This is a genomic window from Nocardia exalbida NBRC 100660 (genome assembly GCF_000308575.1).
Classification (GTDB): domain Bacteria; phylum Actinomycetota; class Actinomycetes; order Mycobacteriales; family Mycobacteriaceae; genus Nocardia; species Nocardia exalbida.
Genome location: NZ_BAFZ01000002.1, coordinates 1 through 57,671, shown reverse-complemented (window position 1 = coordinate 57,671; position 57,671 = coordinate 1). Strand labels below are relative to the sequence as shown.

The window sequence follows — 57,671 nt, the reverse complement described above, 5'->3', positions numbered from 1 at the left end:
GATGGCGCGGAAGAAGCGGTCCGGGACCTGGATCAGGATGCCCGCGCCGTCACCGCTGTTGGGCTCGGCGCCGGCGGCGCCACGGTGCTCCAGGTTCAACAGAGCCGTAATAGCCTTGTCGACGATGTCGCGGCTGCGGCGGCCGTGCATGTCGACGACGAATGCGACGCCGCAGGCGTCGTGCTCGTTCGCCGGGTCGTAGAGCCCGATGGGTCCAGGTGACCTGTGGCCAGGAAGTTGCGTCATGCCTCTGCCTTCAAGAAAGTCGGCCTTCGAAGAAAACGGCCTTTCGCCGAACGCCTCCGTACAAGACTGCGCCCGTACGTTCCGAAGCCAGCCGCGCTGATGGTCTTCGGCGTGCAGTCAGGTCTGCAGTTGTCTCTCCACCCGCTTCTGTGACGTAGTGGGTGCCCTTCGGTAACGGATCCCTAACAAGATCCTTACCTCCGAGCGGGTGCTCGCCCGCTACGCTGAGCACCTGGCTAGGGCTGCCCGAGCGGGCGAGGTAGCCGAACGTTCTGTGTTCGGCGTAAGAGCAAACGATAAGTCAGGTCCAGGGCCCAACCAACTTAGGTTGTGCTAATAACCATGTTTAGCTGGGCTTCTGCATTTGGTCCTCCACGTGTGCGCGTCGTCCAGTGTAAAGCAGCGAGTGCCGTGCGATCGATCCCCATGGCACCCGGTGCCAGCTGGGGAAACCGGCGCGCGACACCGACCCGAGACCTTCCTCACAAAGCCCGGAAACCGCCCTCACCTGCGTCGAAGTGGATTTCCCCGCGGGACGGCGCGGCAAACCAAGCGGCAGCGGCTAACTCGGCGATCGGCCCGCTGAGATATTTCCGACACCGGCGTGACAAGCCATGAATGTGATCCGACCGTCCGGCCTCTTTTGCCTGCTGTGTCATTCAGCACATAACCAGCAAATCTCGGGAAGTGGTGTTGGACACATCTTTCCGCTGACGCGCCCAGAACCCGTGGGACCCGGCCTACGACCGGCAGAGCGAGACGGCGGCCCGCACCAGCGCCGCGCGGTGCAGGGCGTCCCCGTTGCCCGTGGTGAACACCCCGAAGACGCTGCGCGCCAACCGTTCCGCGCAGTCCGGCGCGCTCAGCTCGGCGCGGTGCATGGCGAGCTGGTCGAGGATCTCGACATTCACGCGGTCGATGACCGGGCGCACCGAGGCGAGCCCCGCGGGCGCGATGGGCGCGGCGGCCGGGTCGAAGCGCCACCGCAGCATCAGCCCGCGCTGCACCGTCTTGTTGGCCTCGATCTGCCCGAGGAAAACCTGCCGCACCCAGTCCTCCGGCAGGTCACGACCATCGCCCGACCGGGCCATCGCGTCGTAGACCTCCGCCTCCCTGGCCGGATCGTCGATCGTGGGCTCGATGTCGAGTTCGCCCGCGGCCACCCACTTCGCCGCGGCCACCGCGTCGGCGGTGTTCAAGCGCTCGACCACCAGGGCGACCAGCCGGTCCAAGGACCCGTCGGCCGGAGCGGCGCCCGCGCCGACCGGCCACATCAGCAGTACCGCCACCAGCAGCGTCCAACCGACTCGCGCACGTCGTGACCTCCCGGGATCGCCCGCATGGAAACGAATCACCGCGTCAGCGTAGGCGAGGGGACCCGCCCCGACCGGCGTGCCGCGGACCCCGCTGTGAGCCTGGCCACATCCGGCCTCCCCTGCTCGCTGGGTACCCGCGGGGCCTGTCACGCTGTCACAACGAATCCGTGACAGTTTCGTCGCGCCCGCGAAAGCGCCTGGGACGTAGAGGATGTGCCTTCCGATGACCGTCACCGGCTTGTTCACCTGGCTCGGCGGGGGCCGGACCAGCGCGATCACCGATCGTCACGAGCGTGCCGGGTACGCCGTCACCGGTGCCGTCGTGTTGTTGTTCGCCGGTATCTCCGGTGTGGTCGCCGCCCTGGCCGCGGCGTCCGCCTGGCCCTGGTGGGCAGCGACGGCGGTGGGAATCGTGGTCGGCGCGCTGACCGGCGCTTCGGCGCGTGCTCTGGCCACGGCGCGGCCGAGCGGAGGACCGGATCGGCTCGGGCTGCTCGCGCGCTTCGCGGTCGCCGTACTGGCCGGTGGATTGCTCGCCGAACTGGCCGCGATCGTGCTGTTCAGCGGATCCGTCGACCGGGTGCTGGATGAGCAGGCGCAGCGCTCGCTCGATTCGGCGCCTCGGGTCGTCGCGGCGCAGGCGGAACTGGACCGGGCCAAGGCCGACCGGGCCGCGCTCGAACAGGCGATCGGCATGGCCCAGAACGATATCGATCACGCCCTGGTGATCGCCCGCTGCGAATTCAACCCGGCCCCCGAGTGCCCGCGCACCAGGATCACCGGCGTGCCCGGTCGCGGGCCGGAGGCGCGGACGGCAGACGCCATGCTCGACGACGCCCGCAAGCAACTCGCCACCGCCCAGGCCCGGGTGGATGCCGCGGACCGCCGGATCGACGCCGACCGGGACGCCTTGTCGGCCGCGCGGACCGCCGCCTTCGACGACACCGATCGCGGACTCGGCGCGCGCTGGCAGGCGATGAACGACTACACCGTGCACCACGCGCTGCCGCTGCGCATCCTCACCATCGTGGCGTTCGTCGCACTCGCCCTGCTGCCCCTTGTGCTGCGGTGGTGGCGTGGCGAGACTTCGTTCGACCGGCACAACGCCGCCCGCACGGTGCACGATCGCGCCGAGCGCGACGCCGACGCGGCGATCGCGGTCAAGCAGGCCGAAGTGCGCACCGAGGCGGAGATCCTGCGTGCCGAGCAGCAGCTCACCGCCGCCCGTCTCGCCGTCGAGGCGGACACGGCCATCGACCGGGAGCGGCAGCGCACCCGCATCATCGCGGCCATCGGCGGCATCGAGATCGGCATCACGGAGCCGCCGCGCCGCCCCGAACTTCCCGCCGCGGCGGAAGACCGAAAGGACAGCGCCATGCCCGACGAGGTGACGCCGAACCTACCGGCGCCAGTGACCGCGCAGTCGCCCGCCGTCGCTGCCCCGCAGGCGGCGCCGCAGAGCGGCGGACTCGAACTGCCCCTGATCGGCACGGTGCCGTTCACCGACACCGCGGCGCGTCTCATCCGTCCGCTGGTCCCGTCGTTCGTCGCCAACGCGATCGACACGGCGACGCATCCGCTGCGCACCGCTCGGCAGGCGTTCGAGGAGGTCGAGGAGATCACGTTCACGCTGCGGCGCACCCGCAAGGTGACCATCGACGGCCAAGCCACGCATCCGCAGGCCGTCGGCTACCAGCCGCAGCCCGGCTCCCCCGAGATCGCGCACGCCCAGCACGTCGCCTCCACCGTCGTCGACGCGGTGCCCCGCTACTCCTCGCTTCCGCCGACCGGCGCCGCGGGCTACGGCCTGCCCACCGGCGCCCGGCGAGACGAACTGCCCGGTCGCCGATACCCCGAACTGCCTGAACCCGACCGGCGCGAACTGCCGCCCGGGCGCTGACCGGTCCCGCTACGCGGCGCCACGTCCTCGCCGCAGACAGCGGCGGGGTGGCGCGCGCCGCCACCGACACCTCGGACTACGGGTACCTCGGTGGTCGTCGTCGCCGTCTCGGCCCGGAGCTGTGCGGGTACGAGTTCGGTTGGACTGCCTGAGCCCGGATGCCGAAACGGCCCTGCGGCACGGCGCGACGCCTCGGCCTACGCTGCACCCATGCAACACAGGGAGGTGACGCTCGCCGCGGCGCCGTGGGGCTCGCCATTGCTCGGGTCCGCCGAGGAGTCGTCGGGGCTGCGGCGCCTTCGCATTCAGTTGTTGCTCACCGTGCCCACCCTGTTGGGGAACCTGACGGGCATGGTGGTGTCGATCGTGCTGGTGGGCTTCGTCCTGCCGGGGCCGTCGGTGTTCACCCGGGATCTCCTGCTGCTCGACGTGCTCGCCGCACCGCTGTACGCGAGCTGCGCGCTGCTGCTCGGGCTGTGGTGGGGCACGACCCGCGGGCTGCGCGCGCTGCGGTGGGCCACCGACCCGCTGCACGTGCCCACCGAGGAAGAACAGGCCGCGGCCACGGTGGTACCGCGCAGGCTGGTGCGTAACCAAGCGCTGCTGTGGTTCGGCGGCCTCGTCCTGCTGACCACCCTGTACGGCCTGGCCGAACCGCGGCTGATTCCAAAGGTGGCCTTCGGCATCGCGCTCAGCGCCATCGTGGTGTGCGCGAACAGCTACCTGATCATCGAGTTCGCGCTGCGACCCGTCACCGCGCGGGTGCTGGAAGCCGCGCCTTCCGGTCGACGCCGCGGCATCGGCGTCTTCGGACGCTCACTGGTGGTGTGGGTGGTCGGATCGGGTGTTCCGGTGGCCGGGATGATGGTGCTCGCGGTGTCGGCGCTCGTGATGGACGACGTGACCAAGGCTCGGCTGGCGGTCTGCGTGCTGTCCCTCGGCGGAGCGACCTTGATCTTCGGCCTGCTGCTGATGACACAAACACTGGCCGCGACTGTCGCCCCGATCCTCGGTGTGCGCCGCGCGATGCGCCAGGTGGAGGACGGCGATCTCGCTGTCGCGCTGGCGGTCTACGACGGCACCGAGCTCGGCGAGCTACAGAGCGGTTTCAACCACATGGTGGAGGGGCTGCGGGAACGCGAGCAGATCAGGGACCTGTTCGGCAGGCATGTCGGGCGTGAGGTCGCCGCGGCCGCGCTGGCGGGCGATCCGACGCTCGGTGGCGTGGAGACCGACGCCGCGGCCCTGTTCATCGATATCGTCGGCTCCACGACGATGGCCGCGACCATCCCGGCGCCGGAGATGGTCGCCCTGCTCAACCGGTTCTTCGCCATCGTGGTGGACGAGGTGGAGCGCCACGGCGGGCTGGTCAACAAGTTCGAGGGAGACGCCGCGCTCGCCGTCTTCGGCACGCCCGCGCCGCTGTCCGATGCCGCGGGCGCGGCGCTGGCCACCGCCCGCGCGATCCGGGCCCGGCTCGATGCCGACGCGACCGATTTCGTCGCGGCCATCGGCGTGGCCGCGGGCCGGGTGGTGGCGGGCAATGTCGGCGCTCATCAGCGCTACGAGTTCACCGTCATCGGCGACGCGGTCAACGAGGCCGCGCGCCTGTGCGAGCTGGCCAAGCAGCGGGGTCTGCTGCTCGCCTCCGGTGCCACCGTCGCGGCGGCGGCCGAGGCGGAGACCGGGCAGTGGCAGCTCGGCGAATCCGTCACCCTCCGCGGCCGCCTCACACCGACCCGGCTCGCACGTCCCGCCTGAGGCCTTCGGCGGGACGCTCCCGCTCGGAAGCGCCCCGACCAGCGATCACATCCGCGCACCGCGCAACCGGAACGCCACCAGCGCGGCTGCCAGCAGGATCGAGGTGGTGCCGATCGCCGCGAAGTGGATGCCGGAGACGAACGAATCGTGCACCGAGGCGAGGAACGCGTTTCCGGCGGCCTCCGGCAGCTCACGGGCGAAAGCCGTGGCCGCGCCGAGGGATTCCGAGGCGGCGTCCGCCTGATCATCCGGCACGTGGCTCAGGTCGAGGCCGTTGCGGAAGATCGCCATGACCACGCTGCCGAGTATCGCGACGCCCAGCGCGATACCGGTCTCGTAGGCGGTCTCCGACACCGCGGCGGCCGCACCCGCGCGCTCCGCGGGCGCCGCGCCGACCACCAGGTCCGACGACACGGTCAGCGCGACGCCGACACCTGCCCCCACGAACAGGAAGCCGAGCACGAACGGCGTCGTGCTGGTGGCCGCCTCCGGACCCAGCCATCCGAACAGCGCCGCGCCCACCGCCGCGGTGATCAGCGCGCCGCCCAGCACGGTGCCCGGCCGCAGCCGCCGCACCAACCAGGCCGCGGCGAGCGAGGCGATCATCCCGGCCAGCAGGCCCGGCAGCAGCAGCAAGCCCGCCTGCATCGGCGAGCGTCCGAGCACCAACTGGAGGTACTGCGAGCCGAAGAACAGCACACCGGCCAGCGCGAACACCGCGAGCAGGCTGGTCACCACCGCCGTACGGAAGGTCGGCAGCGCGAACAGCGCCAGGTCGAGCATCGGCCGCGCGAGCCGTCGCTGCCTGCGCACGAACACCGCACCCGCCAGCACACCCAGCGCGCCGACCAGGACCGGTCGGATACCCGGACCGTGCGCCGCGACCTCCTTCACCGCGTACACCACGGGCACCAGGGTGAGCATCGACAGCACGGCGCTGGGCAGGTCGAAGCGGCCGGGCTGCGGATCGCGCGACTCCGGGATCAGCACCGGCCCCAGCCCGATCAGCACCAGCATGACCGGCAGGTTCACCAGGAACACCGACCCCCACCAGTAGTGCTCGAGCAGCCAGCCGCCCAGCAGCGGTCCCGCCGCGGCGCCACCGCCCGCCATCGCGCTCCACACCGCGATCGCGACCGTGCGCTGCCGCGGATCGAGGAACATCGACCTGATCAGCGCCAGCGTCGCGGGCATCAGCGTCGCACCGGCGATGCCTTGCAGCACCCGCGCCGCGATGAGCATCTCCGGCGTCGGGGCCCACGCCGCGAGCACGGAGGCGATACCGAATCCGGCCGCGCCGAGCAGCAGCAGCTTGCGCCGCCCGATCCGGTCCCCCAGGTTCCCCATGACGACGAGCAACCCGGCCAGCACGAACGAGTACACGTCGATGATCCACAGCAGCTGCGGCGTGGTCGGGGCGAGATCGGCGCTGATCGCGGGTACGGCCAGGTCCAGCACGGTCGCGTCGACGGCGAGCAGGAGCAGGGCGAGCGCGAGCACGGACAATCCGGCCCACTCGCGCGTTCCGGCGCGGGGCGGCGTGGTGGCCGATCGTCCGGTGGGCCGCGCGGTCTGGGTGTTCATGACTTTCTCGACTTCCGTCGTCCATTTTCTTACCGTCCAGACGGTATAGTAACTGACCAACCGTCCGGACGGTATAGTCGAGCCGTGACCGCTGACACCCGCGACCGCATCCTGGACGCGCTCGAGACCTTGCTGCTGGAAAAAGGCATGTCGCAAGTGACATTGGAGAACGTGGCGGCCACCGCGGGCGTCTCCAAAGGCGGCTTGCTCTATCACTTCAAGAGCAAGGACGCGCTGCTCGCGGGCCTGGTCCGCAGGCTGGCCGACCGTGCGGGCAAGCAGCTGGACGGCGCGGTCGCCAGAGGCGGCTCGGTAGCCGAGTGGTACCTACAGACGCCGAACCCGGACGACGCGGCGGAAGCGGTGGAACTGGAGCTCTATCGGTCCATGCTCGCGACCATGCGCACGATCGACGCCACACCGGAGCCCGACGAGGTACAGCAGGCGCTGGTCGAGATGATGAACGCCTGGTCGGACGGTCTGGACGCGGAGGTCGCCGACCCGGTCCAGGCCGACCTCATCCGGCTCGTGGGCGACGGCGTGTACCTGCGCGCGCTGCTGGGGCTCCCGCCCATCGATCCGGTTCGCTACCGGCAGGTGGTGGACCGCTTACTGCGCCGCTGACGGCTAGACTCGGCCCGTGCTGCCAGCCGCCGAACCGGCCGGCGCCGTCGGGGCGGGAACAGATCCGGTACCAGGGTCTCCTGGAACGACGGTGCCGATCCGACCGCTGAGTTTCCGTGAACTGCTCGATGCGCCGTTCGCGCTGATCCAGGCGAACATCCGCGCCATCGCCGGTTCGATCGTGCCGGGCTTGCTGCTGGCCGAGACCGTGGTCGTCGCGGTGACCGCGGGCGTCTCCGAGCTGACCGGCGGTTCCGACGCGGGCACCGCCTGGGCGGCGATCGGGTCCACCGCGGCCTGTGCCTGGTTGCTGCGGTTCGCGTTACGCGGCACGACCGTGGCCCTTGGGCTCGCGACCGTCGGTGGCGCGCCGATCGGCCGCAGGACCGCGTTGCGCCGGTTCGGTGCGACGCTCGGCCCGCTGCTGGTGTTCCAGCTGTTGTTCACGCTGGTGGGCGTCGGCGTGCTCGCGGTGAGCGGCTTGCCCATCGTGACGCTGCCGCTCGCGGTGCTCTGGCTGGGCTGGCTGCGCGCCCGCCGCTGGGTAGCGGTGCCGGTGCTGTTCGTGGAGCGCACCTCGCACCGCGATGGAATCGCCCGCGCCAAGCTGCTCGCCGAAGGCGCGGAGTGGCCGACCGTCGGGCTCTGGATCGCGCAACGCGTCCTGTTCGGGCTGCTGGCCATCCCGCTGCTGGCCATCCCGCTGTACGTCTCGGACTTCTCCGGCACGCACCGGTGGCCGGTGATCGTGCTGACCACGTCGGCGGTGCTGCTGCTGACGGCCTTCGGCGAGGTGGTCGAGGCGTCGTCGCGCGTGGTGTGCTACCTCGATCGCCGTTGCCGCAGGGAGGGATTGGACATTCGCATTCCCCGGCAGGAGACGCGATGAGCGATCCGACACCGCCGGAGATCCCGTCGGCTCGGCATCCTGGTGAGATCCGGCTGACCAAGGGTCCCCACGCGACCGACGACCCGGCGCCCGGCGCGCCGCGGCTCGGCGCCGCCGCCGATCATCGGGCCGCCGCCGAATCCGCCGCGCGGCACCGCGATTTCGACCGTGCATTGCGGGAACGTTTCCGTGCCGTGCTGCGCGGCCTGGAACAGGGTGGCGTGCTGGAGGTCCGGCGCTCGCGCACCGCGCGGGAAACCGCCGACGACGTGACGACAGCGTTGCCGCTCGAGGTCGCCACCGAGATCCAACCCGCCGCACACAGTTTCGACGAGGTGGTCTACGGCGGACGCCGCGCCACCGAAGACGAATACCGCAGGCTGGAATACGCCGACCGGTTCTCCGCCTCCGCGCCGCCACCCGCGCCGGAACCGGTCGAGATCGAGGCGGTCGAGAAGGCGCCGCGCACCAGGCGCAGGCTTCCCCCGCTGCCCGATCTGCTGCGCGACCCCCGGTTCTGGGCGGCGCTCGCCGCGACGGCCGCGTTGCTGCTGCTGGTCTACGGCGCCCTGCAATCCTGCGGTGCGCCCACCGCGCCCACCCCGCCGCCGCCACAGCCGCCACCGGATCTGCCCGATGTCCCGCCGCCAAGCCGCCCCGGCTTCGGGGCGGGCGACGACCCGATCTGGGACCGGCTGCCCGCGCCGGTCTTCTACGGCGGCGTGCAATTCCTGATCGCCGCCGCATTGGTGGTGTGGTGGCGGGCCCGCAGGCGGGGCGCACTGGTGCGTGAGCCCCGCCCGGTCGAGGTGGCGGCGAACGAACTGCTCGCAGGCCACGCCGCCCTGTACCGCCGCTCGAAAGACCACGACCACGTCGCCGGGAAGCTGCGGGCGGCCACGCTGCGCCGCATCCGCGCCCCGCTCGGCATCACGGCCGACACCCCGCCGGACCGCATCGTCGCCGCGGTCGCCGCGCGCGTCGGAGCCCACCCCGCCCAGATCGGGGCCGCCTTGTTCGGCCCGGTGCCCGATCCGGGGACCCTGCGGGTGGTCGCCGCTCAGCTCGAATGGATCGAATCGGAGGTCGGATGAGACGCCTTCGCCCAATCCTCGCCCGGCCCACGGCATCCGGGAACGCCCGCGAACCACAGGAGATCGAATGACCAGCACCGAGACCACGCCCACGGCCGAGCAAGCGGGCGCCGCGTTCCACGCCCTGCGCGCCGAGATCGGCAAAGCGGTGGTCGGCAACGACAGCGCGGTCATGTACCTGGTGCTCGCGCTGCTGTGCCGCGGCCACGTGCTGCTCGAAGGTGTGCCGGGGGTGGCCAAGACGCTGCTGGTGCGGGCGCTGGCCACGGCGCTGGACCTGGACCACGCGCGGGTGCAGTTCACCCCCGACCTGATGCCCGGCGACGTCACCGGCTCGCAGATCTACGATCCGCACTCCGCGGAGTTCACCTTCCGGCACGGTCCGGTGTTCACCAACCTGCTGCTCGCCGACGAGATCAACCGCACGCCGCCGAAAACCCAGTCGTCGCTGCTGGAATCGATGGAGGAACGGCAGGTCTCGGTGGACGGGAAGCCGCAGCCGCTGCCCGATCCGTTCGTCGTCGTCGCCACCCAGAACCCGATCGAGCAGGAGGGCACCTACCCGCTGCCGGAGGCGCAGCTGGACCGGTTCCTGTTCAAGGTGGACATCCACCTGCCCGGCCGCGATGACGAGTTCCGCATCCTGCAACGCCACGCCGCCGGCTTCGATCCGCGCGACCTGACCGCCGCGGGCTTGCGTCCCGTCGCCGGCGCCGAACACATCACCGCCGCCCGCGCCGCGATCGCGCAGACGACGATCAGCCCCGAGGTGCTCGCCTACACCGTCGACGTGTGCCGGGCCACCCGCACTTCGCCCGCCGTGCAGCACGGGGCCTCGACCCGCGGCGCGACCGCGCTGATGGCGGCCTCGCGCGCGTTCGCCTGGCTCACCGGTCGCGGGTTCGTCACACCCGACGACGTGAAAGCCGTCGCCGTCGCCGTGTTGCGCCACCGCCTGCAATTGCGTCCGGAGGCGGAGTTGGACGGCGTGACCACCGAGGGTGTGCTGTCGTCGCTGCTGCTGTCGGTTCCGGTTCCGGTGTAGCGCATGGTCGTCACCGGTCGGCTGGCCGCCGCGGCAGGCGTGGCGGCCCTGTTCGTCACCCTGGTCCTGCCGTCCGTGCTCGGCGTGGTCGTGGTGACCTGTGCCCTGGCGGCCGGGCTGCTCATCGATCTCGGCGCGGTGGGACGGTCGCGCGACCTGGCGCTGTCTCGCGAGGCACTCACCACGGTGCGGCTCGGGCGCTCCGTCGAGGTGGAGCTCGTCGCGGTCAACACCGGGGCACGCACGCTGCACGGCACCGTGTGGGACGACTGGCCAGGCAGCGCACGCGCCGGAAACCGCACGCACGAACTGGATCTCGCGCCGGGCACCAAGGTCCGCTTCCGCACCGCGCTCACGCCCACCTATCGCGGCGATCGGGTCGCCGGCCAGGTCACCGTGCGCCTGCTCGGCCCGCTCGGGCTGGCGGGCAAGCAGACCAGGCACGACGTGCCCGCCCGGGTACGCGCGCTGCCCGCGTTCCGCGCCGAACGGCTGTTGCGCTCGAAGGTCAAGCGGTTGCAACACCTGGAAGGCCGCAATGTGGCCAACCTGCGCGGGCAGGGCACCGAATTCGACTCCTTCCGCGAGTACGTCGCCGGGGACGATGTCCGCGCCATCGACTGGCGCGCCACCGCCCGCGCCACCGACGTCCTGGTCCGCACCTGGCGCCCGGAGCGCAACCGGCACATGCTGATGCTGCTGGACACCGGCCGGGTCAGCGCGGGCCGGGTGGGCGACGGCACCCGCTTGGACGCGAGCATCGAGGCGGCCCTGCTGCTCGGTGGCCTGGCCGCGGCCGCGGGAGACTCGGTCGACCTGCTCGCCTTCGACCGGCGAGCCCGCGCCGAAGTCCGGGGTATCGGCGGGAAAGGTTTGCAGCTGAAGCTGATGCACGCGATGGCGGGCATCACCCCCGCGCTCGTCGATACCGACAGCGCCGGGCTGGTGCGGGCGGCCATCCAGCGCACCCGCCGCCGCAGCCTGGTCGTCTGGTTCACCAGCCTGGACGGCGCCGCGGTCGAGGAGAACCTGTTGCCCGTGCTGCCGGTGCTGGCGCAGCGGCACCGAGTGCTCATCGTCTCGGTGACCGACCCCGATGTCGCCGCGGCCGCCACCCGCCGCGACAGCCTCGCCGACCTCTACGCCGCGGCCGCGGCCGAATCCGTCCTCGCCGAACGCGCGCTGGTCCAGGAATCGCTGCGCCGCACCGGTATCGCGGTCGTCGCCGCGTCACCGGAACGACTGCCGGAGGCCTTGGCGGACGAATACCTGGAACTGAAGCAATCCGGCGCACTCTGAGGAGGATCATGGCCCCATGGCCTCAGATCTCGCCGCCTTCGTCCGTGGACTGCCGAAAGCGGAGCTGCACCTGCATCTGGAAGGCACGCTGGAGCCGGAGCTGAAGTTCCTCCTCGCCCGGCGAAACGGCATCGAGCTGCCGGAGAAGACCGTGGACGAGGTGAAGCAGACCTATCGCTTCCACGACCTGACGTCGTTCCTCCGGGTCTACTACCCCGCGATGCGCGTTCTCCAGCGCCCGGAGGACTTCCACGACCTCGCATTCGACTATCTGCGCCGGGCGCACGGCCAAGGCGTGCGCCATGCCGAGTTGTTCTTCGATCCGCAGGCGCACACCGGGCGCGGGATCCCGTTTCCCACGGTGATCAGCGGCTACCGGTCGGCGATCGCGCGAGCGCGGCGGGAGTTGGGGATATCCGCCGAGCTGATCCTGTGCTTCCTGCGCGATCACTCCGCGGAGTACGCCATGGCGACGCTGCTGGAGGCGTTGCCGTACAAGAGCTGGATCCTCGGAGTCGGGCTGGATTCCGACGAGCGCGGCAACCCGCCGAGCAAGTTCGCCGCCGTCTTCGAGCGCGCCCGTGCCGAAGGCTTCCTGCTGACCATGCACTGCGACATCGACCAGCCGGATTCGGTCGAGCACATCCGCCAGGCGCTGGAGGACATCGCCGTCGACCGCCTCGACCACGGCACGAACATCGTCGAGGACGATCGTCTGGTCGAACTGGCCGCGGCCAAGGGAATCGCGCTCACCTGCTGTCCGGTGTCGAACTCCTTCGTCACCGCCGAGATGAAGTCCGCGCAGATCGTCGGCCTGCTCGATCGCGGGCTGACGGTGACGGTCAACAGCGACGACCCCGCCTACTTCGGGGCGTACGTGGCCGACAACTACCTCGCACTCGCCGAGCACGCCGGCCTCGGCATCGATCGGCTGGCCGAGCTGGCCAGGAATTCGTTCCGCGCTTCCTGGCTGACGCCGGCCCGGCAGGACGCGTTCCTTCGCGAGGTGGACGACTACGTCGCGGCGAACGGCTGACCCACGCGCGGCGGGAACACCGGGTACATCGGCGCGGGCAGCACCCGGCGCTGTCGTTCGGCGATGACCGCGCCGAGGATCTGCGCCGGCGGGTAACCGGCAGGCGGCGCGACGCGCAGCCGCCCGCACACCTCGCCCACGAGCGCCGTGCCCAGCTGGTGCCGCGCCGCGGGCGTCAGGGTGCGCAACCGCGTCAGGTACTGCCGCACCGCCAAGGCGAGCTCCTCCGGCAGTCCGGACAGATCGAGCTGCGCGCTCCATCCGGTCAGCCACGGCGGCGCGATCGCGAGCGCGGGCGGTGGCAGCGGGCGCTGCGCGTGCACGACCACGGTGCCCGCGAGCACGTCACCGATCCGCCGCGCGTGCGGCGAGCACATCGAGGTGAGTACCGCGATGGCGCCGAACCCGCCGAGCATCCAGAAATCGACGATCGCGCCCGCCAAGCCGCGGGTGAGCGCGTGCCGGAAGTCGATCGGCCCCCCGTCGGCGCGCACCACGCGCAGCCCGAGCATCAGCTTGCCCAGTGTCCGCCCCCGCCAAGCGGTCTCGCAGGCCACCGGATACCCGACCAGCACGGTCACGATGGTGACCAGCATCACCACGTCCAGCCAGGCCGAGTCGACGCCGGCGGGCAGCAGCAGCGTGACGATCGCGAACAGCAGCGCGAAAGCCAGCGTGCACTGGGCCAGCACGTCGATCAGGAACGCGCTCGCCCTGGTGGGGATCCGGGCGATCGGCAGCTCCAGGGCCACTGCTTCGCCGGTGGTGAATTCAGCCATGTCGATAGCATTCTTGCGACCGGCGGGAGTGGGAGGCAACCGAATGGACGTTGACGCATACAGCCTGGCGCACCGCAGGGCGTGGGACCGGCTCGACTACTTGTCCAAACGGAGCAGGCTGACCGGCGCGGAGGCGGACGAACTCGTCACGCTCTACCGCCGCACCTCCCAGCAGCTGGCACGGTTGCAGTCGCACAGCCCCGACCCGGAGCTGATCGCCGGGCTGAGCGCACTGCTGGCGCGTGCGCGCGGCCGGGTACTCGGGACCCGAGCCGACACCTGGCAGGAGATCGGCCGGTTCTTCGGCTACCGCTTCCCCGCGGCGCTCTACCGGTCCTGGCCGTGGTGGGTCGGGGTGGCCGCGGTGTTCTTGTGCGTATCGGCCGGCTTGGCCGTCTGGGTGGACCGATTCGAGTCGGCGCGCGAAGTACTCGGAATCCCGGCGGACACCGGAAGTCTCACCGCACCGGGCGGCGCGTTCGAGACGTACTACTCGGAGCATCCGCAGGGCGCCTTCGCCGCACAGGTGTGGACCAACAACGCGTGGGTGACCGCCATCGCCTTGTTCACCGGCGTACTGATCCTGCCCGCGGTCTATCTGTTGTTCATGAACGCGCTCAATCTGGGCGTCAGCGCCGGGCTGATGGCCGACGCGGGGCGGCTGGACTCGTTCTTCGGGTTCATCCTTCCGCACGGCACGCTGGAGCTCACCGCGGTGTTCGTCGCGGGCGGCGTGGGCCTGAAACTCGGTTGGACGCTGATCGATCCGGGACGGCTCAGCCGCGTGGAGGCGGTGGCGAGGCAGGGACGGGCGACCGCAACCGTCGCGCTCGGCCTGGTCGGAGTGCTGCTGGTGTGCGGCTTCATCGAGGGATTCGTGACACCGAGCCCGCTGCCGACGCCGATTCGCCTCGCGATCGGCTTCACCGCCGAGGCGTTGTTCCTGGTGTACGTGTTCGGGGTGGGTCGCCGCGCGGTCACGGAGCAGGCGAGCACGGATTCCGCGACATCCGGCGATCAGCCGTCCGCTGTGACGCAGCCAACATTCAGCACACCCTGAGCGACGCAGCTGGGATAATCGGCAGCTACGCGGTGTGAGTTCGGTTCGGAAGTCCCCCATTTGAGTTCCGCTGGCCGCAGCGAGTCCGGCTCGAGCTGCGGCCAGCGTTACCGTCAACTCTACACAATCGTTATCCCTACGCAACCCTCCCCGTCGAGGTCAAGCGTATAAAGCAGCGCCCCAGCAAACCCTGGTGGCCGCGCCCTTTCACCCCCCGCCAGCTAACCGCATGCGACACGCGCGATCACTGTTTCGACGGCCGGGCACCGCCTCGGTGACACTCCCGAAACACTCGATGGGAATCGCCTCCGCAATAGCTCGGGAACCTCTCCGAGGCGTTAGCCAGGACGGAAGATAGACCTCTCCATGGTTGCTGACATGGGCTCCCACCTGCACGTTCATTTGCAAGAATTGACGGTTGCTGATCAGCACACGAAAGAAAGCGACCACAGGTTTGTTTACGCGGTAATAAACCGGGTAAGGACATAGTGGCGCGCAGGGAAGACCGGCCAGTTCCCCGACAGGCTCCGGATTAACCGGCTGGGGAAAGAGCGGTCGCCCACCCCGCCCCGTAGCCCGATTCAGCACCTCGGCCGCAACCGTAACGGGTTATGTGATCTTCGCCTCACCTGCCGCAACGAGGGCTGGAACCGCGCGAAATCGACCCCACCACAGCCGAGTTCGAGAGACGCACGTCACAGTCCAGTGCTCGGCCGGTTCCCGTTCCCTCGCCGAGGCGATCGTCTGTGCACGGCTGGACGCACCACCGAGTTCGTCGACGCGCGGACGGAACGGTGCGTCCCGGTCAGAGGCGGAAATGGATCGGGTGGGCTCAGCCGACGCGCAGGATCCCGGTGACCGTTCCTTGGAGCAGGTGGCCGTCCTGCGTGATCAGCGGCGCGGTTTGGAGCGGATCGTCGACGACGGTGCCGGGAAGGTGCTGTGCGGCGGTGACCGCACCGGTTTCCGGGTCGAGCACGGTGAACGCGTACCCGTCGAGGGGCGTGGTGTGGTCCGCGCCGAGGCGGGCGACCGTGTACAGCAGGCCGTCGGCCGTGGACAGGCGCGGTACGGCCGCGCTGCGCACCGTGTTCTCCCACACCACGCGGCATCCGTCGCCGTCCACATCGACGCGCGTCATGCCACCGGTGAACGGCGCGCTCGGGGGCACCGCCGGTCCGGCACCCTCCGGCAGCGCCGGGTAGGGGTATCCGTATGTGCTCGCCACGAAGACGGAGCGGCCGACCCCGACCGGCGAATTCTCGCTGCCCGGGGCGCCTTCACCGAGCACCGGTGCCGTGCATACCAGGTCGCCGGTCCCCGAACGGAATACCAGGACGTGCACCTGCTCGTCGGCGTTGTCGACGATGGTCAGGTAGTCCGCACCGGTGCGCGGCCCGAAATAGGTCGGGGTAGAGCCGGTGCCCCAACTGAGCTGTCCCGGCTTGCGCGCCGATCCCCGGTCGTACGGCGCGCGCCACACGATCTCGGGAACGCCGGACGCGGTGGCGCGCAGTTCGTACAGCGCGTGCGTCGTGGCCACCGCCACCTGCCCGCCCGGTGCCGACGAGATGCTGTTGGCCACGCGCTCTCCCGCGGGCAACGCGAGCGCCGCGACCTCCCCGGTAGCCGTGACGAACCCGGCCACGTCCTGACCGGACGCGAACCACACATTGCCCGACCAGTCCGGCACGAGTCCGGTCACCGCGTCTCCGGCCGGGAGCACCGGACCGAGATCGGCGAAGTCTTCGCTGATCAGCCGCCACGCCCCCGTCGCGTCGCGCTCGTGCCGGATGCGCAGCAGCCGGTCGGTGCCGTCCACGACCACCAAGCGGTCGACCTGGTCGAGGTAGGCGTACACGCCGCCGAGCAGGCTTCCCCTGGTCAACGGCAGTGCGGCGAGCGAACCCACCAGCGGGCCCGGCGCCGCGGGATCGAGCAGGTGCACCGTCGGGGTCTGTCCCGCGATCGCGGTGCACAGGGCGACCACGAGGCGGTCCGATCCTTCCAGCAGCGTGGGGCACGCGGAGGCCAGCGGATAGGCCGCGACCGCGCCCGCGGCGGCGGGCCCGGCGAGCGCCGTCACGTCCGAGGATCCCGCGTCGCCGTGCATGGTCGCGGCGCCGGGCGGCCCGAGGAACGGGTTCGGCGGCGCGAGCGGCCCCCATGGCGCGGCGGCCGAGGCGGGCTGACCGGGCAGCAGAGCCAGCGCGCAGGCGGCGAGAACGATCATCGGTCGGCGCATCGAGGTCGTCCTTCACAAGGCGGTAGTCGAACGGATACCAACGGAACAGTATTCGGACATTCGCCGCACCCGTCCGGTACGGGCGGGCCGATACGATGGCGCCCATGAACTCCGTTCGGGCCCGCTTGTTGTCCGGCCTCGCCGGTCAGCTCGGAAATCCCCACGGGGTGCTCGGCAAAGGGATCGCCTTCGTGCTCGATCGCGGCAACAAGGCCGCCATCGCCGGTGCGGTTGAGGCGGCCTCCGTCGCGCCCGGCGGCACGGCGGCCGACGTCGGATTCGGCGGCGGCGCAGGGCTTTCGCTGCTGCTCGATCGAGTCGGCGCGGACGGTGTGGTGCACGGCGTCGAGATCTCCGCGGACATGCTGGCACGCGCCCGCTCCGGTCACGGAAGCGACATCGAGTCCGGTCGCCTGCGGCTGCGCGAGGGTTCGCTCACCGCGCTGCCCTTGCCTGACGACAGTCTCGACGCCGCGATCACCGTCAACACCGTCTACTTCGTGCCGGACCTGCGAGCGGCCTGCGCCGAACTCGCGCGCGTGGTCCGGCCGGGTGGCCGTCTGGTGGTCGGCATCGGCGATCCGGACGCGATGGCGAAGCTGCCGTTCACCCCGTACGGCTTCACCCTGCGTCCGGTGCCGGAGGTGATCGCGGTACTGGAACAGGCGGGCTGCCAGGTCGAGCATCGTCGGCTCGCGAATACGCCGATTCCGCACCACCTTCTGGTGGCGACGCCCCGCTGACTCACATCAGCGCGCCGCCGTCGACCCGGATCTCGGTGCCGGTCATGTACCGCCCGTCATCGGAGGCGACCATGGCGACCACCCCGGCGATGTCCTCCGGAGAGCCGAGCGCGCCGCCATTGAGCCACCCGGTCATCCGGGAGAACAACTGCGGGTCGAAACCCTCGGGCTGGGCCAGGATGGACTTCGTCGTGATCCCGCTGGTGATGCCGGCCGGGACGATGTTCACCGCGCGCAAGCCCTGTTTGGCGTACTCCAAGGCGATGGCGTGCGTGAAAGCGTTCACGCCGCCCTTGGACGCCGCGTAGGAGGCCAGGTATGGCGCCGCGCTGAACGCCGCGGTGGAGGAGATGTTGACCACCACGCCGCGTCCGGTGTCCAGCAGAGCGGGCAGCGCGGCCTGGGTCATCAGGAAGGTGCCGGTGAGATTCACCCCGATCACCTGGTTCCACACCTCGAGCGGCATCTCGTGGGTGCGCGCGGGACGAAGGATGCCCGCCGCGTTGACCAGCACGTCGAGTCCGCCGAGGAACTCGAGCGCCGTGTCGATGGCGGTGCGCACCGACGCCGGATCGGCGGTGTCGACCTCGACCGTTCGCAGTCGCTCGGCGCCGTCGCCCACCTTGTCCGCGGTGGTGGCCAAGCCCGCCGCATCGATGTCGGCGGCGACCAGCTGCGCCCCTTCGTCCAGCAGTCGCAGGGCGATGCCCTGACCGATGCCGGATCCCGCTCCCGTCACCACCACGCGGCGGCCGTCAAATCTGCGCATGCCAAAAATTAGAACACGTTCTCATCGACCGTCAAGGTACTTCCGCGCTCTCCGGCGATCCGCAGCACCATGGCGGCCGTCGCCGCGGCGTACGCACGACTGGCCGCGGCCGGACGGCTCGCCGGGTAATTGGAGCGATGGGTGACAACGACGCCGTTGGGCAGGATGACCGTCCGGTCCGCAACGGTCGCGACGCAATTGCCGCCCGCCTTGGCCACGAGATCCACGATCACGGTCCCCGGGCCGAGCAGGTCCAACTCCGCCTGCCCGAGCAGGCGGGGCGCCGGGGATCCGCGGTGCACGGCGGTGCAGACGACGAGGTCGGGCGGCGCCGCGGCGAGCGATTCCAGCAGCGCCGCGTTGTCGTCCCGGATCGGCACGAACTGCCCGGCGCCCGCCGCCGACGCGGCCGACCGTTGTGCGAGGCGGTTACCGACCGCTGTCGGCTTCTCGTCGCCGAACGTGCGCGCGGCCGCGATCGCGGCCAGCCCGGCCGCCCCGCACCCCAGCACCAGGCCACGGACCGGACGGGTGAGCCGCGCCGGGGCGAGCAGCCGCCTGCCTTCGGCGTAACCCTCCGCGCCCGCGATCCGGCTCATCCCGGACAGCGCATCGATCTCGGCGGTCGAGTCGTCGCGCGGCACCTCGTCGAAGGCGACCGATTCGATGCCGAGGCCACGCAACCGATCGATCTCGCCGCGACGGTAGTGCGGATCCTGGAAGCCGACCAGCGTGGTTCCCGCACGCAACGGCATCGAATCCAGGTCGAACGCGGGCGGTTTCACCCAGACGACGATGCCCGCGCGCTCGAACACCTCCGCGCGATCCCCGACGACGTCCGCCCCGGCCGCCCGATAGGCCGCGTCGGTGAAACCCGCACCTCGCCCCGCGCCTTCCTCCACGAGCACTCGAAGTCCCGTCGTCGAAAGCGTGCGGACCGCGTCGGGTGTGAGCGCCACACGAGTCTCCCGCCGTGCGGTCTCGCGAAGCACCCCGACGATCACCGCGCGGCTCCGGGCTCCGCTACCAAGGCGGTCAGGCCGCGATCGGCGAGCGCGGCGCGATAGGTGAGCCCGCCGGCGATATCGCGGATCAATTGCTCCAGCCGGTCGAAGAGCTCATCGAGCAAAGCGGGCGATTCGTGTCGCGGCGCTTTGCGGGGAGCGAGAACGTTCAACCGGACGCCGGGTCGCAGCGAGCCGGTGCGGTCGAGTGCGACGCTGTCGACGCCGGCCACGGCGAGCAACAGGTCTTCCACCTGCGCACTCGTGTGTACACCCGCCGCGTCGAGGAGCGCGCGATCGAACACCACCGAGACGAACATTCCTTCCGGATTGCCCAGCGGTCGCAGGACCTCCGCTCCGAGCCGCGTGTTGATCGCGGCGATGTGGCCGCACGCCCGCTCGATCTGCGCGCGCATCAGCGCGTGGTTGCGGGCGAAGTAGTCCTCGGAGGTGTGCTCGAGGATCGCGCGAGCCAGGTGGGTGGTCTCGCGCTGGAACGAGATGGTGAGCCGTTCCCGGATCCGCTCCAGCCACGCGCTGTCGCCGGTGCATGCCGCACCCATCTTGCAGGGGCCGAAGGCGTTGTAGCCCTTGGAGTTGCCCGTGATGGTCAGCACCACGTCGTAGAGCCGCCGAATGCCCTGCTCGGTCGGCACGTGCAGCGCGGCGACCGGGATGTGCGAGGCCACCAGCAGGTCGAAGGCCATGTCGCAGATCACGGGGACGCCGCAGTCGAGCAGCACCCGCCCGATCTCCGCCAGCTCGGCGGCCGTGTAGTCGGCGACGACCGGGTTGCCCGGCAGCGTGAGCAGCACACCGCACAGCTCGCCCGTCGCCCGCAGCCCGGCGAGGCAGCGGGCCAGCCGGGCGGGGTCGATCTTGAACCCGTCGTCCGGGGCCACCGGGCACGACACGATCCGCAAGCCGAATTTCTCCACGTGGATGCTGGAGCTCTTGTAGAAGCCCTCCGGGCACACGATCACCCCGCCCGGCCTGGCCAGGCTCGCGACAGCCTCCTCGAGCAGCATCGTGCTCGAGTACGGGCAGACGATCACCTCCTCCGCGCGCACCCGGACGCCGGGGACCCCTTCCACCGGATGTGACAGGCGCCCGAACAGCCTGCGGGCCGCCAGCTCCCGCAGGATCAACGGCTGCCGCTTGTCGTAGAGCCTGCCGTCGAGATACTCCGCGGCGGGCGCGATGTGCAGGCTCTCTCGCCACGCCCGGTCCAGCGCCGCGACGGCGTGCGCGTCGGGGGCACGGCCGGTCTCGCCGTGGTAGGCGTCGATGACGCCCGAGTGGCGCAGGCCGCCGGTCCCCGCGAACCAGGCGTCCCGCGAAACGTGCCCGCGCACTTGCCGTTTCCTGGCCTCGGAGCGATTGGTCAGCATCGCCAGGTCGGCGAGCGGATCGGTGAGCACGTGGCTCTGAGTCACGGAACCTCGCCTTCTGAAGAGTCTCCCGGTGCGGGCATGGTGTTCCATTTCTCCTGGAGCGCGGCGCGGAACAGGCGGCGGCAGTCGCCCTCGGCGAGTCGTTCGAATTCCGCCAGTGGCGGTTGCGCGACGATCTGGTCGACCACGATGGCCGAACCGGCGCGCCGGAGGTCGTAGAGTTTCTCGAACCGCCGGACCGCGAACGCGACGTCGTGCTTCAGCGCGGAGAAGCGCGTCGCCACCCGGGCCTGGCGCGAGTAGTCGTACTCGCCCACCGCGACGTAGCGGTCGTCGACCACGAGCATGCTCTGCGCGTTGCGGGCGTACTCGCGCTTGACCAGCACGCTCTCCACGCCCGAGCGCGCCTGCTTCCACAGTTTGTCGTCATAGGGCCAGACGTCCGAGATGTCGTCGAGCACATACATCCGCCGCACATCGATCTTCGGCGGATGGGTCTTGTCGGCCAGGCGCAGGATCGCCGCGTGATAGTCGTCGCCGACGTCGCCGCCGATCGTGCCCAGGTCTGCGGTGTGGATCGCGCGCACCGACGTGGTGGCCTGTTCCAGGATCGTCAGCCAGTCGGTGACGGTGTTCCATTCCCATACCGTGGCGCTGCGCGAGGGAATCTGCGCGAGGATCTCCTCGGCGCGTTCCAACTGCCGGTCGGCGACCAGGCGCAGCGGTTCGATTTCCGCTCGCGCACCGGACGCGTCGATCAGGCTCTGCGCGATACCCAGTGCGCGCGAGACCAATTCGGGGTCCTTGCCGAGCAGGACGTTGAATCGCATCCGCAGGTCGTAGTAGTTGCTGCTGGTCGGATCGGTCGCGGGATCGGCGCTGCCGTCGGTCGGCAGTTCCGCGCCGAGAGCGAGGCTCAAGCGTTCCCGCAGCGCGAGCGGCGGAATCCGGCTGCCGTTCTCGATCTGCTGAATCAGACTGCGGGAACAGCCCGCTCGGGTGGCGAGCGCCGCCTGCGTGTAGCCGCGTTCCAGTCGTAGCCTGCGGACCAGATCGCCGACCTGCTCATCCGAGCCGGAGCCAGCCATCCCGTGCCTCCCATCCTGCACCTTGCCTACGCATGCTCACGGCATGTCACGATGCATCATTCTAATCATCGAGTGGCAAAAGGCATCCGACGAATCGCGTTCGCCGAATTTCGTTGTCGAGCAGAGATCCAGCCACATCCGACACCCCCTGCGAAAAGGGCTGCCACATGAGCTCAGAAACGTACCGCACCGGCTTGACCCCGCAGCGATAACCAATTTTTGCCCGAATTCCTGATGAGTATTGAGCCGCATGACTATATGAAGTCATTGAAGCTTATCTACTATCATCACAAAGCGCTAAAGCTTCGTTGACAGCAAGATGTGGCCGCACCTAGCCTTGATCTCGACGTCACCGCAATTCGGTTCGGCACAACGGTTTCCGGCCTGCCGATCTCGGTGGCCCGATAACTCTAGGAGGTGCCGGATGCGGATACCTCGTCATGGCGCGGCCCGGCATCATCCGCGGCCAGGTGTGACCACCCGCCTTCTCGCTCGCGCCGATCTCCCGGCGCATTCGGACACCGATACGACCGAAGCGCGGACGAATCCATCGCGTTCGGGCACGGTAACCGTCGAGCGGCGGGTCCACGTCATCCCGAAACAGCGTGAATGAGAGCGGATCATGGCACTCGACATCACCGATTCGATCATCACCAGCGACATCAGCCCGGAAATCGCCCGGCTGCTCTCCTCGTCCTCCGGCGCAGCGTGGGAACTCAGCTGGCTGCCCTCCGTCGTCCTGACCCGCGATCAGGCGGTGACCGGGATGGTGCTGGACGAAATGCTCAGCGATCCCGGCACGCTCACCAGCGACCTCGCGCTGGAACTGGCCGCCCTGCACGCCGCCGAGCTCGGCGTCACCCTGCGCGAGGTGCTGATCCGGCTGTACGTCCGCATCACCGAACGCGACAACGAAGCATCCCGCCGCACCCACACGCCGATCTCCGCCGCCTGACCGCGACAGGGCCCGGCGTCCGGCACTTGCGCGCGGCATCCGAGCGGCGAACGATCCGAGGAGGCCGCCCGCCGCAACAGCGAGCGCCCGGAGCAGGGCGCTTGGTGGCGGGAGACCGAGCAGTGCTTCGACGGGCCGGTCACGTTCATGGACTGCGCCGAAGTCACGCAGTGGATGGGTGGCGGCTCCGACCGCGCCGGATTCGTGCAGGTAATGGAAGGTCACACCCGGGACGCCGGACGGATGCGCGAGATACTGGCCCGGTCGGGTGATCGGTTGCACGAGGTACGCCCGGAGATTCTCGGCGGCACGCTGGCGACCTACGGCGACGACGGATTCGTCGAGACGGTGTACTTCACCTCCGAAGCCGAAGCCCGCGAACACGAGAAGGTCGAGATACCGGACGATCTGCGGTCGCTGTTCGAAGAGGAGAACGCCCTCATGGGAGCTGATCCCACCCTTGGGCCCCTCCCAGCTTCGGGAAGAGACGCCACGGGTGCCGGAGCTGCTCCGGGAGGACAATGTCTTCTCTCGGTGTCGTTGACGCAGGTGAAGGGTTTGCCGGGATATGGGTCGGTCGTTGCGGGTGGATACCGACCTGCTGCGAGCGCTGACCCCGGAACTCGCCGCGATCGCCGACGTGGCGCAAGAGGAACTCGCGCGCCTGAAGCAGAGGCTCGCCGCCGAGGGAAGGTGCTGGGGCGACGACGAGCCGGGCCGGATCTTCGGCGACAGCTACGAGCCCGCGGCCGACAAGGGAATCACCGGGTTCGAGAACCTCGTCCACAATCTGCGCGGAATGAGCGGCAGCGTCGCGGATGCAGGCAATGTGCTGGAGGACCAGGACCAGAACATCGGCTCCCGACTCCGCGATCAGGATCCGTTCGCCTCGCGGCCGGTCGGCAGCGCTCCGTTCGACCAGCCGCAGTGGCGGAGCCCAGCTCCCTATCAACCCGTCTCCACACCGAATGCCGCCGAGCCGAATTCCGCTCGCGACTCCACCGCGCCCACCCCGGCCTACGACTCCACCGCTCCGGCGTACGACCCCACCGCCGCGGCCAACGACCCCACCGCCGCGCAGGGAACCGAGCAGCCCGGCTACCAACCGACCGCGGATCCGACCGTGCCCGGCGCGAGCCCCGGCGAATACGGCCCGATCGACGGACCCAACTCATCCGAGCGGGAGCCGTTACCCAACTCCGCGCCAACGCCTTCGGTTCCGGACCGAGCGACGCCGATCGCGCGAGGCGCCGCGCCGGCCGCGCGAACCCCGGCGTCCCCCGCCACTGCCACGCCGCCCGCCACCGGCTCACCCCCTGCGGCGGCGACACCCAAACCCGGCGCACCGCGACCGGGGGCCGTCCAGCGAACACCAGAAGGCCGATGGACGAGGCCGCCCACCGATTCGCCGTGGATGCGAAACACACCCGGCACGCCGTGGTCGCGAAACGCCGGTGGTCCGTCACCGGGCCAGGCCTACCCGCCGCGCCGCAAAGGACCCGGGCCCGACGCGGTCCAACCCGGGAAAACCGGCAAGGACGCGAGGCGGCGCAAGCCGAAGCCGGCCCCGGCGGAAGCGAAGCGCTCCCGGATACGGACGGACCCGGATGCGGTGGCCGCCGCGCAGGCGCTCGCCGCTCGCCATGGCCTCCGGATAGCCGGATTCGACACCTCCGGTGTGTCCAGACGTACCGTCGACGAAATCGCGGCGGCCGTCGACGACATCCTCGGCAAACATCCCTACATCGAGCTGGCCGGGATAGAGATCACCGACCTACCGGACGGTGCGGTGTCGCGCGTGACGTCGGCTCGCGCGACGCAAGAGGCGGAGGGTCCGGTCACCGGTGAGCGGATCCTGCTCGACCGTGTCACGGCGGCCGGCCCGGCGCTGCTCGAAGAAAAAGTCGAGACCGCGATTCGATCGGGCGAGCGGGTAGCCGGATCCGGTGAGCGGCCGATGTATTCGACCATCGTGCACGACCTCGGCCGGATTCTCGAAGCGGGGGCGGGGCCCCGGGTCCGGCACTCGGCGCATCGGTCGTTGCTGATGGAGTACCAGCGCATCAGCGGACCGTGGGACCGCGGTGACACACTGGCCGCGATCGTCCGCGGCTACCGGCAATGGCGTGCCCAACTGATCCGAGGCTGCTTCTCCGGTGACCGCTTCGACCCCCGAGCGGCGGTAATCGAAGGGTTCACCGAAGTCGAATTGCGCGGCGAGGGCGCCTGCGGACCGGCGAAAGTACTGCACAGACTGGTCGTCGAGCACGCACGCGGACGTTCGAGCGCCTGATGGTGCAGATTCCCGACTATTTCCCCGACTGGCTGACCGCGATGGTGCTGGGACACTTTCCGGAGGGGGATCCCGAGGCGATGCGGCGCAGCGCCGACACCTGGTCGGACGCGGCGAACGGGCTCGTCCTGGTGCTGCATCGGCTCCAGCCGATGGTGGAGCAGCTGGAGAAGGCGGTCGAGGGCGAGACCGGTACGGAGGTACAGAAGCAATACCGCAAGATCATCGGCCAGATCCATGCGCAGATCGAGTTCAACAACGCCATGGCGCGGCAGTTGTACGACAACGCCACAGCCATCGAATACCAGCAGTACGTCCTCATCGGGATCGCGGGAGCGCTGCTGGCACAGGTGATCATCGATATGGCGATGCCGCCGCCCGGCAGCATCGTGAAGGCGATCACCGATCGCGCCGAGGCTCGGGTGGGGATGGAACTCGCCGAGCGCGACTTGGTGCTGACCATGCTGACACGCGCCGCGCGGTTCGTCGCCGAACACCCGCGACTCGTGCTGGCCTCGAAAGGCGTGTTCTTCGGGACGGCGATCGGTGGTGGGGTTCCCTATGTCGCCCAGCGTGTGCAGATCGCCCAAGGCCACCGGAAGGCGGTGGATTGGCAGCAGGTCAGGATCGGAGCGGCGGCAGGCGCCGTCGGTGGATTGGTCGGTGTGGAGGTCGGTCGTCGTGTCGCACCCGCGGCGATGCGAGCGGGCGGCCGGGTGCTCGGCACCGTGGCCGCGGGCGGCGTGGGCGGTATGGCCGGTGGTCTCGCGGGCGGCCTGACCGCATTCGCTCTGACGAAGGGCGAACTGCGCGGCAAGGATCTGGCCACCATGGTGTGGACCGGGTTCGGCTCGGGACTGGTCGGGTCACTCGGCGCATCGGTGCGGGCCGCACGGGCCGGGGCATATGCCGGTGTACCCGAACCGGTGGCGTCCGCGGATTCGGGTCCACCCTCCGACGCCGCGCCATCGGCGAGGATTTCCGCGCCTGGGGACGGTCAGCCGCCCCAGACGCAAACGGCGACTCCTGAACCTGTTTCCACCACCAGTGAGGTGGACGCGCCGCAAGCGAGGCGCCCCGGGCCCGAGTTCGGTGATGGCTCCATGGACCGGCCGGACGACCTGACCCCGGAGATGATGGCGGAGGGCGATCAGATCCTCCGCGATATGGTCGACGACGCCCTCGCCCGAATAATGGGAGGCGACGGCCCTGGACAGCTGCCGGACGGCAGCGGCGGAACGACACCCGGCGTCGCGCCCGACTACCCGTCGGGAGGGTCGTCGCACCCCTCATCCCGTGGCGGCGGCACCGGTTGGCCCGCGTGGGACACCGCCCAGCCGGCCCGGGGCGGCGTCGCGGTGGCCGCACATCCCGAAGGCGGTCCGGTCACACCACTGCCTGCCCGCCAGTTTCAGATCAGCGATCCTCAGGTGCGTCCGGACCAGCAGGGGATCAATGTGATCACCGAAGGCGCGGTCACCCAACCGGACATCGCGCCGGGCACCGAAGTCCTGTTCGACGACGGCAGCAGTGCTTACGCGCCCATCGCGATCGAACACGGACCCGCCGGGGAAATGTACTTGCTCGCGCCGGAACAGACCGCGGGCCATGCATCCCAGGACATGACGGGACCGCGACCTTCCGGTGAATCGCTGGGCGAGGGGGCTGCCACCCACGAAGCACCCCCCGTTCACCAAGTCGATTTCGACGCGGAGATCGCCGCGCTGGAAGCGGAACTGGCGCAGACTTCCCCACCGGCGAGTGCCACCGCGCCGTCGATGCAAGCGGTGGACGCCCCACCGGCCCCTGCGGCTCGTACCGGAACGGACGACCTCATCGCGGGCCACGCGCAATCGATTCCCGATGCCCCACCCGCAGTGTCCGCCGGGACCGATACGCCGATTCCCGGCGCACAAGCCAGTGCGGCGATACCGAAGGCCGACCCCGCGCCGGCGGGCTATGCCTCCGCCACGGCCGAGCCGCGAAACCCCGTCGTCCCTTCGAACGCCACGAACTCGGCCACCCCGTCAGCGGCCGCCCCGGCGGCGGCAGGCGGCACCTCGCACACTGGCGGACCGAAGCCACCCCTGGGCCCCACACCGCCCAGCGGCTCCCAGAGCACCGGACCGCTGGCGGGCCCCACACCGGGTGCCCACGGCCCGGCCGCCCACACGAACGCGCCGACAACATCGGCTTCGACCACGCCCCAGACTTCTTCGACACCACCGCCCCCCATCGCCGCAGCCGTCCGGCCGGGCACCGACGACGAACCCGACGCAGACCCAGAAGAGTTCCCCACCCCGCCGGGAACCGTCGTGGACGACCCCCGAGAGCACAACGTCCAGAAAGACCCGCGGGAGCACAGCGTCCAACAAGACCCCCGGGACCACAACGTCCAGAAGAAGCCCGCCGGGGATTACGTAACCATCCCCGGCGTCTCCTACCCGTTGGAGGACGAACCACCCGAAAACGCCATTCCGGTCATCCCGCGCACACCCGCTCTGACGCCCCTACCTGCCGATTCCGTCGGTTTGGGCCGCGCCTTCCAGAATCCTGACGACTCGGGAAACACCCCCGACCCCACGTCACCACGGCCACCCGACATCACCAATCCCCTATCGGACCGCCATTCGGCCGCACCGGAAACCAATTTGGACGCCGGGCTCGGCAAAACGCCCGACGCACTGGCGATGCCGTCCCGGTATGCGACCGAACCGAACTCCGAAACCCCAGGCGCTCCGCAAAAACCTGCGGCCCCCCACCTGAACCCGCATTCCCTCGAATACAGCGAGGACCCCAGCCGCCTTCCCGCCATAGGCGGAGTCCCACACCTCTCACCCGCGCCGCCACCGAAGAAGAGGGAAGGTAAGCGCCTGGTCACCCGGATGGGTGCCGAGCCGGAGGACAAACCCAAACGCCGCAAAAAACAACCGCCGCCCCCACCTCCGCCACCGCCGGTAGACGCGACCAGGACGCCTATCTCGGTGCCGACGCCGGGCGTGCGGTCCGATGCGAAGAATTCCGACAACCGTTCCACTCCGCTACGCGACCCGAACCAGCAGGGGCAGGCCAAGACCCACGCACCCGCCGCCCCTCCTCGCGACTTCACTCACATAAGGGATGGGATCACCGCGGCCTATCGGCAAACCGAGGGTGCGGGGGAGCTTCACCCGGTGAGCCAGGCGCTGGCCCGGATGGAGTTACTTGATCTGGTCATTCTCAGCAAGTTGAGTCCGCTGGTGCGCAGGCGCGTCATCGATGTCGTATCCGCGGTCGAGAAGGGCCAAGAGCTCTCACCCTTGCAGGGCGACGCCATCAAGGCATTCGTTCGTTTGCTGCCGATGGAGCCGCTCGACAGCACCGGCACGCTGACCGACCTCGAGCTGACCGAACTGCGGCTGGTCGCGGAGGACAAATCGCTCCGGGAAATCGGCGTGTTGATCGGGTTGAAGGAAACCACGGTCCGTGCCCACCTCGTCCGCATCGAACGCAAACTCGGCGCAGAGGACCGGGTAACGGCGGTAGTGGCGGCGATCCGCAAAAACATTCTGCCGCAAACGCTCGACGACCCCGCGGATCGAGCCCGCTCACCCTTGCCCGACCTGACCCCGCGCGAGACCGAGGTCCTCGCTCTGGTCGCGGAGGGCAAATCGAGCCCCCAGATCGCCACGCAGTTGGACATTTCCGTGGCGGCGGTGGATTCTCTCGTGGAGCGCGCCGGTGAGAAGCTCGGCTCACCCACCCGGGCGGGGATGGTTGCCGTGGCCGTCAGCACGGACGTCCTTCCTCGCACCACACGGGAAGGCGAACCCGGCCAGGCTCTTCCTGAGTTCACCCAACGCGAGATCGAGGTGCTGACCCTCATCGCGAAAGGCAAGACCAGCGCCGAGATAGCCGACGATCTCGCACTGACCCCGCAGACTGTGGAGTCCTATGCGTCGCGGATCAATCGAAAACTCGGCGTAGGCACCCGAGCCGGGTCGGTGGCGATCGTCATCCGCACCGGCATCATTCCCCCGATCGATGCGACCGCGTCGGATGGCGCCGCCCGGCCGGAGCTGACGCCTCGTGAACGAGAAGTGCTCGGTTTGGTCGCGCAAGGCGAGAACGACAACGAGATAGCCGCTGCGCTGGGCCTGACCCGGCAGAGCGTGAAAACGTACGTCTTCAATATCAACCAGAAGTTCGGTACCCATCATCGCGCGGGGATGGCGGCTTTCGCACTACGCACAGGCAACCTTCCGCTGATGGATGCTGCCCCGGTCGCCGGCGCGGAGAAGACAGGAAGCGGCGGCGGTTCCCCGAGTGGCCGGCAGCCGACTCGACCGGATGGCGCAGCCGACAAGTTCGTACCGACGGACGTCGCCCCGCCGAGTCGTCCCGAGCAGCCGGGCGGCGGCGGGCAGTCTCCGGGCCCAGTGGTGGCCTTCCAGGACATCGATCCGTTCGCATCCGATCGTCCCGCCCGCAGGCGTCACCGGACATTGACAGGCATCCTCGGACCTGACGGACTCGATTGGGGCGTACTCAACTACAAAAACCCCGTCACCGGCCAGCTCTCGGGTATGGACGAACCCGAGGAGCCCACCAACCATCCACATCCGGAGCGCGACAAGACCACACCACCGACCGCTACCAACGGCGACCCGGTCCAGCCGGCTGAATCCCCACTCGGCTCGGGGGATCAACCGCCGGCGGGCAGCCGAGTACCGGCGGAACCGCTCATCTCCGACGACGAAGAGCGTGCTCACGTCGGCGATCAACGCCTGGCCACGGCCGACTACGAGGACCAGGAACAACCGAACCCAGGCGGCGGCACTCCGTCGGCCAGACCGAGCAGACCCGGTCCCACGCCCTGGCAGCAGTCCACGGCACCCGATCCCGGCATCACCCCGCCACCGCCAGGGGCTGCCCGGAACAATGCGCCGACTTCACCGCCGAAGGTCGCCACGCCGCGAACAGGCGCGCAGAGCGCCCCTGTCCAGGAAGCGCCCGACACACCGGCGCTGGTACGTGCGGCTCGAAATGGCGACAGCGTGGCGTTCGACCTGCTGCGTGCGGATTTGGCGGATCCGATCGTCCAGTGGATGTCGGCCAGGATGGCCGGCGACCGAGCCGCGGCCGAGGGACTGACCGAGGAGGTGTTCACCCGTGCTGCCGCGGGAATCGGGCGGTTGCGTGCAGAACAGAACATCAAGCAGTGGCTGGGTGTCATCGCTCGCAATGTCCTCGTCGAACACCGGAGATATGAGCGGCTGCGCGACGGGATATGGGCCTCCTACACCGGGCCGCGAAACACCGAATCGGGCCCGCAGGGTGGGCTGCTGGCGAGAGCCGATCGCGCGACCGTGCTACGTGCTGTGCACCAATTGCCGTCCGACCACCGGAAGGTTCTCGTCTGGCGGTTCGAACAGGACAAGACGGCGACGCAGATCGCCGAATCGATGCCGTCCGCGTGGGAATCGCGGACGGTTCGGAGGGTAGAGCGCAGGGCCGCGCAGCGCGTGGTCGAGCTGGTCGCCGCCGAACTCGGTGTGGTCGTGGGCGGACAGAGCGCCCAGCGCCGGCAGCAATGGCGATTGATCCAGGACGCGGATCCTGGCGAACTCGAGCGGCATATCCACATGCTTCCCGAGCGACAGCGCGAGGTCGCCGGACTCCTGCTGCCCGGTAAGGCGAAGGCGCTGGGCACTTCACCCCGAAGACTCAGGGAAACCTTGTACCAGCAAGTCGTCCCCGCCCTGGCAACGTTGCTGGCCGGTGGTGTGGTGCTCACCGACCATGAGGCGGTGATGCTCACGCGGGCAGCGCAGCGGCACGATCCAGCTGTTCTGGCGCCTTACGTGCCGGGACTCGACCCGCTCCACCAGAAGACGTTCGAGCAGTTCTTCATGCAGCGACGCACCGTCAACGAGATGGCTGCCGCCGAACGCAGCAAGCCGAAGACGATCTACATGCGCGTGTACCGGGTGGCCCAGTTCATGGCGCAGAAGGTCCCCAGGGAGCTGCGCGAGAGTTACACGAATCGAGGCCTGCTCCAGTCGGCCACGACGCCCGATGTCGCTCGCGAGGCAGGGGTCAGTCAGAGTACTGCCGAAAAGGTGCTCAGAGGCCAAGGAGAATTCGCGCCGGAAACCAGGCGTCGCGTGCTCGAAGCCGCGGATCGACTGGGGCACACGTTCGTGCAGCGCGAGGGGGTCGCGCCGCCGCTGCGCGTCGTCGGGCCTGCGGAACAGTACCGGTATCTGGGTGGCGACGCCGGGTACCGAATGACTCGATACGAGGCCCACGTACTTTTCGAATCGGCGGTTCGCAGCGGGACTTCGACGGTCGGCGATTTCTCGGTGCGGATCCCGGATGCGTCCACAGCCGATGGCAGACCGCTTTTTCCGGAGCACGAGCTGTGGCAGATGATGCCGCCGCACGTCCAGCGGTTCCGCAAGGTTCTGCACCTGCTCTCGGATGTGCGGCTGCCGGATGGCCGGATTCTGGATTCTTCGACGCCGGTGCTCATCGAGCAGCGGCCGCCCGGTGCCGTTCCGACCGATTTCCAGTTCGATCGACTGCGGGCCATGGTGCTGCGCAGTATGGAAGGGCTGCGGCGGGCGCTGGGCGAGGTACCGGTAGAACCGCTGCGACAGTGGCTTCCCGGATTCCCGGAGGATCGAGACACCGAGGGATTCCTGCGGTTTCTCACCGGGGAGTGGACGGGTCAGGTCTCGCGATATCGGCAAGCAGGTTGGGCCGAAATGTTCACCGACCTGGAAATTCCTGGCCGAGACCCGTTCGCCGCGATACTCGAGCAAGCGATCTTCATGATTCCGGCCCGGTTCGAGGTGCTCCACGGGCGACTCGGCAGAGAGAACATCCGGATCGACCGAGGCCGAATCACGGCGATAACGGGCTGGGCTGGAGCCTTGATCGGAGATCCGGCATTCGATTGGGCGTGGCTGAACCACCGGGGGGCCGGTGATTATGTGCCATCGCGCCTCAGACCACCCAATACGCCCATCTATGAGAGCTTGCTGCATGTCCGGCGAGTCGTCCACGGCGCAGTGGAACTCGTCGCACAGGGTGAGCCGGACCCCAACCGCATCGCGGAATACGCGGCGAGCTACGCCATGGTCCGCCGATTCTGGGGATTGCCGGCTCGCAACCCCGGGCTGTTGCGGGACATTTTCGAAGCTCAACGCCGCAGACTTGCGGTCGATTCTGCCGCGCGGACCGAACCTCGCACGGGTCAGCCCGAGAACCCGGAGGGTGCAGGCCGACAGACACCGTGGAGCGGCGGTGCTCCGTCAGCTCAGCCGGAGGCCGAGCCGCTCGTCCGGGGTAAGTCAGGTAGGCCGACACCCTGGCAACGAGCTGCCCCGTCTCCGCGGGCACCGGAGCGGCAAAGCGGCCCGACCGCCGGCACTGCGTCACCAGACTCGCCGCCCGTACCTGTCCGACGACCGGCCCAGCCCACGGCACCGATCGGCACCGTGAGCCCGCGCGATTCCGCCGGACCCGTCGACCGCACCAACAGCGACATCGAAGCTACCAACGCAGTGGATTTGCCGTGTGCGGTAGGAGCGTTCGCCGATGCCTGGGATCTCGGATTCGACGTGCGGCAACCGGTGGACGTGGACGGGCCGGTTCCGGCAGCGGCGGTGTCCTGGCTGGCTGGAGCGCACCACAGGCGTTTCGATGACGGTCTCGGTGAAGTGGCGCAGCTCATAACCGATCTGGGCCCCGGCGCGGGAATGCTGGTGAATGTCCGTCCGGTCGGCGCGGCGATCGGCCACCTGTTCTTGCTGCACAACGATGGAAAGCACCTCTGGATCCACGACCGGCAGGCAGCGGAGCCGAAGGCGGTGTTCGACCCCCGAAACTTCCCGTTCGCGGTGCAGACGACACATGCTCTGTTACTGACCCGGCAGGGCAGCGGCAACACGCTGGAATCGCGACAGCAGCAACTCGGCGAGGAAATCGCTCCCGCCGATCCGGATATGGCCCGCGGGCGTGCCCTACGACCGGTCGATGCCGGCGCCCTCCCTCCCGAGGACCACATCGACGAACCGTCCGCCGCGACGCCGATCTCGCGCGGCAGGCCGAGCGACACGACCTTGGAGTTGATGCACCGCTATCTCGATGCGGTGGCGGCCGCCGATGGACAGGCGCAAGAACTGCTCGTGGAGGTCGAACAGCACATCCCGGATACCGGAGAAAGGGCCTACGTCCAGCGTTTCGCCGAAAATGAGCGACATGCGGCCGCGCTGGCGGAGGAGTTGGGAATACCGCTCGAACGGCTCCGCACCTTGATGGCCGAAGAACTGCGGAAGCTGTTCGACGGCGAGATCGTGACCCGAGCCACCTCGGGATCACTGCGAGGCATCCTCGGAAGCGGAAGATTCAAGACCGAGTTCGACTTCGCCGGGCAGAGTCGGATGGGACGCAGCCTATTGGCAGGCCGGGTGGCACTCGAGCAGGCCCTGTTCGGTTACCCGCCCGACCTTCCGACGCAATCACGGCCCATCTACGGATTCATCCGCACGGCACCGTCCTATCGGGTGACCGAGGGCGATGCGCTCGCTCAGTACGGCGACATCGACATCGTCTTCAAATCAGCTGTGGAAGAACGGACAACAGCCAACGTCGGCGATACGAAATCGGTCGTGGCGATCCCGAGCAGAGTCACCGATCCGCAACCGGAATCGTTCGCCGCCACCCCACATGGACACAAGACGCTCGGCTATATCGGACTCGAAGGCATCGACCGCGACTACACCGGCAAACGGTTCACCGGTAGCACCTACATCGAGGCACAGGTGCACGGCGCCACAGTCGCCGACATCGACTACGTCGTATTCCATACGTCTCCTCCGGACCAGCACCTGCGAGAACTGCTGGACGCGGCGGGCATCCCTTGGTCACATTTCTTCCGCAACCCGAGCAATCCATCGCGGACGGTACAGGCAGCCGGGAGGCCTCGAACGGCGGCGCCGGAGGCGAAAGCGCCCGAACCCGAGACACCGGACCAGCCCCCGCGGGCCGCGACGCCGGCCAGCGGGGCGGAGAAAGCCGCCGCGTTGAACATCGACGAGCCGCCTGCCCCTGGCGAAGCCGTCTCCGCCCGGCCTGCGGCCCTGCCAGGGACGACGACACGTCCCGCGCCACCGAGTTTCGCCGAATTCCGTACCGCACTCTGCACTGCGCTGGCCGCGGCGACCGAGCAGCCCGCCCCGGAGCAGGTGCTGGCCGACGCCACCGCTCAGCAAATGCGGAATGCGCTCCGCAGATTGACTCGAGACCAGTTGACCGTCATCGAAGGACTGAAAGCCGGGGCAACGATCGTCGAGATAGCCCATGAGCGCAACAGCGGCTGGGAGTCGGTCGTCGTCAACGCGAACCAGGCCGTCAAACGCGTCGTCCGATCGATCACCAAAGCTCGGACACAGTCGGACCGACTTTTCCGAGCGCTGGCCGAGGCGACCCCGCAGCAAATACAGGAAGCACTCCGCACACTCGGGCCCGCCCGGCGAGTCGTGATGGGCTTGTTCCGGGACCGGCAAAATGTCGCCGACATAGCGGTGACGCTAGGCCTCGACGAAGCCACCATCAGGCTGATGGCAGCGGGCGCTGTGAAGAGGATGGCCAGGGAAATCGCCAAGAACCGGGGCGAGGACATCGGGCCTGATGCGCAGGGCACGGCACGCTCCGGTATCTCGACACGGGTGAACAGCGAGCCGATCTCCGGTTCCGAAGCGGAACTGCTGGTCGAGGCGGCTCATCGTGATGATCCCGTGGTATTGCAATGGGCGGTCGAACACTTCCTGAAGGGGAGGCAGAGACAGGTCGGCAAACTGTTGTTCGTCGACGGTGCCAGCGTGAAGGATGCCGCAAAAGCAACGAACCTCTCCGAGAGCCAAATCGCGCATTTCGCAGGTAAGGCTCGGGTGAACCTGGCGAAGCATCTTTCCGAACGGCTCGATCCACCGCAGCCTCTCATCCCCGGAGAGGATGGTTCTCGCGGGCGCCCGCGTATGCCCGCGACATCACATGAGTCGGGCACAAGCGGTCCTTCGCTCGACGCGATCCCTCTCCTACGCAACGTGCTGCACCGGTGGGAAGAGCTGATCCCTACCCGGTCCGCCGAGATCACGCATAGCCAGGTTGTCCAGCGAGGACAATCGCCGACTTCGAAATCCGCCACCAAGCGATCTCGCACGCGCCCGATGCCGTCCGGCCATGCCGGTACCGGTTTGACCGGGCGAGAGGTCGAAGTGATCGGCTTGGCGGCGCAAGGGCTGTCGGTCCGGGACATAGCCCTGACACTGGGAATCGCGCCACACAGCGCGGAAAGTCATTTGGGTCGAGCGCGCCGCAAACTCGTCGGCACCGGCACCCGAGCAGAGGCTATAGCCGAGGCCGAGCGCTCAGGGATATTCGGCGAAAACCACGAGCAACGGACTCCTGCACCGTCACGAGAAGGCGCGGCGGAAACCGCCATGCAGCATGAGCAGGAACGTCGAGATGGGATCCCGACGCCGCGGCCGGACGCCGCATCCGAGCCGGGGTTGGTCGTGCAGGCGATTCCTCACGCCGAACTAACGGCAGCACTCGCATCGTATGGCGACACCGGCGACGGATGGACAGGTGCGGACAGCACGTACTCACGGCGCTTGCCGGACGGCCGGCATCTGTGGATGTTCTCCGACACGTTCCTCGGCACCGTGCATCCCGACGGGTCGAGGCCCGCGACGAGCCCGATGGTGAAGAACACGTTCGTCGTGGACGACCAAGGCCGGATGTCGACCGTTCACGGTGGGACGGCCGACGCCCCGACAGCTGTGGTGCCCTCCCCCAAGGGACAAATGCTCTGGGTGGGAGGCGGATACGTCACGGGAGACGTCCTCAACATCATGCTGGTTCGGTTCGTCAACAACGACCCGGACGACCTGATGTGGGGTCTCACGTGGGACGAGAACGTACTCGCCAGATTTGACGCCGACGACCTCAGCCTGATCGATCTCACCCCGATGCCCTCGCAGGCAGGAGTCATGTGGTCGGCCTGGCTGGACTACGACGGCACCCACACATACGTCTACGGCACCGAGGAATCGGGCAGCGACAAATTCATGCACGTGGCCCGGGTCTCCGGTGACGACCTTCGTGCGCAATGGGAATTCTTCGACGGCGAACGTTGGACTCCGAACGAAAACGACTCCGCCCGCATCATGCCCGGTGTAGCCAACGAATACAGCGTGACTCGGTGGCGCGACCGTTATCTGCTCATCACACAGGACACCAGCGCCCCTTTCAGCGCCGAGATCTGGGCCTACCTGTCGGATTCCCCCACCGGCCCGTTCACCTTGCCGACCTTGGTCTACCGCGCCCCCGAAGCCGGTGCCGACGGATCTTTCGAGGACCCGAACGTTTACGCCTACAACGCGCACGAACATCCCGACTTGCGGTCCGGAGACACGCTGATCGTCAGCTACAACGTGAACAGCCTGGACTTCGAGGGCGTCGTCGGCGACGTGTCGAAGTACCGACCACGGTTCGTCACCGTGCGATTGAACCCAGGATTCGGGTCTTCGAGCACAGACGCGACCGAGCACACGCCCGGGCCGGAGCACGGGACGACACCGAATGGCATCCCGAACCAGGCCGGACCGATCACCCCATCGCAGTCTCCGTCACGGAACGAAGATCCGGAAGACGTGGATGTCCAGCCCTCCGAACCACGGACCGAGACTTCGGCCGATCCACGCCGAGAAGCCGACCGATCCGAGCCGGATGCGTCCGATGGCCTCGACCCCGCAACGAATCCCGTGCTCGCGGCGGTGCTGAACCCAGCCGGGGATCCTGCCTTCGACCGCATGAAAGCGGAGCATTTTCCGCCCGTGTTCGAATACGCGATGCGGATGCAGCTTGCCGCCATCGATGACATCGTCGGTGCTCCCGGGCCATGGACCGCGGACAACGCGCTGCGCCCGTTCGTCCGGTCGGGTCTGCTACTCGGCGCGGTGAAACAACTCTTCGCCCAGAAAGCCGCAGTCGATCGGGATGCTGCAACCGCGGAAGCGGAGCCGGTGGTCGCGGAGTTGCAGGATGCGCACGCAAACCGAATTCTCACCGACCCGGCATCGGCCGAGATTTTCCGGTACCTGCACGAACATCGCAGCGATCTGGAGCTGAGCGACACAGAGATCGGATACCTGGAACGAAAGTACCAGGATTTCGAGAACGCCGGAGCATACCTCTCCACCGATCAGGAAAAGCATCGGCTCTCCGAACTGAATTCCGAGGTAGCGGTATTACAAACCGCGTACAAGGACAATCAGGAGCGCGCGCTCGAAGATATCGAGATCCGGGTGGACGACGCCGGCGAACTTCGCGGCCTGACCGGGGACCAGATAGAAAGCGCTCGGTCGCGCGCCGGGGAAGACGGCGGATACCTACTACCCAAGCCTCCCTCGATCAGCGGGATCTGGTACCCCTACCTGACCTATCTGAGCGACCCCGCGCTGCGTCAGCGGATCTACGAGAAAGTCGCGGCGCTGGCTATCGTCGACCACGACAACTCGCAGAATGTGCTGGATCAAGTCAGGAAGCTGGCCGAACGTGCCGAAATCACCGGGAAGAACAACCACGCTGAATATGTGATGTCCTCCGGCATCTTCGATTCGGTTGCGACTGTGCGGAACATTTTGGACCGGATCGCGCGCGCGGCGGCCACGGCGGCGCGCATCGAGATCCCGCTTCTCGCCGAAGCCATCAGCACCGAGCAGATCCGGCCCTGGGACCGATATCGGGCGCTCGATGTGCTGATCGGCAGACGGGTCGGAATCGACGAACAGATGATACGGGAGTTCTTCGAGCTGGATCGGGTGCTCGAAAAAGGCGTGTTCCGTGTCGCCGAGGATTTGTTCGAACTCACCATCACCGAACTCGTCGAGCAAGGCAAACCGCCGGTCTGGCACGAAGATGTCCGCGTGTTCGCAGTGCTCGACAAGGAAGGGCAGCACCTCACAAATTTCTACTTCGATCCCTACGCGCGCAAGGGTAAGAATGGCGGAGAATGGACGGACCCGATTCGCCTCAAGTTCACGCCGACCGGTCAACGTCCACTGATCAGCGTCCACCTGAACTTGGAGAAACCGCCTACCGGAAAACCTACCCTGCTGGCCCCGAACCAGCTTGACACGCTGTTCCACGAGTTCGGTCACGCACTGCACTTCCTACTCGGCGCCGGTACCCACGAACCGGCCAAGCGACACCTGGTATTCGCGTGGATAGAGTTCGTCGCCAAGGTTTTCCAGCAGTTCTGGAAACATCCTGATGTGGTCGAGAACTACGCAGTGCACCACCGTACCGGTGAACCGATGCCTCCGGAAATGCTCGAAAAGCTGGACGAGTGGCGGACGGCGTACCGGGGCACCGCAACCGTCTTTCGGCTCGCGGGCGCATACGTCGACCTCGGGTGGAATTCGTTGTCCTCCGCACAGGTCCCCTCCGGCAGGGATCCCCGGGCGATGGTACAAGAATTCGAGGAGGCAGTTCTGAGACAGGCAGGAATCTATTTCTCCGAGATAGGTAATCCCTATCCGTCCCAATGGTTCCGCCATCTCTTCGCGCAGATGGGAGCTTTCGGGACATACTCCGGTCAGTATTGGTCATATCTGCTGAGCGACGTCCTCGCGCTGACCGTTTTCGGACTACGGATCGACCCGAGCATCGAACAACACAGTGGACTCACACCGGAGACCGGGAAAATAATTCTAGATGAAATCCTACGGTACGAAGAGAACGATCTCGCCCAAGCGACCCGTCGGCTGATCGGACCACAACCCGCGCTCGAGCATTTCCTCTCGGACCAGCGTCTCCTGTGGCCGGAGGCGCTGCTCGAACTCGGAGTGAACGCGACGCCCCAATGGCTTTCCACGCCCGCCGAACGCCCGCCGGGCACCGACCTCGAGTCGTGGTGGAACGAGCGGCTGACCCCGGCATTGCGCGCGGCGATGATTCAGGCGTTTCCGACCGAGGTCCTGGCGATGGACATCGCACTCTCACCGGAGACCGTGGCCGCCGCCGAGCAGCGGCGCAGGACGCTGCTCGAGTACTCCCGAGATGCCCGGACCGCCACGACACCATCCGCAGCTCAGACCACCGCGCGCAATCCCCATACGACCCGCGGCCCCCACGAGGCACGAGACCAGCTCGATGACGGTTCGCATCGAGTATCGGGAACAGGTCCCGCCGGAATGGCCTTGGACCTCCCCGAACGAAAAGCCTGGGATATAGGGACAGTGCCGCCCCCACGCCGGCGCTTCGACCCCGGCATGGTCCATGCCGTCGACCCTCGTCTCGAACCGGACGCCTGGGCGGTCGGTCGGCGCGGTCGCCGGCCCCAGCGACCACCCGATGCCCACGAACCGGCGGGAGACGCCTCGGTCAGTCGACCCGCCGCGCAACCGATGCCGCGCGGCGACGAGATCGAAACGACCGACCACCATGAGAACGGATCTCGCTCCGCCGGACAGCCAGGTGCTCGCGAGAACACCGGCGGCGGTATTCGCATAACTCCCGCCGGCCTGATCGTGCCCGCCGACCCGACCAACAGCTTGATCGTGCCCGCCGCGCATGTGATGCCCGCCGATCCCTCTCTGGAAGAGCTCATGGAGCGGCTGAGTCCGTGGAAGGAGATCTTCTCCTACTTCTGGGAGTTCCCGCTGCCTCGGGAAGGTGAGCCATCCGGCCGGGAATGGATCGAAAGCAGCGAGCGAAAAGCTTGGATGAGGCGGCGAGCGATTCGACGGGCACCGCTCTATGCGGGCGTCGACGCGGCCGTACGGTTGACGCTCGGAGCCGAGCGATTGCTGAAGGCTCCCAATGCGACTCATGGACCCGCGACGCTCCGGCAACGACGGGTCATTCCGGGCCGTGGCGAGATCGATGCCGAGAAGAAGCGGACCATGGACGCCGATGCGGAGGTACGCGAGGCCAATCGCGCCGACGTAGAGGAGATGACGGCCTTCGAGAAGTTCTGGAGGAGAGTGTCCGGGGACGAGTTGCCCCAGACCAAGCAGATCCGCCAGGGCGAATTGGCCTACGTGGGGGGCCGCCTGCTACGTGCCGAGGGGCACAACCTGATGGTGGCGGGCCGTTATGCCGCAGGCTACAACCTCATGGTGGCGGGACGTGATCCTGTCCTCACTCCGGAGGAGTACGCATTGTGGCTGATGTTCAGCCACGACGCGCTGTGGACCGTCCACTATCCCGGCTGCCGAGAGCTGGAACCGCAATCCCCCGACTTCCTGCTCACGCGCTATCTGACGGTGGCCATCTTCGACAAGATCGCCTCCAAGCCGCTCGAGGTGCAGTACTTGGATCATGTCGTCCGTCCGTACCTGCGCCGTCAGGGTGTAGCGGCCGGCCGGGTATTGCTCCACGAACTATCCCATCACCTGCCGAATTCATGCCGCTCCACAATGGAGCAACTCGGCGTGTGGGCACTCAGAGGCCTGGGCCGAAAGGTAGGGGCCGAGGTCGAGGAGCACTTGGACAACTGTGCGGCCTGCCGGAACTCCGCTTCGACTCTCCCCGCGGCGGACAGCAGCCTGGGCGGCCGCAAGCTGCTCGTTCCACCCGGCCCCGTCGGAGACGGCTCCACCGAGCACCACCCTGCTTCCAGGCCGCCTGCCGCGCTCGAAGCGCAGCACGGAGACCGCGATGCCAACCCGGAAACATCGGCTGCGGAACGAGGTGAAGCGGCCGAACCCGCTCCGGAGACGACCCAGCGAATCAGCAGCCTACAGACGCGAATGGCCGAGATGAACGGGATGACCGTGCAACGCCATCGGGAGGGGGAGGTGGTCAGCGCGGATAGGTTGAACCGAGCCTACGGCCAGATCGAGGCCGAACTTGTCCGTCTGCGAAGTACCGGAACGGTGAACGATGACGTTCCGGTGGCGGCCGGCCCGGACCACCAGCTGGCCATGGACTCGATTTTCCATCCCGAACGCGCCTATCAGCAGGCCTACCGTGACGCCATGAGCAGGCTGCTCGGCTACCAATTCGCCCGCGCGAATTCGGCGCCGGCCGAGGCACAGAAACTGCTGGCCGAGATACGGCAGTCGATCGACCGCCTCGCCGAACTCGCGGCCGATCCGGGACGCACAGAAATAGACGACATCGAGCTCCTGGTAACAATTTTCGAGTGGACCGAGCAAGCCGACGCAGGCGGTCGGCCGATTCCGCTCGAGGACGATCAGGCAGATCGCCGCGCCGACGAGGTTTCCGAGGCGGCGCCGATTCGACTGCTCGACTCCGCCGAAGGCGGCGCAGGCGCGGCCACGGAGACGGCATCGGCGATCTCGATGCGACCGGATCCCGTTCAGGGCGAGCACGATTCCGCCGAAACGCGCCGCCAAGAGGCCCGTCACCGTGGCCACCGAGCCGCACTGCCGAACGACACCGTGCGCGCGGTCCCAGAACCCGACGAAACCGCCGACCTGGGAATTGTTTCGCAACTCTATGCCGCGCGAATGCCGGACGGCAGAACCGTACATTTCCGCCTACTGGGCAACCCTTTCGGCTATCCGATCCTGTTCTCCCCTGGCACGCCCGTCGGAGTCGACGGCCCGCTGCCCGATCCTCGGCAGCTGTCCGACCGCGGATTCACGCTCATCGTCGTGGAGAGACCCGGTTACGGCGACTCGGATCCGCTGCCCGGGCGCACCGTGGCCGATTGCGCCCGCGACATCATCCACATCGCGACCGAACTATTCGCGTTCGACCGCTATTCCGTGCTCGGACGATCCGGCGGCGGATCGGTGGCCATCGCGGTCGGCGCGCTCGACCCAGACCATGTCGACCGGGTCGTCTCCCTCGTGGGTACCGCTCCGCGGCTCGACGACATGGGTAAGTGGATGGCAGGCATGGCCGATGCGAACCAACAGATCTATGCCAGGGCCGACATCGAAGCCATGGCCGCGATGCTCACCGAGATGGCCGAGAACATCGCGCGGGACGGGGAGTGGTTGCTCCGCTACAACCAGGACGCATTCACCAGGGTGGACCACATGTGGGTGGGCACACACCGCAAAGAGCTCGCACGGGGTTATCAACGCGCGCTGCGGAACTATCCGCAAGCATGGGCGGATGACGCCATTCAGCTGACCGGGAACTGGGGCATCCGGTTCGACCAGTACCGCGTCCCGGTCGACATCGTGCACGGCGCCGCCGACCAATTCTCACCTGTCGACCACAGCCGCGATAACGCCAGGCTCATCCCGACATCGAAGCTGTATCTCTTCCGCGGCGTCTCTCACATGATGGGCATGGACGCGCTACCCGTCATCGCGAGCCACTTCCGTGCCGAACGGGACGCGTTCTATCGCGCCCGCGGCGACGACCACCGCATGCAGGCGATCCGGCGCGCCGAATCCGATCCGCTGCCGTTGCCGAAGTGGATGCACTGGTCGCGAGGACGATGGGACTTGAAACCAGACTATGAGGACGACATTCCGCTGCTGGATCTTCCGCCACACCGAGCCCGCGGTCTGGATGGGCTGAGCTTCGATCCGCCGGCCGCGGTCGCGGATCCATTCCGCGGAGTGCCGCACGGAGTGCCGCACGGAGTGGTGGCGCATGCCGCCGACCGGAACCGCCGAGATGACAAGGCCGTCGGGGAGACCGCGCACACCCCGGCGCCGGCGGGCACACGCGGTAACGAGGCGACGACACCCGATGTCGGCGCGATCCGCGATGCGTCTGACGGCGACGTCGATCTCGACGCACCGCTGTATGTGGCGCACGCCCCGGAAGACCTCGATGAACCGCTCTATGTGGTGACATCCGAAGAGGAAATGGCGGTCGACGGCTCGAACGAGCCGATCTACTTCGTGTCGCCACACGCACTCCCATCCGTGTATCCGGCGCTGCGCGACCTGCTGCCGGTCGAGGAATACCGGCATCTCGGTGGCGATCAGGGTGTGGTGCTGCCACGAACGATGGCGGTGGCGCTCCGTGACGCCGCGGTCGAGCACGGTCAGCCGATGTCGGGTTCCTACAACAACGTCTACCTGCTCGGAGATTTCGCCATCCGTATCCCGAAGGAAGGCCCGGATCGGCTGGACTTCGTGCTCTGGCCGAAGGAGTACCAGACGTTGCACGCGTTGGCGCAGGCCGGTGTACAAGGGGTGCCACGGGTGCTGCACGTAGAACTGGACGACCAGGGCGATGTGCTGTTCGAGATTCAGCGGCGGATCTACGGCGAACCTGTGACGAACCTCCACGACCTACAAATGCTCGAGGCTGTCGTGGCAGCAAATCATCAGCTGAACGAGGTTCCCGTCCCGCAGACACTACTGCCGCTACCGGCCGGATATCCGGAATCGGGCGATTCGGTGGGCTTCTTCCGAATGCTCATGGAATTCATCGAGCAGAATTATCAGCGCTATCGCTCGGTGGAGCCGTACCGAACCATGCTCGGTCGCGTCGGACTGGGTGAATCGCTGAGACCCATACTCGAGCCGGAACTACCGTACGTCCGCTCCCAGCCCTTTATCGTCATACACGGCGATCTGACAAACGCCAATATCCTAGCGACCCCACGAGGTTACGAAATCGTGGACTTCGGGCTGGCTCTCTACGGTCCCAAGGACTATGAAGCGGCGGTTTTCTCACACCGGAGCCCGAGCGCCCCGTTCATACTCGACCGGCTCCATGGTCGCCTGGGGCCTTGGCTTCATCTGCTCGACCTGAACCGAGTCTTCGTCGACACCGTCCGCTTGGTGGACGCGGCGAAGTCGCCGGATTCCGACGACAAACAGCTGCTCGGGTTGGCTTGGAATGTGGCCCAGTCGCTTGCTCGGGCGCGGCAGGGGTCTGATCAGCAGATTTTGTCGTTCACCGAGATACTCCAGCTGGCTCACACGCAGCAGTCGGAGGCGCGATCGAGCAGTGCCACCACCCCCACCGCTGCGGCGCCCGGCAGCGGTCTCGCGCGACAGGTCGACCCGCGAGATGTGGCGCGTGACCCGACGACCGCTGTTCGGACGCCGGCGTTCGGCCCGGGCGCCGATGCGCCGTTCGATCCGGCTGTGGTGCTGGATCTTCCGCCACAACGTGCCCGTGGTCTCGATGGAGTCGGTTTCGATCCGCCGTCGGTAGTGGCGAATCACCTCGGCGGCGTCCCACGGGGTTTACCCGAGGGCGTGGTGGCTCATGCCGCGAACGCGGATGACCCGCATGGCGGCGCGTTCGGCGGTGCACGGAGCGAAGCCGAGCGAATCGCCAACGCTGCCCTGTCGACCTTCCGCGTCGAGGCCACATTCGACCACCACCGGAATTGGGCCGCACGCCTCTCCGATGACGTTCTGCAGCACCTGTTGACCGGCTTCACCCACCGGGTCGCCGCACAGCTAGCTGCCATTCATCGCGGCAAACCGCCATCGGCGACCGACCATGTGATCGATCCGGCACGCCTGCTGGGCGCGATCGTGACGGAAGCGGCCGGCCGCTTCGGCGACAGCGTTCCTACCGACACGCCGAGCACCTACCGGGAATTGTTCGCTCTCGGGTCCTGGCTGCGGGCGAGCCGGAGCACCGTCGCCGACCTGCACGCCGGCATGACCGCAGTGCTCGACGCCGCGTTCGCTGTGTCCCGTACGGTCGTCGAGCACCGCTGGTCGGTGGGCGCCATGCACCACACGGTCCCGGCGCATCTCCAGGAGATAGCACGCCATGTCGAAGAAGCCGCGCAGCACCGCATCTGGCTCGAGGAGGATGCGTTCCCGCCGGATGGCGCCCTCGATGCGGAACATGTGCGGCTGGCGCAGTCCGTTGTGCTGGACGACATGCGCAGCCCGACAATGTCTCGAATGGTCACGGAGTGGGCCGATGTCATGAACACGCTGCTACGGCAGCGATCCGGGGAGGACTTCTCACCCAGGTACGCCACGATCTTCGAGTCGCTGCCCGTCCACGCCCTTGCGCTCGATCGGGCGCGAACCGGCTCCGACCGGCTGTTCGCCGCGACGGCCGCGACCGCCCTGCCGCATCTGCTCGATGCGGCGTTCTACTTGCTCCCCACGAGCAACTTCGCCTTGGGACTGGACTACCTGCGTCAGGCCGACGACCTGCTGACCGAGGCCACCACGCGCTTCGCGAACCACATCGTCGTCTATTCGCTACAGGACGCCGCCGACAACGTACACAAACTCCACGAAGACATCCTCGCCGCGGACTCGCGCCGAGCGCCCGAAGTCCGGGCGCGGCGCATTCATGAAACCTTGTCGGATTTCTTCGGCGTCGGATCGGAGTCTCCCTTACACCGATCATTCCTCTGGGGAGTACGGGCGCTGTGGGGACTGGGTAGCCAGAGTCCGGGGATCGAGTACGCGACTCGCGAGCATCGGCTGGACCCCGTCTTGCCGTGGGACTGGGAAATCACCGATGACGAGCGTGCCCTCGCCGCAACCGCAGCGGACTTGCTGCACAACGTCCGAGGACCGGACGCCGGCATCTCCTCATTGCTCCTCCACAGCGATTCCCCGGATCTGTTCGAGGACACCTTCGACAACGTCTCGAAAAACATGCGATGGTGGAACAAGCTCGGGAGATGGACCGGCGGGAACACACCGATCGGTTCCCTGCTGGCGGGAGCCACGGACTTCTCGGTGTCGCAGATGCAGTTGGCGGTGCTGAGACAGTATCCGCACATCATCGGAGCAGCCCCTGGCATCGAATACCGGGCGCGGGATCTGGCGAATCGGCTATCGCTCGCCCGCGACCTCGAATCCCCCGGAATCGCGCCCGAACGCCGGCAGGAGCTGGCCACGCTGCGCGACCAGCTGGCAGAGGTCAGACACCGTGCCTTCGGGCTCGCCTCCCCCGGCTCGGCTCCGCCACCGGTGCTGCTGATCTCTTACGATCCCATCGCCGAAGGAGGCACGGGCCGATCTGTCGTCTCGATCGGCGAAGCCGACAGCGCATCTTTCATAGCGTTCAACGTCACCGGAGCCGACACGCCTGTAACCGATCTGTCGCACTGGTCGGGTCACGCCTGCCGGCAGTTCGAGAAAGCGCAGCAACACGCGCCCCGCGACACCCGTGTAGCGATCATGTTCACGGTCGGCTCACCGCGTGAAATCGATGCGCCGGCACCTTCGTCTCGAAGCTCGCGCGCAGCCGCCGCGGATCGACGTCGACGATGGACGGGATGGCGAAGACATCCTTCGCACACAGCTGAGCCGGCCACCATGGCAATAGACAACGCCGCGGCTCGCGACGTAGCCGGGGACAACGTGATGCGGGAACTCATCACCTATGACGCAACCCGCGAATTGGCCCTCGACAGCAGAGACCAGAGTTGGTCACGCAGGTCACAGTTGTTCACTGTGATCGGACACGGCGACGGTATCGGTGTGCTGCGCGCGGCCGCCGACACTTTGTGGATGGATCGAGCTGTGGACCAGATCGTTCTCGTTCCCGACTCGGCCGACGACCGGCTCCTCACCGCCGATCAGCTCCATGTCGGCACTGAAGATGTGTATACGCTGAACCCCCACCGCGACCGGAACGGCGATCCGAACACCATCGGACTGATCATGGTCGGACAAGGCGCCGATATCGAAACCGCGCCGGACGCCTCCGGCCGATCAGCCGCTCCGCTGATCGAGACCCCCACCACCGTCCGCGACGTGTCTCAGCTGCTCACCGCGAACGAGTACCGACCGCTCGGGGGCCGCCGGGGGTTCGCCATGACGCACGACGAGGGCCTGACGGTGTACCGAGCGGCTCAACCACTACTTCATGATGCGCTGTCGGGGACCTACAACACGACGGTCATCCTCGAAACCCTCGGCTTGGTTCTGCGCATCGGCCGGCCCGATACCGACAGCTACGATCCACGTTTCGGACCCGAGCACAGCACCCTCCCCGACATCTCTCGATACGTCCGGAACGCGCCTCAACTGCTGAAAGTCATCACCGGCCGCATGCCGGACGGGCGCGTCGTCGACGAATCGACGCCGATTCTCATCGAAAGACTCGCGCGGGGAGACAATCTCGCCGAGACGTTCCGGCGGGCCGACCGGAGAACGATCCGATCCCATCAGGGCCTGATACTGCGGGCTTTCGCGAACATCCACGAGCAGCTGCGCGCGATGCCGGAGGACCATCCGCTGCTGGCGCGACTGACGCCGCCAGGCGTCGAAAGGGGCGACACCGGCGGCTGGTACCTGAGTCATATCGCTTGGTACACAGAGAATTTCTATCGTCGGCACTATGACCGCTTCGGACAGCTGTTCGACGAGTTCGGCCTGCTGCGCGGAAATCCTTTCGAGCCACTCATCGATGAGGCCGGATCGATGCGGGAGTCCCGCCACCACATCCTGCATGCCGACCCGAATGAGGGAAACTTCCTCATCAGCAACGAACTACACGTGACATTGCTCGACTGGGAGCTCGCCGTCACCGGCCCGAGCGCCTACGACTGGGCCCGGTTGGGCCATCTCATTCCCGGCATCGAGGTGCCTCGCGAACTCGGTGGCCCCGATATGGTCGAATTCGCCCGGCTCGAGAAGTTCAAACGGGTCATGAACGACACCGTCAAACTGGCGCCGCTGGCCGCCGCCGGACAACTCACCCCCCAACTGATCGAATTCGTCAACACCGAATTCAGTGAGGCTGTGATCCAGGTGCGTGAGCTGTCCGGTCACACCGAGCTACTGCCGCCACGCGCGGAACTCGAGATTCTCCGCTCATGGCAACCGTGAGAGCATGCCGCACCCCGGGCTATCTTCGACGTCCGCTGCCACCGCCGACGCGCATTGCTCACTCGGCGATGGGCGGCGAGACCAATGGCTCGACATCGATACGGAGGACGGCGTGGCAGACGAACCCGGTGGGCTGACCGTCGAACACCCGCTCGCTCGTGCGCTGGCGGCACACGCGCCGACGGGGTGGCAGCGGGTGGACGCGGCGTTCGCTGTCACGGTGGTGGGTGAGATCGCCCACCTCGTGTATGCCGTTGGCGAACAGGCGATACGGGTAGACCCGCCGGAGCCGGTGCTTGCCATCGTCCGGGAGCACCGTGCGATCTCGGCCGGCTCCGGCGCGGAACCCTGGTGGCGTCTGCTGCTGGCAATGACGAGTTCCGGCCGGATCGAAGTCGCGTACGACTACGGCGACGAGCCCTTCCCGGACGGTCAACTGTTCGTGCCGGAGGCGTACCGCGCCGACCTCGCGGCGTATCCGCGCGCGAAGGTGCCCGTGTGGTTGGCCGCGTACATCGGCCATGGCGACCGGCAGCGGCGCACCCCGCAGCAGGCCGCCGCCCAGGCGCGCGCCGACCGGGCCGAACAGGTGTGGGCGGTACTCGCGGAGAACGAGTTCCCGCCGTTCCCGCAGATGTGGTCGCGTTGGACGACGATCGCCGCGGCCTTCGTGGCGGCGCGGTCGGAATGGGGCCCGCGGATGCTGCCCTGGGTAGGCGTATTCGAAGGCACCGCGCGCGGGGGATCGACATTGCATGCGCTCCCGGCCGGGCGGGCCGTGTTGTCCGGCGGTGTGTGGAACGCGCCGACCTTGGCCGCGGTGTACAACGCGGGCGCACCGATGCCGCAGTTGTACAGCGGCGCGCCGGACTGGGTGGCCGACCCGGTCTTGAACCCGCGGGCGGCATCCGGCCTGCTGTCGTTCTGCTACTGGTGGGAAGCGGGGCGCTGGTACCGGGGGCAGTCACCGCCCGCACAGGAGTGCGCGCCCGCCGTGCCGGGCATGTGGACCCGGGAGACGGCGATCAAGATCGTGGCGGGTCTGCTCGCGAACAGCGCGGGAAGGGACGCGCCGGAGGCTATAGACGCGTTGTTGTCCGCGGCCGAGACAGGAAGGGTGACGCGATCGGCGCTGGTCGCCGTATTCGCCGATGACGGCCGCTATGACATCGACGGCGCGCTCTATCAGTTCTCGGCGGCCGGGCTGCTGTCCACCGTGCCCGAGCCGATGCCCGCCGCACAGGCGATCGGCCGGGTACGGGACTACATCACCGGACGGCAGCTGGACACCACCGGGTATCCGCTGTCGCAGCTGAGCGCCGAGCGCTTCCGCTTCGGCTGGATGGTGCACGTGCCCGCGAACGCTCAGGCCCGCCGGGCGGTCTTCTACGTCGCCGACGACGGCGAGTTCGCGCACTCGTCTTCGGCAGTCGATCAGGCGCAGTTCATCGCCGGGTTCGAGCAGCGCTTCCTCGATCGCCACGCCCCGGTGGCCTGACAGCCGAGCAGGAATCTTTGCCAACAGTTCGCCGACATGCTTTTTCGATATTGTGAGCTCTGTTGGTAGAAGTTGCTGTCCGCGCGGCGCGACACTCGGGTACACAACGGCCGTTCGCCGCCCGGCACCCGAGCAGGAAGGTCGATCATGTCGCTGGAAGCCAACAAGGCGCTGGTCCGCCGGTTCTATCAGGAGATCGACGCGGGGAACGTCGACGCGATGGACGACCTCGTCGCGGAGGATTACCTCGACCACTCGCCGCCGCCGTTTCCCGGCCTCGCCACCGGCCGCGAGGGCCTCAAACAGGCCTTTCGCATGTTCTGGGACGCCACTCCCGGGAGGCACGTGATCGAGGATCAGCTCGCGGAGGGCGACCGGGTCGTGACACGACTCACCGCGTACGGCCGCCATACCGGGGACCTACCGGGGATACCGGCGACCGGAAACGAATTGACGATGACCGGCACCGCGATCCACCGGATCGCGGACGGCAAGATCGCCGAGAAGTGGTCCGACAAGGACGTGCTGGGGTTCCTTCAGCAGCTCGGAGTATTACCCGCTGTGGGAGGGCACTGACCGACGCGGGCCGAGCGCAGCGTTTCGTAACACGAAAATAGGGAAAGCCGCGTATCAGTACCAATCCGATACGCGGCTTTCCCGTCTGTGGGCGAAGGGGGACTTGAACCCCCACGTCCCGAAGGACACTGGCACCTGAAGCCAGCGCGTCTGCCATTCCGCCACTCGCCCGAGCGACTGGGAGACAGTATCACGGCCTCGCGCCGGATACGAAATCGCCATTTCAGAGGCCTGACCGGGGGGCTGGACAGCCCCGGGAACCCGAGGCCGTCGCCAAGAGTTACAGGTGTGGACGATCGTGGATATCATGCAATGAACGTGGTCGATTAACGACACGCCATACACGCGTGTCGTTGTTACGAATCAGGAAGAGACGCGCACCGAAGGGAGGCCTTGATGGGCATCGTTTCGCGATTCGAGCGTCGCCTGCAAGGCGCCGTCGGTGACGTGTTCGCCCGAGTGTTCGGCGGCAGTGTCGTGCCCCAGGAGGTGGAGGCGGCGCTGCAACGCGAGGCCGCCGATCATGTCCAAGACGTGGGCGGAGGGCATCTGCTGGCACCCAACAGCTATGTGATCACGATCAACTCCTCCGATCACCAGCAGTTGGACGCCGACCACGACCTCACCACCCGCGCGTTCGCCAAACACCTGCAGGACTACATCCGCGAACAAGGCTGGCAGACCTACGGCGAAGTACACGTGGCGTTCGAGGCATCACCTACGCTGCACACCGGACAGTTCAGGGCGAGTGGCCGCGTCGATCCCGACGCCGGCCACAGAGCCGGCGCGGCTCGCGGCCCCGAATCACCGCCACAACGACCTGCAAACCCGCAACCAGGAGCTGGCCCCATGACGCAGAACTCAGGCTACGACCCGAGCCGTGAGCCCGCGGAGTCCGATCCACGCAACCGCGGGTACGCTCCACCGCCTGCCGGTCGCGGCGGTGCGCAGAACGGCGCGTACCGCGACGACTACGGCCGCGGTGGCGCGTACGGGGCGGATTACCAGGCTCCGGACGCACAGCAGGGTTACGGCGATTACCAGAACGGCTACGACTACCCCCAGGGTGGCCAGGGCGGTCAGGGCTACGGGCAGCAGGGTTACGGCGAATCCGGCTACGGCCAGCAAGCCGGTTACGGCGAGCCGGGCTACGGCCAGCAGGGCGGCTACGCCGAACGCGGTTACGGCCAGCAAGGCTACGGCGACCAGGGCTACGGCCAGCAGGGCTACGCCGACCAAGCCTATGGCCAGCAGGGCTACAGCGATGCCGGTTACGGCCAGCAGGGCTACGCCGAGCCGGGCTACGGCCAGCCAGGCTATGGTCAGCCCGGATACGGGCAGTCGGGATACACCGATCCGAGCTACGGCGATCAGAGCTACGCCGATCAAGGTGGCTACGGTCAGGACGACCAGGGCGGCTACGGTCAGGCGTATTCGCAGCAACCCGGATACGGCGCGCCGCAGGCTTACGCGGGCGGCCAGGGCTACGGCGCCGCGCCGCAGGCCGGTTCGGGCTACTCGGCGACCCTCCAGCTGGACGACGGCAGCGGCCGGACTTACCAGCTGCGGGAAGGCAGCAACATCATCGGCCGCGGCCAGGACGCGCACTTCCGCCTGCCCGACACGGGCGTGTCGCGCAGGCACATCGAGGTGCGCTGGGACGGGCAGACCGCGATGTTGTCCGACCTCGGCTCCACCAACGGCACCCTGGTGAACGGCTCCCCCGTGCAGGACTGGCAGCTCGCCGACGGCGACGTCATCCGTGCCGGGCACTCCGAGATCCTGATCCGTATCGTCTGATCCCGTAAGCTCGCGGTGCAGGTCACGACATGGCTCTCGAGGGATTCGTCGGCCGTATCGTGATCGAACTCGACCGACGGCCCTATGATGCTGCCTACACACGCGCGGCGCCGATACCGGGGCCGGCAAGACCAGCAGGCTGGTGGGGGTGGTCGAACCGCACCTACGGCACCGACGTACACGGTCGAACAGGAGGTGGAGCGCCGTGCAGGGACTGATCCTGCAACTGACCCGTGCGGGGTTCCTTCTGCTGTTGTGGTTGTTCGTGTGGGCTGTGCTGCGCACGTTGCGCAGCGACATCTACGCGGCATCCGGCATTCGGATTCAGCCCAGGGCCGCACGCGGTTCCGCGGTGCTGCCTTCCTTCAGCCGGGGCCAGAAGGGCGCCAAATTTCTTGTGGTGACTCAGGGTTCACTCGCCGGCACCCGCATCTCGCTCGGCACCCAACCGGTGCTGATCGGGCGTGCGGACGACTCCACGCTGGTACTCACCGATGATTACGCCTCGACCAGGCATGCGCGACTGTCTCCGCGTGGTGACGACTGGTACGTGGAAGACCTCGGCTCGACGAACGGCACTTACCTCGATCGCGCGAAAGTCACCACCGCCGTCCGTGTTCCACTCGGCACGCCTGTTCGTGTCGGCAAAACAGTGATCGAGCTGCGATCGTGACACTTGTTCTCCGCTACGCAGCGCGCAGCGACCGTGGTCTCGTCCGAGGCAACAACGAAGACTCCGTGTACGCGGGCGCCCGGCTGCTCGCACTCGCCGACGGCATGGGTGGCCATGCCGCGGGAGAAGTCGCGTCCCAGTTGATGATCGCCGCGCTCGCCCACCTCGACGACGACGAACCCGGCGACGATCTGCTCGGCAAGCTCGACGCGGCGACCCGAGAAGGCAACGCCGCCATCGCCGATCAGGTCGAGGAGGAGCCCGAGCTCGACGGCATGGGCACCACGCTCACGGCAATCCTGTTCGCGGGCAAGAAACTCGGCCTCGTGCACATCGGCGACTCTCGCGCCTATCTGTTGCGCGGCGGCGAGCTGGCCCAGATCACCCGGGACGACACATTCGTCCAGTCGCTGGTCGATGAGGGCAGGATCACACCGGAGCAGGCGCACACGCACCCGCAGCGTTCGCTGATCATGCGCGCGCTCACCGGCAACGAGATCGAGCCGACGCTGATCATGCGCGAATCGCGCGCAGGCGACCGCTACCTGCTGTGCTCCGACGGTCTCTCGGACGTGGTCAGCGACGAGACCATCGCGAACACGATGCGCGAGGGCACCACCGACGAGTGCGCCGACCGGCTCATCGAGCTGGCGTTGCGCAGCGGCGGTCCGGACAACGTGACCGTCGTCGTGGCCGACGTCATCGATCTGGACTACGGCCAGAGCCACCCGATCGTGGCGGGCGCCGCGTCCGGCGTCGACGAGGACACTCCTCCGCCCAACACCGCCGCGGGCCGGGCCTCCGCCCTGCGTCCGCCGCGCTCGGCGCCGCGCCGGGCCGCCGCCGCGCCCGAGCCGCCCGCGAAGAAGTCGCACCGGCTGCGCTGGATCGTGCTCGCGCTGGCGCTCGTCGCCGCCGTCTGTGTGGGGCTCGTGGTCGGCTACAAGATGATCCGCAGCAATTACTACGTCGGCGCCGACGACGGTTCGGTGGTGATCCTGCGCGGGTTGCCCGGGTCGATCCTCGGCTATTCGATCCATGACGTGAACCTGGTCGGGTGCGTGACCCGCAACGGTGAACTCACCCTGTCCGAGCCCGGCGCGGATTCGCCCTCCTCGTGCAAGCCGCTGAAGGTCAGTGATCTGAAGCAGACCGGCCGTGACCAGGTGGACAAGGGATTGCCGCCCGGTTCGCTGGACAAGGCCAGGGACTCGATGACCTATCTCGCTCAGCGAGAACTGCTGCCGCCGTGCCCGGTCAAGGAATCGGCGCCGCAGCCGGGAGTCGTCCCGTCCGCCGAGCCCACACCGCCCGCGCCCAACGGCGCTCCGCCCGCACCGGTCACCACCACACCCGCGCCTGCACCGGCACCGGTGCCTGCACCGGAACAGGGTGACGCCAGGGGCACCGAGATCAAGACGCCGACCAAGTCGGAGGCTCCTGCCACGCCGTCGAGCACCTCGCCCAATCCCCAGACCACGGGGGAGAACTGCCGGGTGACGGACTGATGTCCGCGCCGGCACCGCCGTCGGCTGGGGCTTTTCCCAGTCCCCCGGGCGGCTTCGCTCCCGCGCCACCGCCGAGCACCAGACGAAACGCGGAACTGCTGCTGCTCGGGGCGGCAGCAGTCATCACCACCGTGTCCCTCTTCCTGGTCGAGGCCAGTCAAGAACAGTCGATCACCTGGGATATCGCCAAGTACGGTCTGGCCTACCTGGCGCTGTTCGCGGTGGCGCACCTGGCCGTGCGTCGGTTCGCCCCGTTCGCCGACCCGCTGCTGCTGCCGATCGTCGCGTTGCTCAACGGACTCGGTCTCGTGCTGATCCATCGGCTCGACCTGGCCGACCAGCAGACCGCCGCCTACAACTCGTGGGCGACCCCCTCCCCCGACGCCAATCAGCAGATCCTGTGGACCGCGCTGGGCACACTGGTGTTCATCACCCTGCTGATCGCCCTGCGCGACTACCGCACGCTCGCCCGCTACAGCTACACCCTCGGCCTCATCGGCCTCGTCGCGCTGGCCATCCCGGCGCTGCTGCCCAGCGCGTTCTCCGAGACCAACGGCGCGAAGATCTGGATCCGGCTGCCCGGGTTCAGCGTCCAGCCGGGTGAGTTCGCGAAGATCCTGCTGATCATCTTCTTCGCCTCGGTGCTGGTGGCCAAGCGCGAGATCTTCACCGCCGCCGGGCGTCACGTCCTGGGCATGGAGTTCCCGCGCGGCCGCGACCTCGGCCCGATCCTGGCCGTCTGGATCGTCTGCATCGGCGTGCTGGTGTTCGAGAAGGATCTCGGTACCTCGCTGCTGATCTTCAGCACGGTGCTCGTGATGCTCTACATCGCCACCGAACGGGTCGGCTGGCTGGTCATCGGCGGCGGGCTGCTCGCACTCGGATTCATCTTCGCCTACCAGTTGTTCGGTCACGTGCGGGTCCGGGTGGAGACCTGGCTGCACCCGTTCGACGACTACAACAACACCGGCTATCAGATCTCGCAGTCACTGTTCGGCCTGGCCACCGGCGGTCTCGCCGGAACCGGCCTCGGGAGCGGCAGGCCCAGCCAGGTGCCCTTCGCCAAGACCGACTTCATCGTCACCACGATCGGCGAGGAGCTCGGCCTGATCGGGCTCGCCGCAGTGCTGATGCTGTTCCTGGTGTTCGTGGTGCGCGGGCTGCGCACCGCCCTCGCGGTGCGCGACAGCTTCGGCAAGCTGCTCGCGGCCGGTCTGTCGTTCACCATCGCGATCCAGCTGTTCGTCGTGGTCGGGGGTGTGACCAAGCTGATTCCGCTGACCGGTCTCACCACTCCGTTCATGTCCTACGGTGGCTCCTCGCTGTTGGCCAACTACGCATTGCTGGCGTTGCTGATCAAGGTCTCCGACGCCGCCCGCGCACCCGCCCCGGTGCGTAAGAAGGAACCGGCGCCGATCGCCGACGCGCAGACCGAACTGCTGCGCCGCGACGGGGGACGACCGGATGCGGGGCCGCTGACATGAACACTCCACTACGCCGAGTCGCGGTCGCGGTGATGGTGATGGTCGTCGCACTGCTGGCGAACGCCACCTACGTGCAGGTGATCAAGGCCGACGACCTGCGCTCGGATCCACGCAACTCCCGGGTGCTGCTGGACGAATACGCCCGCCAGCGCGGGCAGATCTCGGCGGGCGGCACCGTGCTGGCCAGCTCGATCGCGACCGACGATCGCTACAAGTACCTGCGCGCCTACCCGAGCGAGCCGGAGGCGTACGCGCCTGCCACCGGCTTCTACTCGATGCAGTACGGCAGCACCGGATTGGAGCGCGCCGAGGATTCGGTGCTCAACGGCTCCGACAGTCAGCTGTTCGGCAGCCGTCTCGTCGACCTGATCTCCGGCCGGGACCCGCGCGGCGGCAACGTGCTCACCACGCTCAACCCGCTGATGCAGAAGGTCGCCTACGACCAGATGACCAGCAAGGGCTACACCGGCTCGGTGGTGGCCATCGAGCCGAGCACCGGCAAGATCCTCACCATGGTGTCCACGCCGAGCTACGACCCGAACCTGCTGTCCGGGCACGACGGCGCGCGTGGCACCCAGGCGTGGGAAACGCTGAGCGCGGATCCGAACCACCCCATGTTGAATCGCGCTATCTCACAGACCTACCCGCCCGGGTCCACATTCAAGGTCGTGGTCACCGCGGCCGCGCTGGCCAACGGCGTCGCGACCCCCGACGACCAGTTCACCGCCGCCCCGACCTTCACACCGCCCGGCACCAGCACTCCGATGGAGAACTACAACGGCACCACCTGCGGTCCGAATCCGACCGCTTCGTTGTTCGAGGCGTTCCGGCGCTCGTGCAACACCGCGTTCGCCGAACTCGGCATCAAGGTGGGCGCCGCGGACCTCAAGGACGAGGCGGCCGCGTTCGGTGTGGGCCCGCACCGGGGGATCCCGATGCCGGTGGCGGAGAGCACCGTCGGCACGATCTCCGACGACGCCGCTCTGGCGCAGAGCAGCATCGGGCAGCGCGACGTGGCGCTGACCCCCTTGCAGAACGCGGTCGTCGCGGCGACCATCGCCAACGGCGGCGTCCGGATGGAGCCGTACCTGGTCGATCAGTTGCAGCGCCCGGATCTGAGCGAGCTGACCAAGACCAAGCCGGTCTCGGTCGGCCAAGCCGTCAGCGCCGATGTAGCGTCGACCCTAACCAACTTGATGATCGCGTCGGAGAGCAACACCTCCGGAGGTGGCCAGACCCCCTATCAAATCGCGTCCAAGACCGGCACCGCGGAACACGGGACCAACCCGCGTAACACGCCGCCGCACGCTTGGTATATCGCGTTCGCCCCCGCCCAGAACCCGAAGATCGCCATCGCGGTGATCGTGGAGAACGGTGGGGACCGGGCGCTTGCCGCGACCGGTGGCTCGGTCGCCGCGCCGGTGGCTCGCGCGGTTCTGGACGCCGGTCTTCGAGGGGGCTGAACGATATGGATGTGCGAGTGAAGGTACGGGGACCTCGATGCTGAACAACGGTGCGATGATCGCCGACCGATACCGGCTGCAGCGACTGATCGCGACCGGCGGCATGGGCCAGGTCTGGGAAGCGCTGGACACCAGGCTCGACCGCAGGGTCGCGGTCAAGGTGCTGAAATCGGAGTTCTCGGCCGACCCGACGTTCCGGCATCGATTCCGCACCGAGGCGAAGACCACCGCCCAGCTGAATCACTCCGGCATCGCGGGCATCTACGACTACGGCGAGACCATCGACCCGCAGGGCAGCGAGATCGCCTACCTCGTCATGGAGTTCGTCCAGGGCGAGCCGCTGAACACCGTGCTCAACCGGCTCGGCAGGCTGTCGGTGGCCCAAGGACTCGATCTGCTCGAGCAAACCGGGCGCGCGCTGGACGTGGCGCACCGCGCGGGCGTGGTGCACCGTGACGTGAAGCCGGGCAACATCCTGGTCACGCCGACCGGCCAGGTGAAGATCACCGACTTCGGTATCGCCAAAGCGGTGGACGCCTCCCCGGTGACCAAGACCGGCATGGTGATGGGCACCGCCCAGTACATCGCACCGGAACAGGCGGTCGGCGAGGACGCCACCGCGGCCAGCGACGTGTACTCACTCGCCGTGGTCGGTTACGAAGTGCTGGCCGGGCAGCGGCCGTTCACCGGCGACGGCGCGATCACCGTCGCGATGAAGCACGTGCGCGAGACACCGCCTCCGATGCCCGCCGATCTGCCCGGCAACGTGCGCGAAC

The 57,671-nt window shown here is 67.9% G+C and carries 30 protein-coding genes, 1 tRNA gene and 1 pseudogene (1 of these 32 running past the window's edge); 22 read left to right on the top strand and 10 right to left on the bottom strand.

Annotation, left to right across the window (positions count from 1 at the left end; genetic code table 11):
* Together gltB and aroQ are read right to left on the bottom strand one after the other, a co-directional pair.
* Positions 1-246, bottom strand: partial view of a glutamate synthase large subunit gene (gltB, locus tag ON29_RS00805; protein WP_040864158.1) — the 5' portion only. The gene continues 4,407 nt to the left of window position 1, outside the view; the window shows 246 of its 4,653 coding nt (coding positions 1-246); it begins with the start codon at positions 244-246; its stop codon lies beyond the left edge, outside the window.
* Between the two features lie 740 nt (positions 247-986).
* Positions 987-1,601 carry a gamma subclass chorismate mutase AroQ gene (gene aroQ, locus ON29_RS00800; RefSeq protein ID WP_157172612.1) on the bottom strand — a complete coding sequence of 205 codons (615 nt, stop codon included), beginning with the start codon at positions 1,599-1,601 and terminating at the stop codon, positions 987-989.
* 184 nt (positions 1,602-1,785) lie between these two features.
* On the opposite strand from aroQ, the gene ON29_RS00795 reads away from it, so the two are divergent.
* Positions 1,786-3,462 carry a DUF4407 domain-containing protein gene (locus ON29_RS00795; protein ID WP_051174770.1) on the top strand — a complete coding sequence of 559 codons (1,677 nt, stop codon included), beginning with the start codon at positions 1,786-1,788 and terminating at the stop codon, positions 3,460-3,462.
* Positions 3,463-3,672: 210 nt separating this feature from the next.
* Positions 3,673-5,223 (top strand): adenylate/guanylate cyclase domain-containing protein, encoded by a 1,551-nt coding sequence (locus ON29_RS00790; protein ID WP_040864156.1) that lies wholly within the window; start codon positions 3,673-3,675, stop codon positions 5,221-5,223.
* A 45-nt stretch (positions 5,224-5,268) separates the two neighbouring features.
* Here ON29_RS00790 and ON29_RS00785 read toward each other — a convergent pair whose 3' ends face one another.
* Complete coding sequence (locus tag ON29_RS00785; protein ID WP_040864155.1) at positions 5,269-6,807, bottom strand: MFS transporter; 1,539 nt, start codon at positions 6,805-6,807, stop codon at positions 5,269-5,271.
* A gap of 84 nt (positions 6,808-6,891) precedes the next feature.
* Between ON29_RS00785 and ON29_RS00780 the strand changes: the two genes are divergently transcribed.
* From ON29_RS00780 to add, 6 genes are all read left to right on the top strand, one after another.
* Entirely contained in the window at positions 6,892-7,431 is a 540-nt protein-coding gene (locus tag ON29_RS00780; protein WP_040864154.1) for a TetR/AcrR family transcriptional regulator, read from the top strand.
* Positions 7,432-7,522: 91 nt separating this feature from the next.
* Complete coding sequence (locus ON29_RS00775; protein WP_245548757.1) at positions 7,523-8,320, top strand: hypothetical protein; 798 nt, start codon at positions 7,523-7,525, stop codon at positions 8,318-8,320.
* Positions 8,317-9,414, top strand: a complete 1,098-nt coding sequence (locus tag ON29_RS00770; protein ID WP_083863155.1) for a DUF4129 domain-containing protein — start codon at positions 8,317-8,319, stop codon at positions 9,412-9,414. Before ON29_RS00775 ends, ON29_RS00770 begins: the two co-directional genes overlap by 4 nt.
* Before the next feature lie 67 nt (positions 9,415-9,481).
* Positions 9,482-10,459: an AAA family ATPase gene (locus tag ON29_RS00765; RefSeq protein ID WP_040864153.1), complete on the top strand. Its 978-nt coding sequence runs from the start codon at positions 9,482-9,484 to the stop codon at positions 10,457-10,459.
* Positions 10,460-10,462: 3 nt separating this feature from the next.
* Positions 10,463-11,758, top strand: coding sequence for a DUF58 domain-containing protein (locus tag ON29_RS00760; protein WP_040864152.1), 1,296 nt, complete (start codon positions 10,463-10,465; stop codon positions 11,756-11,758).
* Between the two features lie 16 nt (positions 11,759-11,774).
* On the top strand, positions 11,775-12,794 hold the full coding sequence (add, locus tag ON29_RS00755) for an adenosine deaminase (RefSeq protein ID WP_040864151.1): 1,020 nt from the start codon (positions 11,775-11,777) through the stop codon (positions 12,792-12,794).
* On the opposite strand, the gene ON29_RS00750 is transcribed toward add, so the two are convergent.
* Complete coding sequence (locus ON29_RS00750; RefSeq protein WP_040864150.1) at positions 12,773-13,573, bottom strand: RDD family protein; 801 nt, start codon at positions 13,571-13,573, stop codon at positions 12,773-12,775. The genes add and ON29_RS00750 overlap by 22 nt on opposite strands.
* Before the next feature lie 43 nt (positions 13,574-13,616).
* On the opposite strand from ON29_RS00750, the gene ON29_RS00745 reads away from it, so the two are divergent.
* A complete protein-coding gene (locus ON29_RS00745; protein ID WP_040864290.1) occupies positions 13,617-14,633 on the top strand; it encodes a stage II sporulation protein M in 1,017 nt (338 codons plus the stop codon).
* A gap of 832 nt (positions 14,634-15,465) precedes the next feature.
* Here ON29_RS00745 and ON29_RS00740 read toward each other — a convergent pair.
* Positions 15,466-16,878 (bottom strand): hypothetical protein, encoded by a 1,413-nt coding sequence (locus tag ON29_RS00740; protein ID WP_040864149.1) that lies wholly within the window; start codon positions 16,876-16,878, stop codon positions 15,466-15,468.
* Positions 16,879-16,982: 104 nt separating this feature from the next.
* On the opposite strand from ON29_RS00740, the gene ON29_RS00735 reads away from it, so the two are divergent.
* Positions 16,983-17,621 (top strand): methyltransferase domain-containing protein, encoded by a 639-nt coding sequence (locus ON29_RS00735; protein WP_040864148.1) that lies wholly within the window; start codon positions 16,983-16,985, stop codon positions 17,619-17,621.
* Position 17,622: 1 nt separating this feature from the next.
* Here the strand turns inward: ON29_RS00735 and ON29_RS00730 are convergent, their stop codons facing one another.
* Genes ON29_RS00730 through ON29_RS00715 form a run of 4 tightly spaced genes read right to left on the bottom strand, consistent with a single transcriptional unit; the run spans position 17,623 to position 21,876 of the window.
* Entirely contained in the window at positions 17,623-18,390 is a 768-nt protein-coding gene (locus tag ON29_RS00730) for an SDR family NAD(P)-dependent oxidoreductase (protein ID WP_040864147.1), read from the bottom strand.
* Positions 18,391-18,398: 8 nt separating this feature from the next.
* Entirely contained in the window at positions 18,399-19,382 is a 984-nt protein-coding gene (locus ON29_RS00725; protein WP_281032486.1) for a Rossmann-fold NAD(P)-binding domain-containing protein, read from the bottom strand.
* 8 nt (positions 19,383-19,390) lie between these two features.
* Positions 19,391-20,830, bottom strand: coding sequence for a pyridoxal phosphate-dependent aminotransferase (locus tag ON29_RS00720; RefSeq protein WP_040864145.1), 1,440 nt, complete (start codon positions 20,828-20,830; stop codon positions 19,391-19,393).
* Positions 20,827-21,876, bottom strand: a complete 1,050-nt coding sequence (locus ON29_RS00715) for a helix-turn-helix domain-containing protein (RefSeq protein WP_040864144.1) — start codon at positions 21,874-21,876, stop codon at positions 20,827-20,829. The genes ON29_RS00720 and ON29_RS00715 overlap by 4 nt, the downstream gene beginning before the upstream one ends.
* 622 nt (positions 21,877-22,498) lie before the next feature.
* Between ON29_RS00715 and ON29_RS00710 the strand changes: the two genes are divergently transcribed.
* From ON29_RS00710 to ON29_RS00690, 6 genes and pseudogenes are all read left to right on the top strand, one after another.
* On the top strand, positions 22,499-22,831 hold the full coding sequence (locus tag ON29_RS00710) for a hypothetical protein (protein WP_051174742.1): 333 nt from the start codon (positions 22,499-22,501) through the stop codon (positions 22,829-22,831).
* A gap of 54 nt (positions 22,832-22,885) precedes the next feature.
* Positions 22,886-23,278: pseudogene (locus ON29_RS36815) on the top strand (hypothetical protein); the annotation flags it as partial.
* Positions 23,279-23,399: 121 nt separating this feature from the next.
* Entirely contained in the window at positions 23,400-25,124 is a 1,725-nt protein-coding gene (locus ON29_RS00705) for a WXG100 family type VII secretion target (RefSeq protein WP_040864143.1), read from the top strand.
* Positions 25,124-47,893: an alpha/beta fold hydrolase gene (locus ON29_RS00700; protein WP_040864142.1), complete on the top strand. Its 22,770-nt coding sequence runs from the start codon at positions 25,124-25,126 to the stop codon at positions 47,891-47,893. Before ON29_RS00705 ends, ON29_RS00700 begins: the two co-directional genes overlap by 1 nt.
* A 112-nt stretch (positions 47,894-48,005) precedes the next feature.
* Positions 48,006-49,391: a hypothetical protein gene (locus tag ON29_RS00695; RefSeq protein WP_051174741.1), complete on the top strand. Its 1,386-nt coding sequence runs from the start codon at positions 48,006-48,008 to the stop codon at positions 49,389-49,391.
* 147 nt (positions 49,392-49,538) lie between these two features.
* Positions 49,539-49,967 (top strand): ester cyclase, encoded by a 429-nt coding sequence (locus ON29_RS00690; protein WP_040864141.1) that lies wholly within the window; start codon positions 49,539-49,541, stop codon positions 49,965-49,967.
* 88 nt (positions 49,968-50,055) lie between these two features.
* On the opposite strand, the gene ON29_RS00685 is transcribed toward ON29_RS00690, so the two are convergent.
* A tRNA-Leu gene (locus ON29_RS00685) sits at positions 50,056-50,138 on the bottom strand.
* 225 nt (positions 50,139-50,363) lie between these two features.
* On the opposite strand from ON29_RS00685, the gene ON29_RS00680 reads away from it, so the two are divergent.
* The 6 genes from ON29_RS00680 to ON29_RS00655 all read left to right on the top strand — a co-directional run.
* A complete protein-coding gene (locus tag ON29_RS00680) occupies positions 50,364-51,767 on the top strand; it encodes an FHA domain-containing protein (protein ID WP_040864140.1) in 1,404 nt (467 codons plus the stop codon).
* A 205-nt stretch (positions 51,768-51,972) separates the two neighbouring features.
* A complete protein-coding gene (locus ON29_RS00675; RefSeq protein WP_014980860.1) occupies positions 51,973-52,440 on the top strand; it encodes an FHA domain-containing protein FhaB/FipA in 468 nt (155 codons plus the stop codon).
* Positions 52,437-53,948 (top strand): PP2C family protein-serine/threonine phosphatase, encoded by a 1,512-nt coding sequence (locus ON29_RS00670; RefSeq protein ID WP_040864139.1) that lies wholly within the window; start codon positions 52,437-52,439, stop codon positions 53,946-53,948. The genes ON29_RS00675 and ON29_RS00670 overlap by 4 nt, the downstream gene beginning before the upstream one ends.
* Positions 53,948-55,432 carry an FtsW/RodA/SpoVE family cell cycle protein gene (locus ON29_RS00665; protein ID WP_040864138.1) on the top strand — a complete coding sequence of 495 codons (1,485 nt, stop codon included), beginning with the start codon at positions 53,948-53,950 and terminating at the stop codon, positions 55,430-55,432. Before ON29_RS00670 ends, ON29_RS00665 begins: the two co-directional genes overlap by 1 nt.
* Positions 55,429-56,895: a peptidoglycan D,D-transpeptidase FtsI family protein gene (locus ON29_RS00660; RefSeq protein WP_040864137.1), complete on the top strand. Its 1,467-nt coding sequence runs from the start codon at positions 55,429-55,431 to the stop codon at positions 56,893-56,895. Before ON29_RS00665 ends, ON29_RS00660 begins: the two co-directional genes overlap by 4 nt.
* A 37-nt stretch (positions 56,896-56,932) precedes the next feature.
* Positions 56,933-57,671 (top strand): protein kinase domain-containing protein (locus ON29_RS00655; protein ID WP_040864136.1); only part of this gene is annotated, 739 nt, incomplete at its 3' end.

Bases quoted from the DNA above. Each gene is read 5' to 3' on its own strand.
- ON29_RS00795 (WP_051174770.1), top strand. From the start codon at position 1,786: ATGACCGTCACCGGCTTGTTCACCTGGCTCGGCGGGGGCCGGACCAGC.
- ON29_RS00790 (WP_040864156.1), top strand. From the start codon at position 3,673: ATGCAACACAGGGAGGTGACGCTCGCCGCGGCGCCGTGGGGCTCGCCA.
- ON29_RS00785 (WP_040864155.1), bottom strand. From the start codon at position 6,807: ATGAACACCCAGACCGCGCGGCCCACCGGACGATCGGCCACCACGCCG.
- ON29_RS00770 (WP_083863155.1), top strand. From the start codon at position 8,317: ATGAGCGATCCGACACCGCCGGAGATCCCGTCGGCTCGGCATCCTGGT.
- ON29_RS00765 (WP_040864153.1), top strand. From the start codon at position 9,482: ATGACCAGCACCGAGACCACGCCCACGGCCGAGCAAGCGGGCGCCGCG.
- ON29_RS00760 (WP_040864152.1), top strand. From the start codon at position 10,463: ATGGTCGTCACCGGTCGGCTGGCCGCCGCGGCAGGCGTGGCGGCCCTG.
- add (WP_040864151.1), top strand. From the start codon at position 11,775: ATGGCCTCAGATCTCGCCGCCTTCGTCCGTGGACTGCCGAAAGCGGAG.
- ON29_RS00750 (WP_040864150.1), bottom strand. From the start codon at position 13,573: ATGGCTGAATTCACCACCGGCGAAGCAGTGGCCCTGGAGCTGCCGATC.
- ON29_RS00745 (WP_040864290.1), top strand. From the start codon at position 13,617: ATGGACGTTGACGCATACAGCCTGGCGCACCGCAGGGCGTGGGACCGG.
- ON29_RS00740 (WP_040864149.1), bottom strand. From the start codon at position 16,878: ATGCGCCGACCGATGATCGTTCTCGCCGCCTGCGCGCTGGCTCTGCTG.
- ON29_RS00735 (WP_040864148.1), top strand. From the start codon at position 16,983: ATGAACTCCGTTCGGGCCCGCTTGTTGTCCGGCCTCGCCGGTCAGCTC.
- ON29_RS00730 (WP_040864147.1), bottom strand. From the start codon at position 18,390: ATGCGCAGATTTGACGGCCGCCGCGTGGTGGTGACGGGAGCGGGATCC.
- ON29_RS00715 (WP_040864144.1), bottom strand. From the start codon at position 21,876: ATGGCTGGCTCCGGCTCGGATGAGCAGGTCGGCGATCTGGTCCGCAGG.
- ON29_RS00710 (WP_051174742.1), top strand. From the start codon at position 22,499: ATGGCACTCGACATCACCGATTCGATCATCACCAGCGACATCAGCCCG.
- ON29_RS00705 (WP_040864143.1), top strand. From the start codon at position 23,400: ATGGGTCGGTCGTTGCGGGTGGATACCGACCTGCTGCGAGCGCTGACC.
- ON29_RS00700 (WP_040864142.1), top strand. From the start codon at position 25,124: ATGGTGCAGATTCCCGACTATTTCCCCGACTGGCTGACCGCGATGGTG.
- ON29_RS00690 (WP_040864141.1), top strand. From the start codon at position 49,539: ATGTCGCTGGAAGCCAACAAGGCGCTGGTCCGCCGGTTCTATCAGGAG.
- ON29_RS00680 (WP_040864140.1), top strand. From the start codon at position 50,364: ATGGGCATCGTTTCGCGATTCGAGCGTCGCCTGCAAGGCGCCGTCGGT.
- ON29_RS00665 (WP_040864138.1), top strand. From the start codon at position 53,948: ATGTCCGCGCCGGCACCGCCGTCGGCTGGGGCTTTTCCCAGTCCCCCG.
- ON29_RS00660 (WP_040864137.1), top strand. From the start codon at position 55,429: ATGAACACTCCACTACGCCGAGTCGCGGTCGCGGTGATGGTGATGGTC.